The organism is Streptomyces lincolnensis (genome assembly GCF_021173675.1).
Taxonomy (GTDB): domain Bacteria; phylum Actinomycetota; class Actinomycetes; order Streptomycetales; family Streptomycetaceae; genus Streptomyces; species Streptomyces lincolnensis_B.
The window spans coordinates 115,344-171,546 of sequence record NZ_JAIHON010000013.1; the positions used below are offsets into that span (position 1 = coordinate 115,344).

Consider the following 56,203-nt stretch of genomic DNA (forward strand, 5'->3'; position numbering starts at 1 on the left):
GGCGGCTGCGGGTCGAGCCCGAGGCGCCGCCGAAGAGGCGGGCCAGCGCGCGGAACGGCAGGGTCACGACAGTGGCGATGGCCCCACCGATCTGGCGCAGTACGTCTGCGATCGCTCGGAACACGTGTTTCCCCTTTCCTCACCCGGCCGCGGTGACCGGGAAGGCACGGGTACCTCGCCCGGGCCCGGACATGCCCGACCCCGCATGGACCGTTCAGCTCTTCCCGATCAGATCCGCCGGGAAGGCGCCGGCGGTGAGCGCGGTGCGGGCGAAGGCCGTGCCGAGTTCGGTCAGGCGGGCGACGCCGTCCGCGCCGAGGTGCTCGTACGGGGCCCGGTCCAGCCGGTCCGTCTCGTGTTCGATCTCCTCGCGGAGCGCGCGGCCCCGTTCCGTCAGCTCGCCGTCCTCGTCCAGCACGCCGCGCTCGCGCAGCCGTCCGACCGCCGCGTCCCAGTCCCGCCGGGCCCAGCCGCGGGTGCCGGAGACCCACTTCGGGGTCATGCCCTTGCCGGTCGCCGTGTGGGTCACCAGGGCCTCCAGGCCGTCGAGCCCCGCGGCCATCAGGACGGCGAGGTGCCCGTCGCCGCGGTGCTCGCGCAGCAGGGTGGCCGCGTGCCAGTACGCCAGGTGCGGTTCGTCGGGCACCGGCAGGTCGGCGTGCGCGGAGTACAGCGGCCGGGCGCTGCGCGAGCAGGCCTCGGTGGCGCGCAGGGCGAGCCGGGCCGCCTCGGCCATGTCCGGGGCGGTCACCGTCTCCTCGCCCAGCAGGCGTCGCAGGGTCGCGTCGACGGCACGCGCGCGGGCCGCCAGAACCTGTGCGGGTGTGGCCGTGTCCCACACCGCGGGTACGTGCTCGGCCACCAGTTCGTGCTTGTAGTTGTAGAACGTCGCCGTCACCGTGCCGGCCCCGACCGGTCCCAGCGCGGCCGCCCGTACCGCGAAGTTCACGGCCCGGGGATGCGTGACACCGATCGCGCCCAACTCCCGGCCCAGGTCGGGGGAGAAGTAGTGCGTCGAGTGCAGGGAGTTGAGCATGGTGTGACAGCGGCGGGCCGCGCGCGGCTCCAGGGCGACGGTAGTCATGGCCGTCACGTTACCGACCGGTCGGTACCTTGTCGGGGTGCGGGCGCCGGGCATGGCGGAAAAGGTGGGGAACTCGTCATTGCGGCCATCCGCCCGCACGCCAACAATCGGGGGCATGGCGCAGTGCACCCTTCTCGTCGTCCTCTTCGACGGCGTCCAGAGCCTCGACATCACCGGCCCCGTCGAGGTCTTCGCCGGGGCCGAGAAACACACCCCGGGCACGTACCGCCTCCGTACGGCCTCACTGGACGGGGCTCCCGTGCGCACCTCCAGCGGCTTGACCCTCGTACCGGACGAGTCCCTCGGGGACACGGCCGAGCCGCACACCCTCCTCGTCCCGGGAGGTCAGGGCACCCGCGTCCCCGCCCCGCGCCTGACCGACTGGCTGCGTGAGCACGGCCCGCGCGTGGAGCGGCTGGTGTCCGTGTGCACCGGTGCGATCCGGCTCGCCCAGGCGGGCCTGCTGGACGGCCGCCGCGTCACCACGCACTGGGCGTACAGCGAGACACTCGCCCGCGACCACCCGGAGATCCGGGTCGAACCCGACCCGATCTACATCCGCGACGGCCAGGTCTCCACCTCCGCCGGTGTCACCTCCGGCATCGACCTCGCCCTCGCCCTGGTCGAGGAGGACCTCGGCCGTGACGTGGCCCTCGCCATCGCCCGTCACCTCGTCGTCTTCCTGCGCCGACCGGGCAACCAGGCCCAGTTCAGCGCCCAGCTCGCCGCCCAGACGGCCCACCGGGAACCGCTCCGCGAGGTCCAGCGGTGGATCGCCGAACACCCCGACGCCGACCTGACCGTCGACTCACTCGCCGAGCGCGCCCGCCTGTCCCCGCGCCACTTCGCCCGCGCCTTCCACGCCGAGACCGGCATGACCCCGGGCCGCTACGTCGACCGCGTCCGCCTCGAACACGCCCGCCGCCTCCTGGAGGACACCACCGACGGCATCGAGGAGATCTCCCGCACCAGCGGCTACGGCACCCCCGAAGCCATGCGCCGCGCCTTCGTCAAATCCCTCGGCACGGCCCCCACCGAATACCGCCGCCGCTTCCACCCGACCCCAACCCCATGACCCCGGGTCCCCAACCCCGGCTCCGTCTACTGGCGCCCGCTTGCCAAGCCCGGGAGCCGCCCCCGGCCCCGCACCTGAAGCCCGCCCCTCCGGGATGCTCGGCAGCCGCCCATCGCCCCTGGTACCTGCTTGCTGCCCGCCGGGCATCCGCCTGCCGACCCGTCGAGACCTGGGAGCTGCCCCGGCTCCGCCCACTGACAGCCGCCGGCCCGCGCACCTGATGCCCGCCCGCCGAAGCTCGGCAGCCGCCCATCGCCCCTGCCCCTGGCACCCGCTTGCTGCCCGTCGGCCATCCGCCTGCCGCCACGCCAAGACTCGGGAGCCGCCGCCGAACCCGCCCCCTGACGCCTGAGACAACCCGCGCCTCCCGCCCCCGTCCACCAAGACCCGCCCCGATCCCACCCCCCGAAAGGCCCTCCGATGCAGATCGCCATCGTGCTCTTCGACCGCTTCACCGCCCTGGACGCGGTCGGCCCTTACGAGACCCTGGGACGGCTTCCGGGCGCGGAGACCGTGTTCGTCGCCGAGGGGGCCGGGCCGGTGCGTACCGACAAGGGGGACCTCGCCCTGATGGCCGACAGGGCGTTCGCGGAGGTGCCGCACCCCGACATCGTGGTCGTGCCGGGTGGCCCCGGCCAGACTCCGCAGATGGAGAACGGGACGTTGCTGGACTGGCTGCGCGCGGTCGATGCCACGAGTACGTGGACGACATCGGTGTGCACAGGCTCACTGCTGCTGGCGGCCGCGGGACTCCTCCGGGGCCGCCGCGCGACCTCGCACTGGCTCGCACTGGACTTCCTGAAGCGGTTCGGTGCGGAGCCCGCCGAGGAGCGGGTGGTGACCGACGGCAAGTACGTCACGGCGGCCGGTGTCTCCGCCGGCATCGACATGGGCCTCACCCTGCTCGGCCGGATCGCGGGCGACGAACACGCCCAGGCCGTCCAGCTGTTGACCGAGTACGACCCGCGGCCGCCCTACGACGCCGGGTCCCCGCACACGGCTCCGGCCCACCTGGTGGAGAGGTTCCGCTCCAGGAGCCGTTTCAGCCGGACGTGGTCCAGGTGAAGCGCGGCTGCCGGCGCTCCAGGAACGCGGCGACCCCCTCCCCGGTGTCGCCGCTGCCGCGTGCCTGCTCGGCCCAGTACGCGTCCCGGTCGGCGCGCCCGTCGGCGAACTCCTTCGCCGCGGCCTGCGTCAGCTGCGACCGGGACGCCAGAATCCGGGTGAACTCCGCGACCCGCTTGCCCAGTTCGCCCGCCGGCAGCAGCTCGTCCACCAGGCCCGTGCGCAGCGCCCGCTCCGCGTCGATCAACTCCCCGGAGTACAACAGGTACTTGGTCGTCGCCGGTCCCACCAGCCCCGCCAACCGCCGGGTGGAGGACGCCGGATACACGATCCCGAGCTTCGCCGGCGTCACCCCGAACAGCGCCCCCTCCTCGGCGAACCGCAGATCGCAGGCCGCCGCGAGCTGCGACCCACCGCCCACGCAGTGACCGCGGATCGCCGCCAGCGTCGGCTTGGGGAAGGCCGCGAGAGCCTCCTCGGCCAGCACCGCGAGCCCCTGCGCCTCCTCGGGCGACTTCCGCAGCGTGGAGATGTCGGCCCCCGCGCAGAACGTCCCGCCCGCCCCGGTCAGCACGAGCGCCCGTACGCCCGGGTCGGCGGCCAGCGTGTCGAGCAACGGCGGCAGCGCCCGCCACATCGCCGCCGTCATGGCGTTGCGCTTGGCCGGATGGTGGACGACGACGGTGGCGACCGAATCGACGACGTCGTGCGACAGCTGCGGCTCCATGCGCCGGATGCTATCCGCCCGTCCGGCCGGATCGATCAAGAAGACCCCCGGTGAGTGTTATGTCACCGGGGGTAAAGGGGATTAAAGGATGAAAGACATGATCAAGCATGATCAAGGGGGATCGGGGATCAAGGAGGCGCGATGGCCAGGTCCACCCAGTCGAAGAGCGAGACGCAGAAGCTGAGCCGCGGTTTCGGCTGGCTCGCCGCACTCGGCGTGCTGCTCGTCCTCGCCGGACTCGTCGGGCTGATCTACACCGGCGTCGCCACCCTGACCTCGATGCTCCTCTTCGGCTGGCTGCTGCTGATCGGTGGCGGGGTCGGCCTGCTGCACGCCGTCCAGGCGCGCGCGAGCAACTTCTTCTGGCTCGGTGTGGTGGTCGCGGCCCTGAACATCGCGGCCGGCGTGGTGATCATCCGCAGGCCGGAGGCGGCGGCCGAGGCGTTGACCATGTTCGCCGCCCTGCTCTTCCTCACCGGCGGGGTGTTCCGGCTGGTGGGCAGTGTGGTGGTGCGCGGACCGCAGTTCGGCTGGACCCTCGTCCAGGGCGCCTTCGGCCTCCTCCTCGGCATCCTGGTGCTGGCCTCGTGGCCGAGCAGCAGCAAGTACGTCATCGGCAGCTTCTTCTCCCTCGCCCTGCTCTTCGACGGGCTCGGCCTGATCGCCACCGGCTTCGGCGGCCGCCGTATCGTCGGCATCGTCTCCGAGCAACTGACCGGGGAGGACGGCCGGCGGGACGAACCGGACGAGGCCGCCACGAAACCCGTACCACCCGAATAGTTCGCGAAGTCGACACCGAAGGAACAGCGGCGGTCTTTTGCGCGCACCCGCCTTGCACAGGCGGTCGGAAGCGCTCGATATCTGCTGACTTCTGGTCAGTCCAGCGGGGTGCGCGGGCCGGTTGCCAACACTCGTGACGTGGCGACAATCGAGCGCGAGGACGGCGACCGGACGATGGATGACCATGGGCGCGGGCCCGGCCCACGCCCAGCAGGCGGCACGGACGAGCCCCTCGACCCGACACCGCCGCAACCGTGGCCGTACGAGGGCGTGTGGCGTTTCACGGCCCCCGCCGCCGACGCCTCGGTCCCCCAGGCGCGGCACGCCGTACGGGACCTGCTGTACCGCCAGGGGGTGCCGGTCCCGGCCGATCTGCTCCAGGGGCTGCTGCTGATCGTCTCGGAGCTGGTCACCAACGCCGTCCGGCACGCGGCGCTGCTGTCGCCGATGCTCGCGGTGGAGGTCGCCGTCGGCGCGGAGTGGGTGCGGGTGTCCGTGGAGGACAACCATCCCTACCGCCCCACCGCCCTGGAGGCCGACCACGGCCGGACCGGCGGGCGCGGGCTGCTGCTGGTGCGCGAGATCACGCGCGAGGCGGGCGGCGTGTGCGACGTCGAGCACACGGCGACCGGCGGCAAGGTCATCTGGGCCGCTCTGCCGTTCGTGCCGGCGCGGATCCCGTAGCGGGCCGTGGGGCCGTAGGGGCGGGTGTCACCAGTCGGCGGACAGACCCGTCAGCTCCCTGACCGCGGGCCGGGCCGCGTCCAGGACGGTCATGAACCACGAGGAGAAGGTGTCCTTGGCGTGCCGCTCCGCCAGCTCGTCGGGCGTCACGAACGCCGTCGCGCCGACCTCCTCCGGGTCCGGCCGCGGCGCGGCCTGCACCAGGCCCACGAAGAGGTGGTTGTACTCCTGCTCCACCAGCCCCGAGTCCGGGTCCGGGTGGTTGTAGCGGACCGTGCCGGCCTCGGCGAGCAGCGAGGGCGAGACGCCCAGTTCCTCGTACGTCCGCCGGGCCGCCGCCGCGAAGGGCGCCTCGCCGGGATAGGGGTGGCCGCAGCAGGTGTTGGACCACACTCCGGGGGAGTGGTACTTGCCGAGCGCCCGCTGCTGGAGCAGCAGCCGGCCCTGCTCGTCGAAGAGGAACACCGAGAAGGCGCGGTGCAACTGCCCCGGCGGCTGGTGGGCGGCGAGCTTCTCCGCGGTGCCGATCGTCACACCGTTCTCGTCGACCAGTTCCAGCAGAATCGGGTCCGCGGTGCCGTTCGACGAACGGTGCGTCGCGGTGGCAGGTGTGATCGGCATACCCATCCTTCGCATCGGTCTTCGCGCCCCAGTGTGCCGTACGGATTCGGCACTCCCGGCAGGTGATCGTGCCCGGCGCGGCGGGCGGGGAACCGTCCGGGGCGGGGCTGTGAGCATGAGGACGCAACGATGCACCGGATCGCTGCATTCCGCCCGAACCGGAGTTTCAGGGCTCGTACTGATGTCCCAGTGGCAAAGCTTCTGCCTCAGTGACAGAGCTTCGCCTCGTGCTCCGCGTGCCCGCTCGGCTCCAGCTGGAAGGTGCAGTGCTCGACGTCGAAGTGGTCGCCGAGGCAGCCCTGGAGCTCGTGGAGCATCTTCTCGTGGCCGATCGCGCTGAGGACGTCGGAGCGCACGACCACATGGGCGGACAGGACCGGCAGGCCGGAGGTGATGGTCCAGGCGTGCAGGTCGTGGATGTCCTCCACCCCGTCCAGGGCCAGTATGTGGGCCCGCACCTCCGCGATGTCGACACCCTTGGGGGCCGCCTCCAGCAGGACGTCGAGGGTCTCGCGCAGCAGCTTGAAGGTGCGCGGCACGATCATCAGTCCGATGACCAGCGAGGCGATCGGGTCGGCGGCCTGCCAGCCGGTGGTCAGGATCACCACCGCCGAGATCAGCACCGCCAGCGAGCCCAGCGCGTCCGCGGCCACCTCCAGGAACGCACCGCGCACGTTCAGGCTCTCCTTCTGGCCGCGCATCAGCAGCGTCAGCGAGATCATGTTCGCCACCAGGCCGATCGCGCCGAAGACGATGGTCAGCCCGCCCTCGGTATCGGCGGGCGTGACGAACCGCTGGATCGCCTCGTACAGGACGTAGCCGCCGACCCCGAGCAGCAGCAGACAGTTGGCGAGGGCGGCGAGGATCTCCGCGCGGGCGTACCCGAAGGTGCGCCGGTCGCTCGGCGGCATGCCGGAGAAGTGGATGGCCAGCAGTGCCATGCCCAGCCCGAGCGCGTCCGTCGCCATGTGGGCCGCGTCCGCGACCAGGGCGAGCGAGTCGGCGACCACACCGCCGACGATCTCGACCACCATGACGGTGAGCGTGATGGACAGCGCGACCCGCAGCCTCCCGCGGTACGCGGCCGTGGCCGTACCACCGGTGGGCGCGTGCGAGTGCGCATGCCCGTGATCGTGCCCAGCCCCCATGGAAAGCCGCCTCCTGCGCGTTGATCCGGAACACCCGTCTGGATCACAGTGAACTACGGGTGGGGGGTATCTGGCAACGCGGCACTGAACACCGTTGTCATGTGCCCTGACCTGCGGAAACGATCCGCAGGTCAGGGCAGCCTCAGTTACCGCCCGTGATGCCGCTGCCAGCCCCGCCAGGCCGACTCGACCATCTCCCGCACCCCGCGCCGGGCGGTCCAGCCGAGCTCCTCGGCGGCCCGTGCCGACGACGCGACCGCACGCGGGGCGTCCCCGGGACGGCGGGCCTCGACGACGGGCGGACGCCGGTCTCCGGTCACCTCACCGATCATCGTGATCAGCTCGCGTACGGAAACGCCTTCCCCGCGACCGATGTTGACCGTCAGATCGCGGACGTTGCCCAAGTCGGCCTTGCCCGGCCCGCCCTCGCTCAGCCGTCGAGCCGCCGCGAGATGCGCCTCCGCCAGGTCGGCGACGTGGATGTAGTCACGGACGCAGGTGCCGTCCGGCGTCGGATAGTCGGCGCCGAAGATCCGCGGCGCCTCGTCACGGGTGAGCCGGTCGAAGACCATCGGGACGATGTTGAAGACGCCCAGGTCCGCCAGCTCCGGCGCCGCGGCACCGGCGACGTTGAAATAGCGCAGGCACACCGTCGAGATGCCGTGCGCCCGGCCCGCCGCCCGCACCAGCCACTCCCCGGCGAGCTTGGTCTCGCCGTAGGGGTTCACCGGCGCGCACGGGGTGTCCTCCGTGATCAGGTCCACGTCGGGGTTGCCGTAGACGGCCGCCGACGAGGAGAAGAGGAAACGCCCGATCCCGGCCGCGGCGACCGCCTCCAGGAGCGCGGCGAGACCGCCGACGTTCTCCGTGTAGTAGTGCGTCGGCCGGGCCACCGACTCACCGACCTGCTTGCGCGCGGCGAGGTGCACCACACCCGTGACCATGTGCTCGGCGAACACCTGCTTGAGCAGGTCCCTGTCGTAGGCCGAGCCCTCGACGAGCGGGATGTGGGCCGGCAGCCGCGCGGGCACCCCGGCCGAGAGGTCGTCCAGCGCGAGGACGCGCTCCCCGGCGTCGCTCATGGCCCGCGCCACGTGCGCCCCGATGTACCCGGCACCGCCGGTGATCAGCCATGTCATGGTCGCCCACCCTATGCCGAGGCCCCGCGGCCCGGTGCAATGTCCCGGATGCCCGGTCTGCGAACGCACATTTGTGGGTGGAGCCCTGGATCACCGATGATGATCGCGGCAAAGGCCGGGGGAGACGGCGCTGATCGGCCCGTGAACGGGCGGTGAACGCGGCCTTCCGGCTATCCGATAGCCTCTGCCGACATGCCGCCCGGCTGGCTGCCGTGCCACGCCAAGGGGCGCCCCCACCATGCGACATGACCGGCGCCCGTGCGTCGGCACTCAGGGAGTGAGTTCGGTTGTCGACCGCCATCCTCACCGGTCAGCCGGTGCCCGGATCGTCGATCGAGGGCGATCTGCGCTCCCTCGGCTTCGATGTGCAGGTCGCCGTGGACGCAGCCGACGCCGAGCGACTCGTCGCCGAGACGCCCTGCGAGCAGCGGGTCGCCCTGGTCGACGCCCGGTTCGTCGGCCATGTGCACTCCCTGCGCCTCGGCCTGACCGACCCTCGCTTCCCGCTCGCCGCGATCCCGGGAGCCGTCACCGCGGACCCCGAGGGGCGCACCCCCCTCACCCGGGCGCTGGCCCGAGAGAACTCGGCGGGCGGCGGCACCGCGTTGGCCGTCGACAGCCTCCCCGACCGCCTCGTCACCGCCCTGGACGCCGACGGCGCAGAGGTGCACCACCCCGAGCTCGGCAGCCTGGTCGCCGCGGTCCCGGCCGACCCGCAGTCCCGCAACGAGGCACGGCAGGCCGTCGCGAACGTCGACGACGAGGCCGTACGCCTGAAGTCGGCCGTGAAGTCCCGCGACGGCTTCTTCACCACCTACTGCATCAGCCCCTACTCCCGCTACATCGCCCGCTGGTGCGCCCGCCGGGGCCTGACCCCGAACCAGGTCACCACCGCCTCGCTGATCACCGCCCTGATCGCGGCGGGCTGTGCGGCCACCGGCACCCGCGGCGGCTTCGTCGCCGCCGGCGTCCTGCTCATCGCGTCCTTCGTCCTGGACTGCACCGACGGGCAGCTCGCCCGCTACTCCCTGCAGTACTCCACGCTCGGCGCCTGGCTGGACGCCACCTTCGACCGGGCCAAGGAGTACGCCTACTACGCGGGCCTCGCCCTCGGAGCCGCCCGCGGCGGCGACGACGTGTGGGCGCTCGCCCTCGGCGCGATGGTCCTCCAGACCTGCCGGCACGTCGTGGACTTCTCCTTCAACGAGGCCAACCACGACGCCACCGCCAACACCAGCCCCACGGCCGCCCTTTCGGACAAGCTCGACAGCGTCGGCTGGACGGTGTGGGTGCGGCGGATGATCGTCCTGCCGATCGGCGAGCGCTGGGCGATGATCGCGGCGCTCACGGCGGTCACCACCCCGCGGATCACCTTCTACGCCCTGCTCGTCGGCTGCGCCTTCGCGGCGACGTACACGACGGCGGGGCGGGTGCTGCGCTCGCTGACCCGCAAGGCGCGGCGGACCGACCGGGCGGCACAGGCGCTGGCGGACCTGGCGGACAACGGACCGCTCGCCTCGCTCGTCTCCCGCGTCACACGGGCCCGTCTCGGCGCCCCCCTGCTGGTCGCCCTGGCCGGCACGGCCGTCCTCGCGGTGTCCCTGTTCTCCGGGGTGACCTGGGCGCCCGTCGCGGGCGCCGCCGTCTACGCGGTCACCGCCGGTCAGGCGCTGTACCGCCCCCTCAAGGGCGCCCTCGACTGGCTGGTCCCGCCGCTCTTCCGCGCCGCCGAGTACGGAACCGTCCTGGTCCTCGCGGCCCGGGCGGACGTGAACGGAGCCCTTCCTGCGGCTTTCGGGCTGGTGGCGGCCGTCGCCTACCATCACTACGACACGGTGTACCGCATCCGCGGCAACGCCGGAGCGCCCCCGGCCTGGCTGGTGCGCGCCGTCGGGGGGCACGAAGGGCGGACGCTGCTCGTCACCGTCCTGGCCGCCGCGCTCTCCGCCTCGCAGTTCAAGGTCGCGCTCACGGCCCTCGCCGTGGCCGTGGCCCTGGTGGTGCTCGTCGAGAGCATCCGCTTCTGGGTGGCCGCTCATTTGGGCGGCGCGCCCGCCGTACACGATGAAGGAGAACCCGCATGATCGGCCTCGTGCTGGCGGCCGGCGCCGGACGGCGTCTGCGCCCCTACACCGACAGCCTTCCCAAGGCTCTGGTGCCGGTGGGCCCCGCGGGCATAGAGGGCGGCCCCGATGAGGTCACGGTTCTCGACCTCACCCTCGGCAACTTCGCCGAGATCGGTCTGACCGAGGTCGCGGTCATCGTCGGCTACCGCAAGGAGGCCGTGTACGAGCGCAAGGCGGCGCTGGAGGCGAAGTACGGCCTCAAGCTCACCCTCATCGACAACGACAAGGCCGAGGAGTGGAACAACGCCTACTCCCTGTGGTGCGGACGTGACGCCCTCAAGGACGGCGTGATCCTCGCCAACGGCGACACCGTCCACCCCGTCTCCGTCGAGAAGACCCTGCTCGCCGCCCGCGGCGAGGGCAAGAGGATCATCCTCGCCCTGGACACCGTGAAGAACCTGGCCGACGAGGAGATGAAGGTCGTCGTCGACCCCGCCGAGGGCATGACGAAGATCACCAAGCTGATGGACCCCGCCGAGGCCACCGGCGAGTACATCGGCGTCACCCTCATCGAGGGCGACGCGGCCCCCGAGCTGGCCGACGCGCTCAAGACGGTCTGGGAGACCGACCCGCAGCAGTTCTACGAGCACGGCTACCAGGAGCTCGTCAACCGCGGCTTCCGCATCGACGTGGCGCCGATCGGCGACGTCAAGTGGGTGGAGATCGACAACCACGACGATCTCGCCCGCGGACGGGAGATCGCGTGCCAGTACTGACCCGGCTCATCCCCTCCCCGCTCGTCGTCGACATCCGCCCGGGTGCCCTCGACGACCTCGGCTGCGTCCTCGCCGACGAGCGCATCTCGCACTCCGGCAAGCTGGCCATCGCGGTCAGCGGCGGCTCGGGCGCCCGGCTGCGCGAGCGGATCGCCCCGACCCTGCCCGGCGCCACCTGGTACGAGGTGGGCGGCGGCACCATCGACGACGCGGTCCGGCTGGCCGGCGACATAAAGGCCGGCCACTACGACGCGGTCGTCGGCCTCGGCGGCGGGAAGATCATCGACTGCGCCAAGTTCGCGGCGGCCCGCGTCGGCCTCCCGCTGGTCGCCGTCGCCACCAACCTGGCGCACGACGGCCTGTGCTCACCGGTCGCCACCCTCGACAACGACGCGGGCCGCGGCTCCTACGGTGTGCCGAACCCGATCGCGGTGGTCATCGACCTGAACGTGATCCGTGAGGCACCCGTCCGCTTCGTGCGCTCCGGCATCGGCGACGTCATCTCCAACATCTCCGCGGTGGCGGACTGGGAGCTGGCCAACCGGGTCAAGGGCGAGAAGGTCGACGGTCTCGCCGCGGCGATGGCCCGTCAGGCCGGCGAGGCGGTGCTCAGGCACCCGGGCGGGGTCGGCGACGACGCCTTCCTCCAGGTGCTGGCCGAGGCCCTGGTCCTCACCGGTATCGCCATGTCGGTCTCGGGCGACTCCCGCCCGTCCTCCGGCGCCTGCCACGAGATCAACCACGCCTTCGACCTGCTGTTTCCCAAGCGGGCCGCCGCCCACGGCGAGCAGTGCGGACTGGGCGCGGCCTTCGCGATGTACCTGCGCGGAGCACACGAGGAGTCGGCCTACATGGCCGAGGTGCTGCGCCGGCACGGGCTGCCGGTACTGCCGGAGGAGATCGGCTTCACGGTGGACGAGTTCGTCCGGGCCGTGGAGTACGCGCCGGAGACCCGGCCCGGCCGCTACACGATCCTCGAACACCTCGACCTCAAGACCGAACAGATCAAGGACGTCTACGCCGACTATGTCAAGGCCATCGGTAGCTGAACTCCGTCCGGTCGTCCACCCCGCAGGGGTCAAGGACCGGCGCAGCGGTGAGCACTGGATGGGACGCCTCTACATGCGTGAGGTGTCCCTGCGGGTCGACCGCTACCTGGTGAACACCAGGGTCACTCCCAACCAGCTCACGTACCTGATGACCGTATGCGGCGTGCTCGCGGCCCCGGCACTCCTGCTGCCGGGGATCCCGGGCGCCGTGCTCGGCGTGGTCGCGGTCCAGCTGTACCTGCTGCTGGACTGCGTCGACGGCGAGATCGCGCGCTGGCGGAAGCAGTACTCCCTCAACGGCGTCTACATGGACCGGGTCGGCGCCTACCTCACCGACGCCGCCGTCCTGGTCGGCTTCGGTCTGCGCGCCGCCGACCCGTTCGGCTCCGGCCGTATCGACTGGCTGTGGGCCTTCCTCGGGACCCTGGCCGCGCTCGGCGCGATCCTGATCAAGGCCGAGACCGACCTCGTCGGTGTCGCCCGGCACCAGAACGGGATGCCGCCGGTCAAGGAGGCCGCCGCCGAGATGCGCTCCTCCGGCATGGCGCTGGCCCGCCGGGCCGCCGCCCTGCTCAAGTTCCACCGGCTGATCCTCGGCATCGAGGCGACGCTGCTGATCCTGGTGCTGGCGATCGCCGACCAGGCGCGCGGCGACCTGTTCTTCTCCCGCCTCGGCGTCGCGGTGCTGGCCGGCATCGCCCTGCTCCAGACCGTGCTGCACCTGGTGTCGATCCTCGCCTCCAGCAGGCTGAAGTGAGCACGGCCATGAAGGTCGGGGCCGTCATCATCACCATGGGCAACCGGCCCGACGAACTGCGCGCCCTGCTCGACTCGGTCGCCAAGCAGGACGGCGAGCCGGTCCAGGCGGTCGTGGTCGGCAACGGCTCGCCCGTGCCGGACGTCCCCGACGGCGTACGCACCATCGAGCTGCCGGAGAACCTCGGCATCCCCGGCGGCCGCAACGTCGGCATCGAGGCCTTCGGCCCCAGCGGTCGCGATGTCGACATATTGCTCTTCCTGGACGACGACGGCCTCCTCGCGAGCCACGACACCGCCGAGCTGTGCCGCCAGGCCTTCGAGGCCGACCCGAAGCTCGGCATCGTCAGCTTCCGCATCGCCGACCCGGACACCGGCATCACCCAGCGCCGCCACGTGCCCCGCCTGCGCGCCTCCGACCCCATGCGCTCCTCCCGCGTGACCACCTTCCTCGGCGGCGCCAACGCCGTCCGGACCCAGGTCCTCGCCGAGGTCGGCGGACTGCCGGACGAGTTCTTCTACGCCCATGAGGAGACCGACCTGGCCTGGCGGGCCATCGACGCGGGCTGGATGATCGACTACCGGTCCGACATGGTCCTCCACCACCCCACGACCGCCCCCTCGCGGCACGCGGTCTACCACCGCATGGTCGCCCGCAACCGCGTCTGGCTCGCCCGCCGCAACCTGCCCGCGCTCCTGATCCCCGTCTACCTCGGCGTCTGGCTGCTGCTCACCCTGGTGCGGCGCCCGTCGAGGCCCGCCCTGAAGGCGTGGTTCGGCGGATTCCGGGAAGGCTGGACGACTCCCTGCGGTCCGCGCCGGCCCATGAAGTGGCGTACGGTGTGGCGGCTGACCCGACTGGGCCGGCCCCCCGTCATCTGACAAGCTCGTCCAGAAGAGCACCGGGGCCGGACCGAGGTCCCGGGGACTCATGCCAGGCCCGCACAGGCCGCGCATCCCGAAGACGAAAGTTTCCACCAGTGAGTGAGACAACGCATGACGGCACGGTCGCGGTGAGCGCGCCCGCGCCGCCCGACGAGAGCCTCACGGCGGCGCAGCTCGCCGCCAAGCACGGGCTGACCGTGAGCGGCGCCCGGCCCTCCCTCGTGGAGTACGTCCGCCAGCTCTGGGACCGGCGCCACTTCATCCTCGCCTTCTCCCGGGCGAAGCTGACGGCCCAGTACAGCCAGGCCAAGCTCGGCCAGCTGTGGCAGGTGGCCACCCCGCTGCTGAACGCGGCCGTGTACTTCTTCATCTTCGGCCTGCTCCTGGAGGCCGACCGGGGCATGTCCCGCGAGGTGTACATCCCCTTCCTGGTCACCGGCGTGTTCGTGTTCACGTTCACGCAGAGCTCGGTGATGGCGGGCGTCCGCGCGATCTCCGGCAACCTCGGCCTGGTCCGCGCCCTGCACTTCCCGCGCGCCGCGCTGCCGGTCTCCTTCGCGCTCCAGCAGCTCCAGCAGCTGCTGTTCTCGATGATCGTGCTGTTCGCCGTCGCGGTCGGATTCGGCCATTATCCGGACCTCTCCTGGGTACTGATCGTGCCGGTGCTCGTCCTCCAGTTCTGCTTCAACACCGGTCTCGCGCTGATCATGGCCCGGGCGGGCTCCAAGACCCCCGACCTCGCACAGCTCATGCCGTTCGTGATGCGGACCTGGATGTACGCGTCCGGGGTGATGTTCTCCATCCCGATCTTCCTGCAGGACAAGCCGCAGTGGATCGCGAACATCCTCCAGTGGAACCCGGCCGCGATCTACATGGACCTGATGCGCTTCGCCCTCATCGACGCGTACGACCAGAAGTACCTGCCCGACCACGTCTGGGCGGCCGCGGGCGGCTGGGCCGTGCTCTTCGCCCTCGGCGGGTTCGTGTACTTCTGGAAGGCGGAGGAGAGGTACGGCCGTGGCTGAGCACGCCAAGGGCGAACGCGTCCCCACCGTCATCGCGGACGAGCTGCACATCGTCTACCGCGTCAACGGCGCCAAGACCGGCAAGGGCAGCGCCACCGCGGCGCTCAGCCGCATACTCAAGCGCGGCGAGGAGCGCGGGGTGCGCAAGGTGCACGCCGTGCGGGGCGTCTCCTTCGTCGCCTACCGCGGCGAGGCCGTCGGCCTGATCGGTTCCAACGGCTCCGGCAAGTCCACCCTGCTGCGGGCCATCGCCGGCCTGCTCCCGGCCGAGAGCGGCAGGGTCTACACCGACGGCCAGCCCTCGCTGCTGGGCGTCAACGCGGCCCTGATGAACGACCTCACCGGAGAGCGCAACGTCATATTGGGCGGGCTCGCCATGGGCATGTCCCGCGAGCAGATCAGGGAGCGCTACCAGGAGATCGTCGACTTCTCGGGCATCAACGAGAAGGGCGACTTCATCACCCTGCCGATGCGCACCTACTCCTCCGGCATGGCGGCCCGTCTGCGGTTCTCCATCGCCGCGGCCAAGGACCACGACGTCCTCATGATCGACGAGGCCCTGGCCACCGGCGACCGCAAGTTCCAGAAGCGCTCCGAGGAACGGATCCGGGAGCTGCGCAAGGAGGCCGGCACGGTCTTCCTGGTCAGCCACAACAACAAGTCGATCCGTGACACCTGCAACCGCGTCCTGTGGCTGGAGCGCGGCGAGCTGCGCATGGACGGCCCGACCGACGAGGTCCTCAAGGAGTACGAGAAGTTCACGGGCAGGTAGTCCACCCGCCCCGGACGAAAAGGACCGCCCCGCTTCCCCGGGCCCTGCCGGAACTGTTCCGGCGGGGCTCCGCGTCTGCAAAGGAAACGTCAACTTCCGCCTCGCTTGGGAATCTTGACACCAATCGGTGTGTTGTTGTGATGTGCAGGACACCCCGACGAACCGCAGAGCGTTGTACAACGTAAGCTGTACCGGTCCCGAATCGCGGCAAGTAGGGCGATAACGCGCGACAACCCTGTGCCCGGACAGCCGCGCGGAGGGTCGGGCGGCGTGTCCGAAATAGTGTGCATTGGGTCTGCGGTGTAGAACGGGAGATGTGACGGCAATGGCTACGGAAACTCCCCAGCTCCACGCAGCACGTGCCGTCCCCGTCCCGGGCAGCCGGCGGTGACGGGAACCGGCAGGGCGCGCCCCGGTGAGACGGAGCGCGGCACGCTCGACAAGGCCGCGGCGGAGAACTTCCCCGTGGCCCCCTTCTTCCTGCCCAGGGCCTGGCGCACCGACCTGATGGCCGTCTACGGCTTCGCCCGTCTCGTCGACGACATCGGCGACGGCGACCTGGCCCCCGGCGGCGCCGACGCCCGGCTGCTCGGGGTCCCGCCCGAAGCGGCCGACGACCGTCTGGTGCTGCTGGACGCCTTCGAGGCCGACCTGCGCCGCGTCTTCGACGCGACCCCGCGTCACCCGCTGCTGCGCCGCCTCCAGCCGACCGTCCGCCGCCGCGCGCTGACCCCCGAGCCGTTCCTCGGCCTGATCGCCGCCAACCGCCAGGACCAGCTCGTCGGCCGCTACGAGACCTACGACGACCTGCTCGCCTACTGCGAACTGTCGGCCAACCCCGTCGGCCGTCTCGTGCTCGCCGTCACCGGCACCTCGACCCCCGAGCGGATCCGGCTGTCCGACGCGATCTGCACGGCCCTGCAGATCGTCGAACACCTTCAGGACGTCGCCGAGGACCTCGGCCGCGACCGCGTCTACCTTCCCGCCGAGGACATGAAGCGCTTTCACGTCCAGGAGGCGGATCTCGCCACGAAAACCGGGGGCGCGTCGGTGCGCGCCCTGGTTGCATACGAGGCGCAACGCGCCCGCGACCTCCTGAATGAAGGCGCCCCCCTGGTGGGTAGCGTCCACGGCAGGTTGAAGCTGCTGCTCGCAGGGTTCGTGGCGGGAGGAAGGGCGGCGATCCACGCGATCGCCGCCGCCGATTACGACGTACTTCCCGGCCCGCCCAAGCCCGGCAAGCTCCGGCTGCTGCGCGAGGTGGGCGTCACTCTGCGAGGAGAGGGGTGATCCGGACCGTGGAGTGGGAACCGCACGTGTCCGCGCCGGTACTCGCCGCCTACAGCTACTGCGAGGCAGTGACCGGACAGCAGGCCCGCAACTTCGCGTACGGCATCAGACTGCTGCCGACGCCCAAGCGTCGCGCGATGTCGGCGCTGTACGCCTTCTCCCGGCGTGTCGACGACATCGGCGACGGCGCGCTGGCCGACGGCATCAAGATCGAGAGACTCGAGGACACCCGGAAGCTGCTCACCCGGATCCGCGAGGGCGTGGTCGACGAGGACGACATCGACCCGGTCGGCGTCGCCCTGGCGCATGCCGCGGAGACCTTCCCGATCCCGCTCGACGGTCTCGACGAGCTCATCGACGGCGTCCTGATGGACGTCCGCGGTGAGACCTACGAGACCTGGGACGACCTGAAGGTGTACTGCCGCTGCGTGGCGGGCGCCATCGGGAGGCTCTCCCTCGGCGTGTTCGGGACCGAACCGGGCGCGCGCGGCGCCGAACGCGCCTCGGAGTACGCCGACACGCTGGGGCTGGCGCTCCAGCTCACCAACATCCTGCGGGACGTCCGGGAGGACGCCGAGGGCGGGCGGACCTATCTGCCCGCCGACGACCTCGCGAAGTTCGGCTGCTCGGCCGGCTTCAAGGGGCCGAAACCCCCGGAGGGCGCCGATTTCGCGGGCCTCGTCCACTTCGAAGTGCGACGGGCCCGCGCCCTTTTCGCCGAGGGCTACCGGCTGCTCCCCATGCTCGACCGGCGCAGCGGCGCCTGTGTCGCCGCCATGGCCGGCATCTACCGTCGCCTCCTGGACCGTATCGAGCGCGACCCGGAGGCCGTGCTGCGCGGCCGGGTCTCGCTGCCCGGCCGGGAGAAGGCGTACGTCGCCGTGCGTGGTCTGTCCGGTCTGGACGCGCGGCATGTGACCCGGCGGACCGTCAGGAGGCGCGCCTGATGGACATTCCGGTCCAAAGTGATGCCACCGGCGAAAAGCGGCACGCAACCCTCCGGCGGGGGACCGCGTCCCTGACTGCGACGGCCTGCCGTGGCCGATCCACAGCGCACGGCGGGTGTTCGGGGGAGGGCGCACGATGACCGACGGTACGCAGTCGGAAGGACAAGGACCACGGGCGGACGCCGCGGGACGACCCGGTTCCGGGCGTGACGCCGTCGTGATCGGCGGCGGGCTCGCCGGCATCACCGCCGCGCTCGCCCTCGCCGACGCCGGTATCGGCGTCACGCTCCTCGAAGGCCGGCCACGGCTCGGCGGCCTCGCCTTCTCCTTCCAGCGCGACGGCCTGACCGTCGACAACGGACAGCACGTGTACCTGCGCTGCTGCACCGCCTACCGCTGGTTCCTCGACCGGATCGAGGGCGCGGCACTGGCTCCGCTGCAGAACCGTCTCGACGTGCCCGTGCTCGACGCCGACCGGCCCGAGGGACGGCGGCTCGGCAGACTGCGGCGCGACGCGCTGCCGGTGCCCCTGCATCTGGGGCGCAGCCTCGCCGCCTACCCGCATCTCTCGCTCGCCGAACGCGCCAGGGTGGGCCGTGCCGCGCTCGCGCTCAAGGGGCTCGACCTCGCCGATCCGAGCCTGGACACCCAGGACTTCGGCAGCTGGCTGACCGCGCACGGTCAGTCGGCGCGTGCCGTCGAAGCCCTGTGGGACCTGGTCGGGGTCGCCACCCTCAACGCGGTCGCGGGCGACGCCTCGCTGGGGCTCGCCGCGATGGTGTTCAAGACCGGTCTGCTGTCCGACCCGGGCGCGGCCGACATCGGATGGGCGCGCGTCCCGCTGGGTGACCTGCATGACCGGCTCGCCCGCAAGGCGCTCGACTCCGCGGGCGTGCGTACCGAAGTCCGTACACGCGTCACCTCCATCTCTACCGAAGACAACGGCCGTTGGAGCGTCCGGGTTCCCGGCGAGACGCTCACCGCCGACGTGGTCGTGCTCGCCGTACCGCAGCGCGAGGCGCACGACCTGCTGCCCGCGGGGGCCCTCGACGCTCCCGAACGGCTGCTGGAGATCGGCACCGCGCCGATCCTGAACGTCCATGTCGTCTACGACCGGAAAGTCCTCGCCAGGCCCTTCTTCGCGGCCCTCGGCACTCCGGTGCAGTGGGTGTTCGACCGCACCGAGGCCTCCGGGCTCCACCGGGGCCAGTACCTCGCCCTGTCGCAGTCGGCCGCGCACGACGAGATCGACGAGCCGGTCGCGGCCCTGCGCGAGCGCTACCTGCCCGAGCTGGAGCGACTGCTGCCCCGCGCGCGCGGCGCCGAGGTGAAGGACTTCTTCGTCACCCGGGAGCGGACGGCGACGTTCGCCCCCACCCCCGGTGTCGGGCGCCTCAGGCCCGGCGCCCGCACCAAGGCATCCGGCCTGTACCTGGCCGGAGCGTGGACCGCCACCGGGTGGCCCGCGACCATGGAGAGTGCGGTCCGCAGCGGTGTGAGCGCGGCGCAGGCCGCTCTCGGCGCCCTGGGCCGGCCCCGCCCCCGCCACCTCTTCGCCATCGAGGAGGCGGCCTGATGCTCGATCAGCACGGCTCGGCACATTCCCGCACCCCCTCCGTCACCGCAACAAGAGGAGAATCCGTGCCCACTGTGCCCCCGGCCTCGACGGCCGCTCGAGAAACCGCGGTGGACGTGGCCGCGCTTCTGGAGCGCGGCCGGACCCTGGCCACACCGGTACTGCGGGCGGCCGTCAACCGCCTGGCGGCTCCCATGGACACCGTTTCCGCCTACCACTTCGGCTGGATCGACGCCGAGGGCAACCCCGCGGACGGCGACGGCGGCAAGGCCGTGCGCCCGGCGCTCGCGGTGCTCTCCGCCGAGGTCACCGGTGCGGCGCCCGAGGTGGGCGTCCCCGGGGCGGTCGCCGTGGAACTGGTCCACAACTTCTCGCTGCTGCACGACGACCTGATGGACGGCGACGAACAGCGCCGCCACCGCGACACCGTCTGGAAGGTGCACGGCCCCGCCCAGGCCATCCTGGTGGGTGACGCCCTGTTCGCCCTGGCCAACGAGGTCCTGCTGGAACTCGGCACCGTCGAGGCCGGCCGCGCCACCCGCCGCCTCACCACCGCCACCCGCGCCCTGATCGACGGCCAGGCGCAGGACATCTCCTACGAGCACCGCGACCGCGTCAGCGTCGAGGAGTGCCTGGAGATGGAGGGCAACAAGACCGGCGCCCTGCTCGCCTGCGCCAGCTCCATCGGTGCGGTCCTCGGCGGCGCCGACGACCGCACCGCCGACACCCTGGAGAAGTACGGCTACCACCTCGGCCTCGCCTTCCAGGCCGTCGACGACCTGCTCGGCATCTGGGGCGACCCGGTCTCCACCGGCAAGCAGACCTGGAGCGACCTGCGCCAGCGCAAGAAGTCCCTGCCGGTCGTGGCCGCGCTCGCGGCGGGCGGCGCCGCCTCCGAGCGGCTCGGCGAGATGCTCGCCGCCGACGCCAAGAGCAACGACTTCGAGAACTTCTCCGAGGCGGAGTTCGCGGCCCGCGCCGACCTCATCGAGAAGGCGGGCGGCCGTGAGTGGACCGCCGAGGAAGCCCGCCGCCAGCACACCGTCGCCGTCGAGGCCCTGAACGCCGTCGACATGCCCGACCGGGTGCGGGCCCGGTTCACCGCACTCGCCGACTTCGTCGTCGTACGAAAGAGATGATCACTATCGGTCGAATAGCCCTCGCGTAGTCGCCGGCCGGTGCTCCGCACCACAGCGCACCGGCCGACGGCGGACCCACAGCAGAGCACCGCTTGCACACTGCACGAAGGGGAAGCCATGACAGCGACGACCGACGGAAGCACCGGGGCCCTGCCGCCCCGCGCTGCCGCGGCCAGCGAAACCGACATCCGCACCCCCGTGGCGGCCGGGGTACACGAAGCCGCCGTACGCGCCACGCGGCGCGCCACCGACTTCCTGCTGTCCCGGCAGGACACCCAGGGCTGGTGGAAGGGCGACCTCGAGACCAATGTGACGATGGACGCCGAGGACCTGCTGCTGCGCCAGTTCCTGGGCATCCGCGACGAGGCCACCACCCGCGCCGCCGCGCTCTTCATCCGCGGCGAGCAGCGCGAGGACGGCACCTGGGCCACCTTCTACGGCGGACCGGGCGAACTCTCCACCACCATCGAGGCGTACGTCGCCCTGCGGCTGGCCGGGGACGCGCCGGACGCCCCGCACATGGCGAAGGCGTCGGCCTGGATCCGCGAGCGGGGCGGGATCGCCGCCGCCCGGGTCTTCACCCGGATCTGGCTCGCCCTGTTCGGCTGGTGGAAGTGGGAGGACCTGCCCGAACTCCCCCCGGAACTCATCTACTTCCCCAAGTGGATGCCGCTCAACATCTACGACTTCGGGTGCTGGGCCCGGCAGACCATCGTCCCGCTGACGATCGTCTCCGCCAAGCGCCCGGTACGTCCCGCGCCCTTCGCTCTGGACGAGCTGCACACCGACCCCGCCGACCCCAACCCCGCCGGGCCCCTTGCCCCGGTGGCCAGTTGGGACGGTGCCTTCCAGCGTCTGGACAAGGCGCTGCACCAGCTGCGCAAGGTCGCCCCCCGCCGCCTGCGCAGGGCGGCGATGAACAGCGCCGCCCGCTGGATCATCGAGCGGCAGGAGAACGACGGCTGCTGGGGCGGTATCCAGCCGCCGGCCGTGTACTCGGTGATCGCCCTGCACCTGCTCGGCTACGACCTCGAACACCCGGTGATGCGGGCCGGGTTGGAGTCCCTGGACCGGTTCGCCGTGTGGCGCGAGGACGGGGCCCGGATGATCGAGGCCTGCCAGTCGCCGGTGTGGGACACCTGCCTCGCCACCATCGCGCTCGCCGACGCCGGTGTCCCCGCCGACCATCCGCAGCTCGTCAAGGCGGCCGACTGGATGCTGGGCGAGGAGATCGTCCGTCCCGGCGACTGGGCGGTCAAGCGGCCCCAACTCCCGCCGGGCGGCTGGGCGTTCGAGTTCCACAACGACAACTACCCGGACATCGACGACACCGCCGAGGTGGTCCTCGCGCTGCGCCGCGTCCGGCACCACGACCCGGAGCGGGTGGAGAAGGCGATCGGGCGCGGGGTGCGCTGGAACCTCGGGATGCAGTCGAAGAACGGGGCGTGGGGCGCCTTCGACGTCGACAACACCAGCCCGTTCCCCAACCGGCTGCCGTTCTGCGACTTCGGCGAGGTCATCGACCCGCCCTCCGCCGACGTCACCGCGCACGTGGTGGAGATGCTGGCCGTCGAGGGGCTCGCCCACGACCCGCGCACCCGGCGCGGCATCCAGTGGCTGCTCGCCGAACAGGAGCCGGACGGCTCCTGGTTCGGGCGCTGGGGCGTCAACTACGTATACGGCACCGGGTCGGTGGTGCCCGCCCTGGTCGCCGCCGGATTCCCCGGCTCGCACCCGGCGATCCGGCGGGCGGTGGCCTGGCTGGAGAAGGCGCAGAACGACGACGGCGGCTGGGGCGAGGACCTGCGCTCCTACAAGTACGTCAAGGAGTGGAGCGGCCGCGGTGCCTCCACCGCCTCGCAGACGGCCTGGGCGCTGATGGCGCTGCTGGCGGCGGGGGAGCGGGACTCCAAGGCCGTGGAGCGGGGCGTCGAGTGGCTGGCGAGCACCCAGCGCGAGGACGGCTCCTGGGACGAGCCCCACTTCACCGGCACCGGGTTCCCGTGGGACTTCTCCATCAACTACCACCTCTACCGGCAGGTGTTCCCTCTCACCGCACTCGGCCGGTACGTCCACGGAGAGCCGTTCTCCGGAGCGAAGGAGGGCTGATGAGCACCCAGCCCGCCCCGGCCCCGCTGCTGATCGCCTGCGCGCTCGGCATCGAGCGCCTCGCCCTGCGCGGTGGCGACCGCGGTGCGGCGGGCGGGCCGGTGACCGTCCTGCGCACGGGCATGGGGCCGGAGGCCGCCGAGGTCTCCGTCGCCCGGGTCCTGGCCCACCCGGAACTCGCCGGGGCCGCCGTGCTGGCCACCGGCTTCTGCGCGGGACTCGCCCCCGGTATGCACCCCGGCGATCTCGTGGTCGCCGAGGAGACCCGTCATCCGCGAGGCACCGTCCGGTGCGTCGGGACCGACCTGCTCGTCGAGGAACTGGTGCGGGCCGTGCCCGGGAGCACCGTCCACACCGGACCTCTCACCGGTTCCGATCACGTCGTCCGCGGTCACGAACGGTCGGACCTGTTCGCGACCGGCGCGATCGCGGTCGACATGGAATCCGCGGCCACGCTCCTGAGCGCCGTACGCGAGGGCGAGCGCCCCGTTGCGGCCGTCCGGGTGGTCGTGGACGCTCCAGAACATGAACTCGTCCGGATCGGCACGGTACGCGGTGGAATATCGGCTTTCCGCGTCCTTCGTTCAGTCCTTCCCGCTTTCTACGAATGGCACCGTTCCTTGCTGCTCCCCAGGAGGTGAGCCAGATGGCCATGCCGCTGCGTCAGTCCATCAAGGTCGCTACATACTTGGCCGAACAGAAGCTCCGCAAGCGGGACAAGTTCCCGCTGATCGTGGAGCTGGAGCCCCTGTTCGCCTGCAATCTGAAGTGCGAGGGCTGCGGCAAGATCCAGCACCCGGCCGGGGTGCTGAAGCAGCGCATGCCGGTGGCGCAGGCCGTCGGGGCGGTGCTGGAGTCCGGTGCGCCGATGGTGTCCATCGCCGGCGGTGAGCCGCTGATGCACCCTCAGATCGACGAGATCGTGCGGCAGTTGGTGGCGAAGAAGAAGTACGTCTTCCTCTGCACCAACGCCATGCTGCTGCGCAAGAAGATGGACAAGTTCAAGCCCTCGCCGTACTTCGCCTTCGCCGTGCACATCGACGGGCTGCGTGAGCGGCACGACGAGTCGGTGGCGAAGGAGGGCGTGTTCGACGAGGCGGTGGAGGCGATCAAGGAGGCCAAGAAGCGCGGCTTCCGGGTCACCACCAACTCGACCTTCTTCAACACCGACACCCCGCAGACCATCATCGAGGTGCTCAACTTCCTCAACGACGACCTCAAGGTCGACGAGATGATGATCTCGCCCGCCTACGCCTACGAGAAGGCGCCCGACCAGGAGCACTTCCTGGGCGTGGAGCAGACCCGCGAGCTGTTCAAGAAGGCCTTCGCGGGCGGCAACCGGCGCAAGTGGCGGCTCAACCACTCCCCGCTCTTCCTGGACTTCCTGGAGGGCAAGGTCGACTTCCCGTGCACCGCGTGGGCGATCCCGAACTACTCCCTCTTCGGCTGGCAGCGCCCCTGCTACCTGATGAGCGACGGCTATGTGCCGACGTACCGGGAGCTGATCGAGGAGACCGACTGGGACAAGTACGGCCGCGGCAAGGACCCGCGCTGCGCCAACTGCATGGCGCACTGCGGCTACGAGCCCACCGCCGTCCTCGCCACCATGGGCTCGCTCAAGGAGTCGCTGCGGGCCATGCGCGAGACCGTCTCCGGAAACCGCGAGTAGCGCCATGACCGCCATCTCCCTGGGCGTCCCCGAGGTCCCGGTCCGGCCGATCGCCGAGCGGCGCGTGTCGCGGCAGATCCAGGTCGGTCCGGTGGCGGTCGGGGGCGGGGCCCCGGTGTCGGTGCAGTCGATGACGACGACCCGTACGTCGGACATCGGCGCCACCCTCCAGCAGATCGCCGAACTCACCGCGTCCGGCTGCCAGATCGTCCGCGTCGCCTGCCCCACGCAGGACGACGCGGACGCGCTGGCGACGATCGCCCGCAAGTCGCAGATCCCGGTGATCGCGGACATCCACTTCCAGCCGAAGTACGTCTTCGCGGCCATCGAGGCGGGCTGTGCGGCCGTCCGGGTCAATCCCGGCAACATCAAGCAGTTCGACGACAAGGTCAAGGAGATCGCGCGGGCCGCCAAGGACCACGGCACGCCGATCCGGATCGGGGTCAACGCCGGGTCGCTGGACAAGCGGCTGCTCCAGAAGTACGGCAAGGCCACCCCGGAGGCGCTGGTGGAGAGCGCCCTGTGGGAGGCCTCGCTGTTCGAGGAGCACGGCTTCCGGGACATCAAGATCTCGGTGAAGCACAACGACCCCGTGGTCATGGTCAACGCCTACACGCTGCTCGCCGAGCAGTGCGACTACCCGCTGCACCTGGGGGTCACGGAGGCGGGCCCGGCCTTCCAGGGCACGATCAAGTCGGCGGTGGCCTTCGGCGCTCTGCTCAGCAGGGGCATCGGCGACACGATCCGGGTCTCGCTGTCCGCCCCGCCCGCCGAGGAGGTCAAGGTCGGCATCCAGATCCTGGAGTCCCTCAACCTCAGGCAGCGTCGGCTGGAGATCGTCTCCTGCCCGTCCTGCGGGCGCGCCCAGGTCGACGTGTACAAGCTGGCCGACGAGGTCACCGCGGGCCTGGAGGGCATGGAGGTGCCCTTGCGGGTCGCGGTCATGGGGTGTGTCGTGAACGGACCCGGTGAGGCGCGGGAGGCGGACCTGGGGGTCGCCTCCGGCAACGGCAAGGGGCAGATCTTCGTCAAGGGCGAGGTCATCAAGACCGTGCCCGAGTCGAAGATCGTGGAGACCCTCATCGAGGAGGCGATGAAGATCGCCGAACAGATGGAGCAGGACGGCGTCGCGTCGGGGGAGCCGGCCGTCACCGTGAGTTGAACAGCACGGACCGAAGGGGGCCCGACGTGACGATTCTGGAGAACATCCGGGGACCACGCGACCTGAAGGCGCTGTCCGAGGCGGAACTCGGCGAACTGTCCGAAGAGATCAGGGAGTTCCTGGTGCACGCGGTCGCCAGGACCGGGGGGCATCTCGGGCCCAATCTGGGGGTGGTGGAGCTCACCGTCGCCCTGCACCGGGTCTTCGAGTCGCCGGTCGACCGCATCGTGTGGGACACCGGGCATCAGAGCTATGTGCACAAGTTGTTGACGGGGCGTCAGGACTTCTCGAAGCTGCGCGGCAAGGGCGGTCTGTCCGGCTACCCCTCGCGCGAGGAGTCCGAGCACGACATCGTCGAGAACAGCCACGCCTCCACCGCGCTGGGCTGGGCCGACGGGCTCGCCAAGGCCCGCCAGGTGCAGGGCGAGAAGGGCCATGTGGTCGCGGTCATCGGCGACGGCGCGCTGACCGGCGGCATGGCCTGGGAGGCGCTGAACAACATCGCGGCCGCCAAGGACCGGCCGCTGATCATCGTCGTCAACGACAACGAACGCTCCTACTCGCCGACCATCGGCGGGCTCGCCAACCACCTCGCGACGCTGCGTACGACCGACGGCTACGAGAAGGTGCTGGCCTGGGGGAAGGACGTACTGCTGCGGACCCCGGTGGTCGGGCACACCGTCTACGAGTCGCTGCACGGGGCGAAGAAGGGCTTCAAGGACGCCTTCGCGCCGCAGGGGATGTTCGAGGATCTCGGGCTGAAGTACGTCGGGCCGATCGACGGGCACGACATCAAGGCGGTCGAGTCCGCGCTACGGCGCGCGAAGCGCTTCCACGGGCCCGTGCTCGTGCACTGCCTCACCGAGAAGGGCCGCGGCTACGAGCCCGCGCTCGCGCACGAGGAGGACCACTTCCACACCGTCGGGGTGATGGACCCGCTGACCTGCGAGCCGCTCGCGCCGTCCAACGGGCCGTCCTGGACCTCGGTGTTCGGCGACGAGATCGTCCGGATCGGGGAGGAGCGCGAGGACGTCGTGGCGATCACGGCGGCCATGCTGCACCCGGTGGGCCTGGGCAAGTTCGCGGCGCGGTTCCCGGACCGGGTGTGGGACGTCGGCATCGCCGAGCAGCACGCCGCCGTCTCCGCCGCCGGACTCGCGACGGGCGGGCTGCACCCGGTCGTCGCCGTCTACGCCACCTTCCTCAACCGGGCCTTCGACCAGTTGCTGATGGACGTCGCCCTGCACCGTTGCGGGGTCACCTTCGTCCTGGACCGGGCCGGTGTGACCGGCGTCGACGGGGCCTCCCACAACGGCATGTGGGACCTGTCGGTCCTCCAGGTCGTCCCCGGCCTGAGGATCGCCGCGCCACGCGACGCCGACCAGCTGCGGGCACAGCTGAGGGAGGCGGTCGCCGTGGACGACGCGCCCACCCTCGTCCGCTTCCCGAAGGAGTCGGTGGGACCGGAGGTGCCCGCGATCGACCGGGTCGGCGGCATGGACGTCCTGCACCGATCCTCGACCGAGCCGGACGTCCTGCTCGTCGCCGTCGGTGTGATGGCCCCCGTCTGCCTCCAGGCCGCCGAGCTGCTCCAGGCGCGGGGTATCGGCTGCACCGTGGTGGACCCCCGCTGGGTCAAACCCGTCGACCCGGCACTCCCCGGCCTCGCCGACCGGCACCGTCTGGTGGCCGTCGTCGAGGACAACAGCCGCGCGGCCGGCGTCGGAGCGGCGGTGGCGCTCGCCCTCGGCGACGCCGAAGTCGACGTACCGGTACGGCGGTTCGGCATCCCGGAGCAGTTCCTCGCGCACGCCAAGCGCGGTGAGGTGCTCGCCGACATCGGCCTGACCCCCGTGGAGGTCGCCGGGCGGATCGGCGCGAGCCTGGCCGTCAAGGAAGCGGATCTCGCCGTCAAGGAAGAGCTGTCCAAGGAGCAACAGGAATGACAACAGCGGAATCCGCGTCGCCCTCCTCGCGGGCCGGGGAGTTCGACCTCGGCGCGCTGCTGGCCGAGCGCGGGGCCGAGCGCTACGAGCTGCACACGAGATACCTCAACCACCAGCTCCCGCGCATGCTGCACACCATCGGCTTCGACAAGGTCTACGAGCGCGCCGAGGGCGCCCACTTCTGGGACGCCGACGGCCACGACTACCTGGACATGCTCGCCGGGTTCGGGGTGATGGGCCTGGGCCGCCACCACCCCGTCGTCCGCAAGGCGCTGCACGACGTCCTCGACGCGCAGCTCGCCGACCTCACCCGCTTCGACTGCCAGCCGCTGCCGGGGCTGCTGGCCGAGCGGCTGCTCGCGCACAGCCCGCACCTGGACCGGGTCTTCTTCGGCAACAGCGGCACGGAGGCGGTGGAGACCGCGCTGAAGTTCGCCCGGTTCGTGACCGGGAAGCCGAGGGTCCTCTACTGCGACCACGCCTTCCACGGCCTGACCACGGGCTCCCTGTCGGTCAACGGCGAGGACGGGTTCCGGGACGGCTTCGCCCCGCTGCTGCCCGACACGGCGGTCCCGCTCGGTGATCTCGACGCCCTGGCCCGGGAGGTGAGGAAGGGGGACGTCGCCGCCCTGATCGTCGAGCCGATCCAGGGCAAGGGCGTGCACGAGGCACCGCCCGGCTACCTCCGCGCCGCCCAGGAACTGCTGCACCGGCACAAGGCGCTGCTGATCGCCGACGAGGTGCAGACCGGCCTCGGCCGCACCGGGGACTTCTACGCCCACCAGCACGAGGACGGCGTCGAACCCGACCTGGTGTGCGTGGCCAAGGCGCTCTCCGGCGGCTATGTGCCGGTCGGCGCCACCCTCGGCAAGGACTGGATCTTCAAGAAGGTCTACTCGTCGATGGACCGGGTGCTCGTCCACTCGGCGAGCTTCGGGTCCAACGCCCAGGCGATGGCGGCCGGTCTGGCCGTCCTGTCGGTCATGGAGAACGAGCAGATCGTCGCGAACGCCCGCGCCATGGGCGACCTGCTGCGCTCCCGGCTCGCGGCACTGACCGACAAGTACGAGCTGCTCGCCGACGTCCGCGGCCGGGGCCTGATGATCGGCATCGAGTTCGGCAGGCCCACCTCGCTGAAGCTGCGCAGCCGCTGGGCCATGCTCCAGGCCGCGCGCAAGGGGCTGTTCGCGCAGATGGTGGTCGTGCCGCTGCTGCAGAAGCACCGCATCCTCACCCAGGTCTCCGGCGACCACCTGGAGGTGATCAAGCTGATCCCGCCGCTGGTCGTCGACGAGCGGGACGTGGACCGGTTCGTGGACGCCTTCACGGACGTCATGGACGACGCGCACAGCGGCGGCGGGCTGGTGTGGGACTTCGGCAAGACGCTGATCAAGCAGGCGGTGGCCAACCGCTGACGACGGCCCGCCGTACCTGAAGGGGGCTTTGCCTCCGAGGCAAGAAATTTGCCGTGGAGGCAAAGTCGCGGCTGAATGGAGGGCATGAGCTCTCCCCGTCCGGAGCCGGAACCGCAGGACGATCTGCCGACCGCCGTCGCTCCCCAGCTCCGCGCCCTGCGCCGGCGCGGCTCCCTCACCCTGGAGGCCGCCGCCCGCGCTGCGGGCCTCTCGCCCGCCCATCTCTCCCGTCTGGAGACCGGGCAACGCCAGCCCTCGCTGCCGATGCTGCTGGCCCTCGCCCGTGTCTACGGTACGACCGTCTCGGAGCTGCTCGGCGAGACGGTCGCCGAACGGGACGCGGTGGTGCGTGCCGCCGACATGGAGGCCACCGCGGCCGGCGGCTGGACCTACTGGCAGGCCGGGGCGCCCGGCCGCGGGATGCAGGCCCTGCGGGTCCACGTCCCGCACGGCTCGCAGGGCGACATCGTGCGGGTGCATCCGGGCGAGGAGTGGCTGTACGTCATCGAGGGACGGCTGCGCCTGCGGCTCGGCGACACCACCCACCTGCTCGCACCGGGCGACAGCGCGCACTTCGACTCGCTGACCCCGCACCGCATCGCCGCCCAGGACCCCGACGGGGTCGAGCTGCTGTTCGTCCACACCCTGCTGCAGAGTCCCACGGCCACGCTGTGCCTGGGCCCCACCACCGGAGACAGGTCATGAAGAACCTGGAAGAGCGGTTCCCGCGCGCCCTGTGGGTGCGCCTGATCATCTACATCGCGGTGGGGCACCTCTTCGCCGCGTTCATCTACTTCCTGTTCGAGGCCGGCGCCCGGCAGTAGGCCGCCGGGCGTGGCCGTACGACTCAGTCGAGGAGGCGCTCGCGCAGCCGCTCGCGGGTCTCCGGGGTGATGCCGAGGCCCTTCTCCAGGTAGGTGTCGACGCCGCCCCAGGTCTCGTCGATGGTGTCGAAGGCGGCCTGGAGGTACTCGGCCCGCGCGTCGAACAGGGGGGAGAGCAGGTCCATCACCTCGGGGGAGTAGGCCGAGGCGGTGTCGCCGTTGCGGTGCACCTTGTAGCGGCGGTGCTTGGCGTTCGACTCCAGGTAGTCGGCGATGATCGCCTCCCGCTCGACGCCCAGGGCGAGCAGGGTCACCGCGATGGACAGACCCGCGCGGTCCTTGCCGGCGGCGCAGTGCATCAGGGCGGGGACGCTGTCCTCGGCCAGGGAGTGCAGCACCTTGGAGTGCTCGGCGGTCCGCTCCTTCATGATCGTGCGGTAGGAGCCGATCATCCGGGCCGCGGCCTTGCCGTCGCCGAGGATCTCGCGGAGCTGGTCGGTCTCGCCGTCGCGGACCATCTTCCAGAACTCGCCGCCGTCCGCCGGGTCGGTCAGCGGGAGGTTCACATTGCGCACCCCCGGCAGCTCGACGTCGGGCCCCTCCAGCTTCTGGTCCGCCGCGTTGCGGAAGTCGAAGATCGTGTGCAGGCCCAGGGACGCCAGGAAGGCGGCGTCCTCGTCGGTGGCGTGCGCGAGGTGGCCGCTGCGGAACAGTACGCCGTGGCGCACCCGCCGTCCGTCCACGGTCGGCAGCCCGCCCACGTCACGGAAGTTGCGGACTCCGGCCAGCTCGGGTTCGGTCGACGGGACCTGCTGCGTCACGGGGTCTCCTCCCGGTCGGTTTCCGCCGACGAGGCTCGACGGCGGGCACGCAGTCGACGATACGACATGCGTTCGTACGGCATTGAGTTGTCCACAGGCGTTGTGGTGAGGGATCGTGGGCCTCGATGATGTTGATGCGTGAGCGGACCTGTTCGCGCGTGTTCGTATCTGTGAGGGACAGCATGCTGGAGATCGCCGACAACGCCCGTACGTGGATTCTGTCCGGGGCGACCAGCAGTTACGCCGTCCATCTCACCGAGGGCGACGAGCTGCTGCATCTGCACTGGGGCCCCAGGATCGCGCTCGCCGACGCCGAGGCCCTGGCCGTGTCCCCGCTGCCCACCGCCTCCTCCTTCGAGTCGCCGCTCGACGGACGCGAGGAGTACCCCGTCGAGGGCGGCCCCCGCTTCGTCCGGCCCGCCCTGTCCGTCCGCACGGACGAGCGGCGCGGCACCGAGTGGACCTTCGAGGCGTACGAGACCTCGGACCCGGACCAGCCCGACGGCGGCGAGCTGCGGCTGCGGTTCCGGGACGGCGGCCTCACGATCACCCTGCACTACCGGATGCGGGCCGACGTCGTCGAACGCTGGGTGACCCTCCACAACGAGGGACCCGTCCTGGAGCTCCTGCGGGCCGACTCCGCCACCTGGACGCTGCCCCAGCGCGAGGACTGGCGGCTGTCCCAGCTGCACGGCCGCTGGGCGGCAGAGTCCCGGCTGGTCCGCGCCCCCCTCACCTACGGCGAGAAGGTCATCGGCAGCCGCCGCGGCCACACCGGGCACCAGCACCTGCCCTGGGTCGCGCTCGACACCGACGCCACCGAGGAGCGCGGCGAGGTCTACGGCTGCGCCCTCGGCTGGTCCGGGTCCTGGCGGATCGCCGTGGCCCAGCTCCCGGACGCGCGCGTGCAGATCACCGGCGGGGCGGGCTACGACGACTCCGGCCTGCTGCGCCTGGCGGCGGGGGAGTCCTTCACCACGCCGGTCTTCGCCGGACTGTGGAGCGACGCCGGCTTCGGCGGGGCGAGCCGCGCCTGGCACGCCTACCAGCGCGCCCATGTCGTCCCGGACGCGGACGTGGACCGGCCGGTGCTGTTCAACTCCTGGGAGGCCACGCTCTTCGACATCTCCGAGCAGCAGCAGGAGGTGCTGGCGCGCCGGGCCGCGGACATGGGCGTCGAACTGTTCGTGGTCGACGACGGCTGGTTCGGGGCACGCACCAGCGACCAGGCCGGGCTCGGCGACTGGACGCCCAACCCCGACCGCTTCCCCGGCGGCCTCAAGCCGCTCGCCGACCGGGTGCACGCGCTCGGTATGCAGTTCGGCATCTGGGTCGAGCCGGAAATGGTCAATCCGGACAGCGAGCTGTACCGCGCCCACCCCGACTGGGTGCAGTACCAGCCGGGACGCCGGCGGACGGAGATGCGCAACCAGCTCGTACTGAACCTGGCGCGCGAGGACGTCCAGGAGTACCTCTGGGAGCAGTTGGACGCGCTCCTGGGCAGCGCCCCGATCGACTATGTGAAGTGGGACTTCAACCGCTGCTTCACCGACGCCGGCTGGCCCGGCGACGCCTACCCGCAGCGCCTGTGGGTCGACCACGTGGACGCCCTGTACGCCCTGCTGGACCGGCTGCGGGCCGCGCACCCGAACGTCGCCTTCGAGTCCTGCTCGGGCGGCGGCGGCCGGATCGACCTCGGTGTCCTGAGCCGTACCGACCAGGTGTGGACCTCCGACAACACCGACCCGCTCGACCGGCTCGCCATCCAGCACGGCTTCAGCCAGATCCACCCGGCCCGGGTCATGGCCGCCTGGGTCACCGACAGCCCCAACACCCAGCTCAACGGGCGGGTCAGCTCGCTGCGCTTCCGGTTCGTCAGCGCCATGGCCGGGGTGCTCGGCGTCGGCGGGGACCTCTCCGAGTGGACCGAGGAGGAGCTCGCCGAGGCCCGCGACTGGGTGGCCCTCTACAAGGAGATCCGCCCGCTCGTGCAGCGCGGCGACCTCTACCGGCTCCGGCCTCCGGCGGGCGGGCTCAGCGCGGTGCAGTACGTGCTCGGCGACGAGACGGTCGTCCTCGCCTGGCTCCAGGCCCAGCACTACGGCGAGCCCGTCCCGGCGCTGCGGCTGCGCGGTCTCGATGCGACGGCGTCGTACGAATGCCGCGAAACGGGTGAAGTGCACCGCGGTGCCGTACTGCTGCACCACGGACTGCGCACCGGGCTGCGGGGCGACCTCGATGCGACGGTTCTCCGACTGCGTCGCATCTGAGACTTCTGCCCGAATTGATGCATCCCTCCCAACTCCTTATGTAATAGGGGGAGCTGTGAAAGTGCTGCGTGAGGAGCGTCATATTCGTGACCGTGCGTTGTGCGTCATGTTCACGTAATCAACATGCTTTTCAAGGGGATTTGACGTGTGTGATCACCCTCCGGTCCACGGAGGGTGACCGGGAATTCTCGTAGCGGATCTACAGAAACGCATACGCAACACAACCACCGCTTGTCCCTGTGCGTCTTGGTCGCTTACGTTCGCCACCGATCCGGACGGACGCCCAATCCTGCCGCCGCCCGGATTCCGCACACACTCACCCGTACACGGCAGGAGCGGGGGACCCACAGGCAGTACCGCCTGTTCCGGTCTCCGGAACAGGCTAGGGGTTAAGCCGTACTTCGGTACGGCCGGGCATCTCCAGTCCGAACCCGACAGCTCACCTCGTAGGCGCCGGAGAGGAATTCGTCATGCCCGCGAGGGGTAAGCACCGCCGCCCGAAGTCCCAGCGCTTCACCCGTTCCATAGCCGTCGCCGGAACCGGCGGCGCCGCACTCGCCCTCCCGCTTCTGGGGGCGACCGGCGCCCATGCCGCACCCGCTCAGTCCGTTTCGGAAAAGGCCGTTCAGTCCTCTGTTCCGACCGCCGAGAAGAAGGTGGCCGCAAAGACGGCGACCGCGAAGAAGCAGTCCGGCGTGAAGACCTATGCGGTGCGCGCCGGTGACTATCTCGCGAAGATCGCCGACGAGCAGAACGTCAGCGGTGGCTGGCACAAGCTCTACGCCGACAACCGCGAGGCCGTCGGTGACGACCCGGCGCTGATCCACCCCGGCCTGAAGCTCACGATCGGCAAGAAGGCGGCCTCGGGCGCGGCCAGGGCCGAGTCGTCCGCCGCCGCTCCGTCGTCCTCGTCCAAGAAGTCGGATTCCTCCGCTTCTTCGGCGAAGCCGAAGGCGTCCTCCTCGCAGGGCTCGACGGCGACCACGCAGAACGCCGGCGCCACGAGCAGCTCCAGCGGCTTCACCGTCCCGGTCGCGGGTGCCTCCGTCGGCACCCCGTACCGGATGTCCGGCTCGATGTGGTCCAGCGGCTACCACACCGGTGTCGACTTCGTCGTCCCGACCGGCACCTCCCTCAAGGCCGTGGGCGCGGGCACCGTCGTCTCCGCCGGCTGGGGCGGCGCGTACGGCAACCAGGTCGTCATCCGGCTCGCCGACGGCCACTACGCCCAGTACGCCCACCTCTCCTCCCTCTCGGTCTCGGCCGGGCAGACCGTGACCGAGGGCCAGCAGGTCGGCCTCTCCGGTGCGACCGGCAACGTGACCGGCCCGCACCTGCACTTCGAGATCCGCACCACGCCGGACTACGGCTCCGACGTGGACCCGGTCGCCTACCTCCGCTCGAAGGGCGTCTCCGTCGGCTGACGCCCCGTAGACACCTGCTGGACCACCTGCCTGACACGCTGCCGAAGGCCGGACCCCGATCCCCGGGTCCGGCCTTCGGTATGTCCGTCCCCGGCCCGCCCGATCCTCGTTTCCTCCTGATCATTTCGTTGCGGTCCTGTGGCAGGGGAGTGCGGGGTGTCGACAGCGAGGGGCGGGTGGGGACAGAGTGAACTCCGCAGCGCTGCAAGCGCTTTCTGTTCGCTCTTCGGCCCCCGGAGGTCACCGTGCCCGGTGTCGCCCGACGCACCGTCACCGTCATCAGGGGCGCCGCTGCGACCACGGCCCTGTGGCTGGTGGTGGGCGGGGCGCCGCCCGCCACCGCGGCCGGCGTCCCGGACGTCGTACGCCCCGACGACCGGCGCCTGGCCTACGAGGGCCACTGGGGCCGCACCGCTGAGGCGGCCACGACCGTCAACTCCGGCTCGCGGCTGCGCTTCCGCTTCACCGGCTCCGAAGTCCACGCCCTCTTCGACGTCTCGTCGATCACCGTGCCGGCGCAGATCCACGTGTCGGTCGACGGCGGCCCGAAGCGGGTGCACGCCGTCGACCGGGGCGATCTGGAGATCACGGCGGAGGGCCGCGGCCCGCACACGGTCGAGCTCTCGGTGAAGGACGTCTTCTCCCGGGCCGACCGGTGGACCCCGCCTCTGGAGACGGGCGTGGTGCTCACCGGCCTGCGCGGACACATCGTGGGCCAACAGGCCGTTCATCAGAGGCAGTTCGCCTTCTACGGCGACTCCATCACCCAGGGCGTGATGGCACTGTGCGACCAGAACACCTCCGACTGCGCCGACGGTACGACCGCCTACCCCACCCTGGTCGCCGACGCCCTGCACGCCTCCCTCACCCAGGTCGGGTTCGGGCGGCAGGGGGTGCTGCGGACCGGGAACGGGGGAGTGCCGGCCGCGTCGGACGCGTACGGCTGGAACCACGCCGGGTCCCGGGCGCCCTCGGACCGCCGGGCCGATGTGATCGTGGTGAACCAGGGCACCAACGACGCCGCGTCCGCCCCGGCCGAGTTCCGCACCGCCTACCGCGCCTACCTCGACACACTGCGGACCGCCGCACCGCGCGCCCGCGTTCTCGCCCTGCGCCCGTTCGACGGCACCCACGCCGCCGACATCGCCGCCGTCGTCGGTGAACTCGCTGACCCGCGTGTCGAGTTCGTCGACACGACCGGCTGGCTGTCGGTGACCGACGGGGACTTCAACGGGACCGTCCACCCCAGCGCCCAGGGCCACCGCAAGGTGGCCGACCGGCTGACCGCCCTCATCTCGAAGGAGCCGCACCCCCATGACCACCTCCCGTAGAGCCTTCGGAGCCCTGGCCGCCGGCGCCGCCCTGGCCGCCCTCGCACCCGCGACCGGCGCGAGCGCGGCACCCCGGCACCCCCGTCTCGTCGCCCACGACGACTTCCGCCACGGCCTCGGCCGCTGGGCCGTGGAACTGGAGAAGGGCGGCACCGTCACCGCCGCCCGCGGCATCCTCGACGTGGACGTGACCGCCGGGGCGACGATCTGGTTCAGGAAGCGACTTCAAGGGCCCTACGTCCTCGAATACACCGCCACGCCCGTCTCGGAGGGCGGGGTCAACGACCGCGTCTCCGACCTCAACAACTTCTGGAACGCGGTGGACGTCCGGTCCCCCGACGACATCTTCGCCACGCCGAGGGGCGGCGCGCTGGCCGAGTACGACCACCTCACGACGTACTACTCCGGATACGGCGCCAACTACAACACCACCACGCGGCTGCGCCGCTACGTCGGCGAGGCCGGCGTCCGCCCGCTGATATACGACTACACCGAGCCGCTGCTCGTGCCGAACGAACCCCACCGGGTCCGGATCGTCTCCGACGGGTCGAAGGTCCAGTGGTGGAACAACGGGCGACTCGTCTTCGACTACAGCGATCCGGAGCCGTACACGAGCGGTCATTTCGCCTTCCGGACCACCTGGAGCCACTTCCGGATCAGTGGATTCCGGGTATGGCGGTGGACGCCCCAACAGCACTGACCGAAAAGCTATTCCTGCCTTGACCAATACTTGGAGAGTGGCTTATATCACCGCGCGTCAACCCTTTCCTACGGTCGCGTAGCTCACATCCGAAGGTGAATCATGGGCCGATGTGGCAGACGATTCGAAGAGTGACAAGAGAGCAGTGATCGGGTCGTACGTGGCGGTGGGGGACAGCTTCACCGAGGGCGTCGGCGACCCCGGCCCCGACGGGGCGTTCGTCGGCTGGGCCGACCGGTTCGCGGTGCTTCTCGCGGACCGGCGGCCCGAGGGTGACTTCAGGTACGCGAACCTCGCGGTGCGCGGCAAGCTCCTCGACCAGATCGTCGAGGACCAGCTTCCGCAGGCCGTCGAACTCGCACCGGACCTAGTGTCGTTCTGCGCCGGCGGCAACGACATCCTGCGGCCCGGCACCGACCCCGACGAGGTCGCCGAGCGTTTCGAGCGGGCGATCGCGCGGCTCACGGCCGCCGCGGGCACCGTCATGGTGACCACCGGCTTCGACACCCGTGGCATCCCCGTGCTCAAGCATCTGCGCGGGAAGATCGCCACCTACAACGGGCACGTACGGGCCGTCGCCGACCGGTACGGCTGTCCGGTGCTCGACCTGTGGTCCCTGAAGAGCGTCCAGGACCGGCGGGCCTGGGACGGCGACCGGCTCCACCTGTCCGCCGACGGTCACACCCGCGTGGCGCTGCGCGCCGGGCAGGTGCTGGGCCTGGAGATCCCGGCCGACCCGGACCAGCCGTGGCCCCCGCTCCCGCCGCGCGGCACGCTGGAGGTGCGGCGCGACGACGTGCACTGGGCGCGCGAGTACCTCGTCCCGTGGATCGGCCGCCGGCTGCGCGGGGAGTCGTCCGGGGACCATGTGACGGCCAAGGGGACGCTGTCGCCCGACGACATCAAGTCGCGGATCGATGCGGTGGCTTGAGAGGCCGACGGGTTGGGGCCTGAGGTGGGTGCCGGGTGCCCGGCCGGTCGTCGGTCGGCACCCGGTCCCGTGCCGTCCTACGTCGTCAACGCCTCGCGTGCCAGTCCCAGTTCCCGGGCGAGCGCCTCGTCCACCCACTCCTGTGCCCGGGTCCGGGACAGCGCGCCGGGGTAGGAGGTCAGCTGCACGGCCAGCCCGTCCAGCAGGGCCGTCAGGCGCAGGGCCGTACCGCCGGGATCCGGGCAGTGGAACTCACCCGCGGCCACGCCCTCGGCGATCACCTCGGCCAGCGCCGCCTTCCACTCCTTGTCCAGGTCCCGCGTGACCTCCTGCAACGCCGGTTCGCGCAGCGCCGCCGCCCAGCCCTCGATCCACAGCCGCCAGCCCTTGGCCTGACCGGTGGGGGCGTACCAGCGCACCGCCGACCGCAGTCGGCGCAGCGCGGTCGTCCTGCGGGCGAGCAGTTTGCGCAGATGGGCGAGGTCTTCCTCGGCCGCGTGGGTGAACGCGGCGGCGACCAGCTTCTCCTTGGTGGAGAAGTAGTAGAGCACCAGCGCGTTGCTCACGCCGAGCGCCGAGGCCACGTCGGCGATTCTGACGGCCGCCACGCCCCGCGCCTCGATCTGTCCGATGGCGGCCCGCAACAACTCCTCGCGCCGCTCCGCCACGCTCAACCGCACTCTCGCCACGCCGTCACCCTAATCCGTCTCGTCCGTCGTGCGGTGGGACGGCGGCAGGACGGGCCAGGACAACGGTGGGGCGGTGGCGGGACGACGGTCAGCGGTACCAGCCGTACCGTTCGGCGATCACCGGAAGCCGGTCCGCGGCGATGGCATGCGCCGCGGCCCTCGGTGTCGTGCCCTCGGTCTCGGCGCGGAGGAGCATCAGCTCCACCAGGGCGCGCATCGAGCGTCGCGTGTGCCCGAACGCCTCCTCCGCGTCGGGGCCTATGTCGCCGAACAGCGTCCACCACCACCAGGCGTTCGTCCCGGAGTTGACGACCACGTCCGGCAGCACGCTCACCCCGCGCGCGGACAGCAGGGCCTCCGCCTCCGGCAGTACGGGCATGTTGGCCGCCTCCACGATCCAGCGCGCGGTGATCCGCTCCTGGTTCTCGGTGTCGACGGCGTACGAGACGGCCGCCGGCACCAGCACCTCGGCCTCGGCGGACAGCCAGGCGTCGCCGGGCAGCTCCAGGTCGCCGGGGCGCAGTGCGGCGCGGTCGACGGTGCCGTGGGCGTCCCGTGCCGCGAGCAGCGCCTCGACGTCGAGGCCCGCCGGGTTGGCGATCGTGCCCTTGATGTCGGCGACGGCCACCACCGTGAGTCCCGCGCGCGTGAGGAAGCGGGCCGTGGCCCCGCCCATGGTGCCCAGCCCCTGCACGGCGACCCGGGTGCCCGGATGCGGCACCCCGGCCCGGTCCAGGGCCGTGAGCACCGACTCGGCGACCCCACAGCCCCCGACCAGTTCGTCCAGGCCGAGCCCGTCCACCTCGACCGCGAACGCGTCCGCCAGCCGCCGACGGGCCGCCGCCTCGTCGTCGAGCAGCGGATACACCGCCTGGACGGAGGAGAACAGCCCCGCCTCGGCCACGGCCCGGTCCACCAGGTCCTGGCTGAGGCCCAGGTCCTCACCCGTCGTCCAGAAGCTCTCGACGTACGGCCGCATCGCCCGCAGGTACCGGACCAGGAGCGGGTACGCCCCCGGGTCCCGTGGGTCGCAGTCGATGCCGCCCTTGGCGCCGCCCAGCGGGATGTAGCGGCTTTCGGGGTGGTAGTGCAGGGCCTCTTTCATGGTCATCCCGCGGGCCAGCCCGGCGACCTCGTCCAGGGTGCAGCCCGCCCGCATCCGCAGTCCGCCGCTGGAGACACCGCGTACCAGCCGGTCGACCACCAGATAGCCCCGGCGGCCGGTGACGTGGTCCGTCCAGGTGAGCGATATCAGGGGCGTCGTCGGGGGTGCGGTCCCGGGCTTGGTCATGGATCTCCTCAACTGAACGGTGAGTCAGTATCCGAAGGATGGCCGTGTCCTGTCAACGCAGTGTCCAGGCGTCACGCAGGCGTCCAGGCGCACGAAACACGGGCGTCCGGAATAGATCACCGCGGGTAACACTTGTGTCGGAGGGAGCGACCATAATGGAACGCCTCACCGACTCCACCCTGGAGGTACAGTGTCCGGTTTCCGTAACCCGAGCCCCGGGCTCCGTGCGCTGCGGCCCGCGGCCTTCGGCGCGGACCCGAGCGGTGAGCGCATGGCGCGTATCCGCAGATCGCCCCACTTCGCGAACGGTGTCTTCCAGAACCCCGGGGGAGAGGCCAGGGTCCGGCCCTCCTCGCCCCTGGACTTCGCCAAGCAGTTCTTCGACCGTGAGCAGCGGCGGCGCCGCGCCCCGCAGAGCGGTATCCCCGTGCACGCGACCACGCTCGCCGACATCGCCGAACCGCCCGCGACCGGGTTGCGCGTGACCTGGCTGGGTCACTCCAGCGTGCTCGCGGAGATCGACGGCCACCGGGTGCTGTTCGACCCCGTCTGGGGCGAGCGCTGCTCCCCCTTCGCCTTCGCCGGACCCAAGCGGCTGCATCCGGTGCCCGTGCCGCTGACCGCGCTCGGCCCCGTGGACGTCGTCGTCATCTCGCACGACCACTACGACCACCTGGACCTGCCCACGATCAGGGCGCTGGCCGGCACGGACACCCTCTTCGCGGTGCCGCTGGGTGTCGGCGCCCATCTGGAGCACTGGGGCGTCTCCCCCGACCGGCTGCGCGAGCTGGACTGGAACGAGACCACCAAGGTCGGCGGCCTCACCCTGACCGCCACCCCGGCCCGCCACTTCTGCGGTCGCGGCCTGCGCAACACCCAGCACACCCTCTGGGCCTCCTGGGTCGTCGCCGGCGACACACACCGGATCTACCACAGCGGCGACACCGGGTACTTCGAGGGCTTCAAGGACATCGGCGCCGAGCACGGGCCGTTCGACGTCACGATGATCCAGATCGGCGCGTACAGCGAGTTCTGGCCGGACATCCACATGACACCCGAGGAGGGTGTCCGCGCCCACCTCGACCTCCAGGACGGTAGGCCGCACGGCGTGCTGCTGCCGATCCACTGGGGCACCTTCAATCTGGCGACCCACGCCTGGGCCGAGCCCGGCGAGTGGACGAAGGACGCCGCCGAGGAGGAGGGGCAGGCCGTCGCCTCCCCCCGTCCCGGCGAGCCCTTCGAGCCGGCGGGCGAGCTCCCCACCGACCGGTGGTGGAACGGGGTCTCCGCTCCGATCGACCGTCCGTGGCGCCGTCCCGAGAAGCCGGCACCCGCGGCGACGGCGACTGTGACTACGGGGCCCGCGGCGGCGGGGCCCGCGGCGGCCCAGCCCCGGGACGAGCTCGACCTCGCGGGCGAGGTGTGACGCCGGAGGCGACCGCTCCGGACGAGTCGGCCCGGCGCCGGTCGGGGGAGTGAGGCGAGGAGGGGGCCGGCGGACGTACTGTCTGCCGGTCGCCTCGATTCCCTGTCGCTCAGTCCGCGATGTCTGCGATACGGTACGTCTCGTCTTGTCGTAGGTCTTCGCCTCGCCCCCGAAGGAGAGCCGTGGAACGCTTTGTCGACGCAGCACCCGGTGTACGTCTGTGGACGGAGGACCGTGGCGCCGCCGATGCCCCTCCGCTGCTGCTGATCATGGGAGCGCAGGCGTCCGGCATGGGATGGCCGGACGCGCTGGTGGACCTGCTCGCCGCCCGGCACCGCGTGATCCGCTACGACCACCGTGACACCGGTCGCTCCACCTGGGCGTTCGACCAACGGCCGTATCCCCTCGGCGCGCTCGCGGAGGACGCCCTCGCCGTGCTGGACGGCCTCGGTGTCGAACGCGCCCACGTGGTGGGCATGTCGATGGGCGGGCTGCTCACGCAGCTCCTGGTGGCCGATCACCCCGAGCGGCTGCTCAGCGCGACCCTGATCGGCACGAGCGCCCTCAGCGAGGTCCCGTACGTCCGTCCGGACGGGACCCGGATTCCGCCCGAACGGCTTCCCGGCATCGCGCCCCGCCTGCGGGAGATGTGGTCCCGCCCCGTGCCGGACCTCGGTCGGGAAGCGGAGGTGGAACGACGGGTCGAGCACTGGCGCGTCCTGGGAGGCGACCAACTCCCCTTCGACGCCGAGTACTTCCGCGCTCTGGAGCGGAAGATCATCGAGCACACCGGACACCACGACGCCGGCACCGCGCATGGCCGCGCCGACGCCTCCGGCCTGGATCGCACGGCGCGACTCGCTACGGCCGCGGTGCCCACCCTCGTCATCTCCGCCCCCGCCGAACCGGTCTTCCCGCCCCCGCATCCGGAGCACCTCGTCCAGGTGATCCCGGGCGCCCGCCTGGTCGAGATCCCCGGAATGGGCCACGCCCTGCCGCCCGCGGTGCACAAGCCGCTCGCGGCCGCGATCCTCGGCCACACCGCCGGGCAGCGATAGGCGGGGGCCAAAGCCCATACGGAGAGTGATAGTTCGGTCGGTGCGGTCGAAGGATCGAATGCCCCGAAAGAGTGACAGCCGACCGGCGGAGGTCGAAGAACACACGAACGGCGAGGGTCGGGGCGTATCGCGCTCCCCGGCCCTCGCCGCCTGTCCGTGACCGCTTCTGACCAGGTGGGATCGTTCCTCTGTCGCTCCGTGATCTCGTGGGTTCGTGGTTATCGGTCTGTCGTACGAGGTCTCATACCAGAGCGGGGCGGTGTCCGTACGAGTTTGTCAACTGCCCACCGCACATGATGCGTTGCCGACTACTGTCAGTGTCCGTCGGACGACGCAGGGCCGAGGACGTCGGTTCTCCCGACCGACATCCGCATGCGTGTGCCCGCAGCACGCACACACAGGCCCGACGGACCCGTACGACGAGGACACCGATGTCTCACCTCCGCGCACCGGCCGCCCGCGCAGACCGCCGTGAGGGCGGGCGGCACGGGCGGCCGGCCGCCCGAGCCGTTCCCGCGCTGCCCGAGACCCACATACGGCCCCAGCTGCTGCGGCTCGCCGTGCTGCCGCCCGTCGCCGTCGCCCTCAGCGCCTGCGCCGCCGTGCTGTTCACCGTGCGCTCCACCGGGGCCCGGCCCAGCCTCACCCTGTGGTGCGTGCTCGCCGGAGCGGTCGGCGTGACCTGCGCGGGCATTCTGATCGCCGCCGTGGCCGCCGACCGCGCCGCCCGGTCGGTCAGCGACCGGATCGGCGCCCTGCGCCGCGTCAGCGCGCGCGGTGAGGCCGATCTGCGCGCCCTCGTCGAGTCGTTGCGCCGGGGCGAGGCCGCGCCCCAGCGCACACCGCGCGGCGGCCCGCCCGAGGACGCCGACGACTTCGAACTGCTCGCCGCGGACCTGACCCGCGCCCACGACGGGGCCGTCACCGCCGTCGTCCAGGCCACCCAGCTCTCCAGCCAGGCCGGCAGCGAACAGAAGCTGGAGGTCTTCCTCAACCTCGCCCGGCGTCTGCAGTCCCTGGTGCACCGGGAGATCTCCATCCTCGACGAGCTCGAGAACGAGATCGAGGACCCCGACCTCCTCAAGGGCCTGTTCCACGTCGACCACCTCGCCACCCGCATCCGCCGCCACGCCGAGAACCTCGCCGTGCTCGGCGGCGCCGTCTCCCGGCGGCAGTGGAGCAACCCGGTCTCCATGACCGAGGTGCTGCGCTCGGCCATCGCCGAGGTCGAGCAGTACTCCCGGGTCAAGCTGGTGCCGCCGGTCGACGGCGAACTGCGCGGCCACGCCGTCGCCGACGTCATCCACCTGCTGGCCGAACTGGTCGAGAACGCCACGGTGTTCTCCGCCCCGCACACCCAGGTGCTGCTGCGCGCCAACCTCGTCACCTCGGGCCTCGCCGTCGAGGTCGAGGACCGCGGGCTCGGCATGCCCGTCGGCGAACAGGCCCGGATGAACGCCCTGCTCGCCGACCCCGACCAGGTCAACGTCGCCAGCCTGCTCGCCGACGGCCGCATCGGCCTGTTCGTCGTCTCGCAGCTCGCCAAGCGGCACGGCATCCACGTCCGGCTCCAGACCAACATCTACGGCGGCGTCCAGGCCGTCCTGGTGGTGCCGCAGGCGCTGCTGGGATCCGTGCCGGGCGCCCCCGGAGCCGTACCGCAGCCGCCGACCTCCGTCCCCGGCACGGCGGGACCCGGAGCCGCACCGGGACAGCGGCAGGCGCGGCCCGGGGCCGAAGCGGGGCACCGGACCGCGCCGATCGCTCCGCCTGCCCCGCCGCCCACGGCACCGTCGCGGCCGTCATCGGCGCGCACGGCACCGCCCGGCGTGACATCGCCGGGCGTGACATCTCCGGGCGTGACATCTCCGGGCGGCACGACGCCAGGAGGCGCACCGTCCGCCACGGGGTCCGCCGCGGCGCGGTCCCAGCAGGCCGGGTTTCCCGAGGAGCGGCCCACCGTACGGATGGTGCCGGCGTCGGCGAACGGCGGGAGCGGTGCGGTCGACGGCGGTGCTCCGGCCCCGCTGCCCGTGCGCGGCGCCCGGGAGGCGCGGCCCACCCCGGCGGCCGCCCCGCCCGGCATCCGGCCCGACGACCGGCACCGCGTCGCCGAGCACACGGCCGCGCCGCCCACCCCGCGCGCCGGAACCGTGCGCGGCACCATGGGCAAGCCCCAACTGCCCCGGCGGCGGGCCCAGGAGCACATCGTCCCGCAACTGCGCGACGCCCCGGCGCCGAGACCGGAGAGCGAGTATCTCGCCGGGCACGACCCGGGCCTGATGGCGGCCTTCCAGCGCGGCGTCGGCCTGGCCGAGACCCAACAGCACCTGGAGGCGACGTCCGGCGAGCCGGCGCCACCCACGGGAGCGGACCAGCTGGGGTCGCCGGGTCCTACGGGGCTGGCCTTCACGGAGACTGGCCACATGGGGTTCGGCCACATGGAGCCCCGCGCGATGGAGAGTTCCGGGCAGCCGGAGGGCGCGCACGCGGCTTCCGTGCACACAGGGGGCACGCACACGGACCCCACGCATACAGAGGTCACGCATACAGAGGCCACGCACACAGAATCGCGCCACCTCATGGGCGTACGCCATGTCGATCTGCCCATCGGCCTTCCCGCCGACGTACACCCGATCGACCGGACGCGCATACCCGAGGCGCGCGGCGAACGGGACAGCGGTGCCGTGCCCCGTTTCGATCTCGACCACACCACCCGGCACGACGGGAGCGCACCCGCCGGATGACCACCCCCGCGTCCACCCCACCCCCCAGCGCTCCCGCAGACCTTCGTACCTCAAGGAGTCGATCCACCATGGCGAGCGAAGCGCCGACCGGCCATGTATCCGATCTCGACTGGCTGATGAGCGGCCTCGTGCAGCGCGTACCGCACACGACCAGTGCGGTCCTCCTCACCTCCGACGGGCTCGTGAAGTCGGTGCACGGCCTCGACACCGACAGCGCCGACCACATGGCCGCCCTGGCCTCCGGTCTCTACTCCCTGGGCCGCAGCGCGGGCGTCCGCTTCGGCGACGGCGGGGACGTCCGCCAGGTCGTCGTAGAACTCGACTCGACCCTGCTGTTCGTGACCACGGCGGGCTCCGGCACCTGTCTCGCCGTCCTGGCCGGCCGGGAGGCCGACGCGGCGGTGCTCGGGTACGAGATGGCCATGCTGGTCAAGAGCGTCCGCCCCTATCTGGTGACCGCCCCCCGGCAGCACGCCGCGGAACCCACGGCGATGAGGCCTTGAGGGTGGCGGCGGCCGGCGACGGGCCCTGGCTCGACGACGCGGCCGGACGGCTGGTGCGGCCCTTCACGGTCAGCAACGGCCGCACCCGGCCGTCCGTCGCGCTCGACCTCCTGTCGCACGTGATGGCCACCGGATCCACCCCTCTCGGCTACCTCGGCCCCGAGCACGCACAGGCGCTCGACCTGTGCCGCGCACCCGTCTCGGTCGCCGAGGTGGCCGCCCAACTGAAGCTGCCGGCGGTGGTCACCAAGGTGCTGCTGTCGGACCTCGTCGACTGCGGGGCGCTGACCACCAAGCCCCCGGAGTTCACCCACAACCCGACAGACCGGGCCCTTCTGGAGGCAGTGCTCGATGGACTACGACGACAGCTCTGACCCCTTCCCCACCGCACTGAAGATCCTGGTGGCGGGAGGGTTCGGGGTAGGCAAGACGACCTTCGTGGGCGCGGTCAGCGAGATCCAGCCCCTCAGCACGGAGGAACTGCTCACCACGGTCAGCGCCGCGACCGACAGTCTCGACGGGGTCGAGAACAAGGTCGAGACGACCGTGGCCATGGACTTCGGTCGCATCACCCTGGACCAGGAACATGTGCTGTACCTGTTCGGCACCCCCGGACAGGAGCGGTTCTGGTTCATGTGGGACGAGCTCTCCGAGGGCGCCCTCGGAGCGGTCATCCTCGCCGACACCCGGCGTCTGGAGGACTGCTTCGCCGCCGTCGACTTCTTCGAACAGCGCGGTCTCGGCTTCATCGTCGCGATCAACGAGTTCGACGGCTCGCACCGCTACGACCCGGAGGAGGTCCGCGCCGCCATCGACCTCGCCCCGGAGATCCCCGTCGTCCGCTGCGACGCCCGGATCTCCAGCTCCGGCGTCCAGACCCTGCTCACCCTCGTACGGCACCTCATCGCCCACAGTCCGGAGCCTGCGCCGAGCCACGGCGCCCACATGTGACACCCGCACACCCCGCCACGGAGCCGCATATGACCTTCGTCCACAGCGACGGAGCCCGCCCATGAACTACGACCTGCCCCGCCCGGCCGGTCGTCTGCTGCTCACCCCCGAGGACAAGGAGGCCCCCGCCCGAGCCCGGCGGCTCGGCCTGCTCGGTCTCGGAGAGCATCCGGAGCCCGCCCTCGACGTCTTCGCGGCCCGGCTCGCCGAGTCCGCCGGGGCGCCGTACGCCATGGTGACCTTCATCGGCGAGCACCGGCAGTTCTTCGCGGGCCTGTGTGTCCCGGACGTCAACCCGCTCACGGACTCCGGGAAGAGCGCACCGCGGCTGGGCCGCCATCTGGAGCGGGACCATGGGTTCTGCCCCCATGTGGTCGCGCGGCGCAAGGCGTTGGTGCTGGAGGACGTCCGGGACTATCCGCGGTTCGCGGGCAACCCGATCGTGGACGAGTTCGGCATCCGGTCCTACCTGGGCGCCCCGCTCATCGACTCCACGGGCATGGTCCTGGGCACGGTGTGCGTAGCCGACGCCGAACCACGGACGTGGGGGAGGCCCGGCCTGGAGACCATCAAGGCGTCCGCGGCGGAACTCGTGGCCCGGCTGGAGCGACGGGAGGCCGACGGGCTGCCGGTGCTGTGACGGCGGGGCGAGGGGCTCGCCGAGCCGCGTGTCGAGCGGATCGCCCTGCGCTACGGCGAGCGGATCGCCGAGCCGTATGCCGAGCGGCTCGCCCAGCGGCTACGCACCGACGCCCGCGCCGTCAGAAGCCGCGCCAGATGTTGTCGAACGCGGCGTTCTCGATCGTCCGCCGCTGCCGTACGCCCTCCAGTTCCAGCACCGCGTCGCCGACCGCGGCCAGCACTGTCGCGGCCGTGCCACCGGCGAGGGCCTCCGATTCCTCGGCCGATTCCTCGGCCGGTTCTTCCGCCGGTCCTTCGGTCGGTCCTTCGGTTGGCTCCTCGGTCGGCTTCTCGCCGAGGCCGGCGGCGGCAGCCAGGGCGGCGAGGACCGGCTCGCCCGCGGCCCAGCGGTCCTCGGCCTGACGCCGCGCGGCCGAGTCGACCGGTACCGTCCGCCCGGCCCGCAGGGGAATCAGGCGGCCCCGTGGCCGGGCCGTCAGCCCCACCCGCTCGAAGTCGTCCGCGTAGGCAGAGGAGAGCCCGCGGCCCCGACGCCACAGCCAATCCTCGACCGACTCGTACGGCTCCTGTCGTACGAGTGCCGCGGCGGCCTCGTCCAGCAGGTGGTCACCGGTGGGCGACGGGGTGCCGGGGCGGATGCGGTCGCCCTCCAGGACGACGGCCCCGGCCTCCATGAGGTCCAGCACCTCGGCTCCGGCGAGCGCGAGCGACAGATCGCCCTGCTCCACGGAACGGCCGGCTGCCGCGTCCAGGGCGACGATCGCGAGGTCCCGTGCGGTGGTCATGAGCGGCTCCAGGTCAGTCGGCCGAAGGGGCGTGTCCATGCTCGATTCTCGCCGCCTGTCGGAAGTTGTGTGTCCTGTTACGACCATCCTGTGGTGGCCGCGTACGTCGAGGACGGGCGGACGTGAAGCAGATCTGCGGCGCCGCTTAAGAAAACCTCGATGGACCGCGGGTGCTTCCGTACGGCAGATTGCTACGCGATTCCACCCCTCTTCCCGATGGCGGGCTCTCTCGGCATGCCCGCGCCCGGGAACCCACGCACAGGAGCCGTTGCGTTGAAGGCGCTGGTCAAGGAGAAGGCGGAGCCCGGGCTGTGGCTCGCGGACGTCCCGGAGCCGGCCGTCGGCCCCGGCGACGTACTGATCAAGGTGTTGCGCACCGGCATCTGCGGGACCGATCTGCACATCCGGTCCTGGGACGGCTGGGCGCGGCAGACCATCCGCACGCCGCTCGTCCTCGGGCACGAGTTCGTCGGCGAGGTCGTGGAGACAGGCCGTGACGTCGCCGACATCGCCGTGGGCGACCGGGTCAGCGGGGAGGGCCATCTGGTGTGCGGCAAGTGCCGCAACTGCCTCGCCGGGCGCCGTCACCTGTGCCGGGCCACGGTCGGGCTCGGGGTCGGCCGGGACGGGGCGTTCGCCGAGTACGTGGCGCTGCCCGCCGCCAACGTCTGGGTGCACCGGGTCCCCGTCGACCTCGACGTCGCCGCCATCTTCGACCCGTTCGGCAACGCGGTGCACACCGCGCTGTCCTTCCCGCTGGTCGGCGAGGACGTGCTGATCACCGGTGCCGGACCGATCGGCCTGATGGCGGCCGCGGTGGCCAGGCACGCCGGCGCACGCAATGTCGTGATCACGGATGTGAGCGAGGAGCGTCTGGACCTCGCCCGCAAGATCGGCGTCAGTCTCGCCCTGAACGTAGCGGAGTCGACCATCGCCGAGGGGCAGCGTTCCCTCGGCCTGCGCGAGGGCTTCGACGTCGGCCTGGAGATGTCCGGCCACCCCGCCGCGATGCGCGACATGATCGCCAACATGACCCACGGCGGCCGGATCGCCATGCTCGGCCTGCCCGCCGAGGAGTTCCCGGTCGACTGGTCGCGGATCGTCACCTCGATGATCACCATCAAGGGCATCTACGGCCGCGAGATGTTCGAGACCTGGTACGCGATGTCGGTGCTCCTGGAGGGCGGCCTCGACCTCGCGCCCGTGATCACCGGCCGCTACGGCCACCGCGACTTCGAGGCGGCGTTCGCCGACGCGGCGAGCGGTCGCGGCGGCAAGGTCATCCTCGACTGGACCAACTGACCCATGGACCAACTGACCCACGGACCAACTGACCCAGGGAATGTAGGGAACTGACGATGTTCGACTCCGTGCGCGACGACCTCCGCACCACCCTCGACGAGATCCGCGCCGCCGGTCTGCACAAGCCCGAGCGGGTGATCGACACCCCGCAGTCCGCGACCGTCACCGTCTCCGCCGGCGGCCGTCCCGGTGAGGTGCTCAACTTCTGCGCCAACAACTACCTCGGCCTCGCCGACCACCCCGAGGTGATCGCCGCCGCCCACGCGGCCCTGGACCGCTGGGGCTACGGCATGGCCTCCGTCCGCTTCATCTGCGGCACGCAGGAGGTGCACAAGGAACTGGAGGCCCGGCTCTCGGCGTTCCTCGGTCAGGAGGACACGATCCTGTACTCCTCCTGCTTCGACGCCAACGGCGGCGTCTTCGAGACCCTTCTCGGCCCCGAGGACGCCGTGATCTCCGACGCGCTGAACCACGCGTCGATCATCGACGGCATCCGGCTGTCCAAGGCCCGCCGCCTCCGGTACGCCAACCGTGACATGGCCGACCTGGAACGGCAGTTGAAGGACGCCGCCGACGCCCGGCGCCGGCTGATCGTCACCGACGGCGTCTTCTCCATGGACGGCTACGTGGCCCCCCTGGACGAGATCTGCGACCTCGCCGACCGCTACGACGCCATGGTCATGGTCGACGACTCCCACGCCGTCGGCTTCGTCGGCCCCGGCGGCCGCGGCACCCCCGAACTGCACGGCGTGATGGACCGCGTCGACATCATCACCGGCACTCTCGGCAAGGCGCTCGGCGGAGCCTCCGGCGGATACGTCGCCGCCCGCGCCGAGGTCGTCGCCCTGCTGCGCCAGCGCTCCCGGCCGTACCTCTTCTCCAACACCCTCGCCCCGGTGATCGCCGCGGCCTCCCTGAAGGTGCTGGACCTGCTGGAGTCGGCGGACGACCTGCGGGTACGGCTCGCGGAGAACACCGCCCTGTTCCGTCGTCGTATGACCGAGGAGGGCTTCGAGATCCTCCCCGGCGATCACGCCATCGCGCCCGTGATGATCGGCGACGCGGCGAAGGCGGCCCGGCTGGCGGAGCTGCTGCTGGAGCGGGGCGTGTACGTCATCGGCTTCTCGTACCCGGTGGTGCCGCAGGGACAGGCCCGGATCCGCGTCCAGCTGTCGGCCGCACACTCCACGGACGACGTCGACCGCGCCGTGGACGCCTTCGTGGCGGCCCGGGCGGAACTGGAGGCCTGACCGGGCCGTCCCGGACATATTGCGATAATCGATCCCATGATCGAAGCGCGGCGGCTCCACATCCTCCGTGCGGTGGCCGACCACCGCACGGTGACGGCGGCTGCCGCCGCGCTCTACCTCACCCCGTCCGCGGTCTCCCAGCAGCTCACCGCCCTGGAGCAGGAGACCGGCCACCGTCTGGTCGAGCGCGGCGCCAAGGGCGTACGGCTGACCCCGGCCGGCGAGATCCTGCTCAGCCACACCAACGCGGTCCTGGCCCAGCTGGAGCGGGCCGAGGCGGAACTCGCCGCCTACGGCTCCGGTGCCGCCGGCACGGTCACCGTAGCCTCCTTCGCCACCGGCATCGCCCTGGTCGTCGCCCCCGCCGTGACGAGCCTCGCCCGGTCGGCACCCGGCATTCGCATCCGCGTCCAGGACGCCGAGGGCGACGCCAGCCTGCCGATGGTCCTGGACCGGCAGGTGGATGTGGCCGTAGCCGTCGAGTACCGCGGCGCCCCGCCCGCCGACGACCCGCGCCTGGCACACGTCCCGCTGTACGCCGAGCCCTTCGACGCGGTCGTCCCCGTGAGCCACCGGCTGGCCGACGCGGGCGTGGTGCCCCTGGGGGAGCTGGCCAAGGACCCGTGGATCGGCCCCTACCCCGGCAACCCCTGCCATGACGTGGTGGTCCTGGCCTGCGAGAGCGCCGGATTCCAGCCCCGTCTGGAGCACTCCTCGGACGACTTCCGCGCCGTGGTGGCGCTGGCCTCCGCCGGCGCGGGTGTGGCCCTCGTGCCCCGCACCGCGCTGCGCGGCATGGACCTCGCGGGGGTGGTCGTCCGCCCCGTCGACGGCGTCGCCCCCACCCGCCGGGTCTTCGCGGCGGTCCGCCGGGGAGCGGAGGGGCATCCGCTGATCCGCCCGGTGCTGGACGCGCTGGAGGAAGTGGCCCGGATGTGATCCGGAGGGCCCTGTAACCCGGCTGTTTCATTTCTGGGATAACGTCCCGCACATGAAACAGGACCTTGGAGAGGGCCCTCCGGCAGCCGCCCCCGACCCCGTCGACACCCGCCTCGGTGTCCGACTCGCCGAACTCCGGGCCGAACACGGCTGGTCCCTGGGCGAGTTGGCGGAGCGCAGCGGGATCAGCAAGTCCACCCTGTCCCGGGCCGAGCGGGCCGAGATCAGCCCCACCGCCGCACTCCTGAACCGGCTGTGCCATGTCTACGGACGGACCATGTCCCAGCTGCTCAGCGAGGTCGAGGACGAGCCGGCCCTGCTGGTGCGGGGTGCCGACCAGCAGGTGTGGGAGGACCGGGCCTCCGGGTTCGTACGGCGGTCGGTGTCGCCGCCGCATCCGGGGCTGCGCGGTGAACTGGTGGAGGGCAGGCTCGCCGCGGGCGCCGACCTCGCCTACGACCGGCCGCCCGTACCCGGTCTGGAACAGCACATCTGGGTGCTGGCCGGGGCGCTCGCCGTGACGGCACAGGATGTCGAGCACCACCTCGGCAGCGGCGACTGTCTGCGGATGCGGGTGTGGGGCCCGACGCGCTTCCGGTGCGCGGGCGAGGAAGAGGCGCGCTATGTGCTGGCGGTGGTGCGGCCGTGATCGCGACGCCGATGGACGAGGCCCGACTGACGGCGAACGTGGAGGAGTTGGCCGACCTGCTGATCGACACGGTCGACTCGGGCGCCTCGATCGGGTTCCTCGCACCGCTCGACCGCGCGCGGGCCGTCGCCTGGTGGAAGGAGCGTGCCGCCGCGGTGACCGCCGGAGAGCTCGCCGTGTGGACGGCGCGTGTCGAGGGCCGGACCGTCGGCACCGTCAGCCTCTCCTTCCCCGACAAACCCAACAGCCGCCATCGCGCCGAACTGGTCAAGCTGATGGTGCACCGGGACGCGCGCGGGCAGGGCCTCGGGCGCGCCCTCCTGACCACCGCCGAGCGGGCGGCCGCCGAGGCCGGCATCACCCTCCTCCACCTGGACACCGAGACCGACAGCCCCGCCGAACGCCTCTACCGCTCGACCGGCTGGACCCGGGCCGGGGTGATCCCCGACTACGCGGCGGACCCGTCCGGGGTGCTGCGGCCCACGACGCTCTACTACAAGCGGGTGGGCGCGGGCTCGGACGAGCGGGAGACGGGCGTGGAGGAGGAGGCGGAGGCGACCGCGTAGAACCGGAGGCGGCAGCGGGAGAACCGGCAAAAAACGCTCTCACCAGGTGATTGTCAGTGCCATTGGCTACGGTGCCTGTCATGCCGGACGCCGAAGACGTACGCCGTATCGCCCTGTCCCTGCCGGACACGACGGAGAAGATCGCCTGGAACATGCCCACGTTCCGGGTCGCGGGGAAGATGTTCGCCACGCTGCCCGAGGACGAGACCTCCATCGCCGTGCGCTGCCCCAAGGAGGAGCGCGACGAACTGGTGCTGGCCGAGCCGCGCAAGTTCTGGATCGCCGACCACGAGGCACAGTTCGCCTGGGTGCGGGCCCGGCTGTCCGCTCTGGAGGACGAGGGTGAGCTGCGGGACATCCTCGCCGACTCCTGGCGCCAGGCAGCCCCGCCGAGCCTCCTCGACGCCCACCCCGGGCTGGGGATGCCGGCCGCGGACTGAGGTCCTGCCCGTCCGGAGAAACGGATGCGCGACCACCGAGCCGAGTGCGGTATTGTTTCCTTGCGCGTTCGGCCAGGGGAAACCCCAGGTCAGACCGCATCGGGACGTGGCGCAGCTTGGTAGCGCACTTGACTGGGGGTCAAGGGGTCGCAGGTTCAAATCCTGTCGTCCCGACAACGCGAAGGGTCTTCGCGGGCGAGAGCCCGCGGGGCCCTTCTTCGTTTTGGGACGGCGTCTCGGGACGGCGTTTCGGGACGACGGTCGTCAAGCTCTTCGCCTACGCCAGGTACGGCTGGTCATGGGTGATCTGCGCGGTGACCGGGCTCAGTCCGATTCGGTGAAGCGGTCGAGCAGTGCGTCGAGGCCGACTGCGAGGCCCTCGGGTCCGCCCTGGGTGGCGAGTGCGGGGGCGATTTCCCTGAGGGTGGGCAGTTCTTGGGGTGGCATGCGGTGCAGTCCGAGGCGGAAGGCGGGGTCGGGCTCGTCGGCGTTGTCCACCATGGGCCGCAGTTCCGTGGAGACGTAGCCGAGGAGCCACGCGGTGAAGGCGCGGAACGCGGCGCAGGTGCGGGTCTCGTCCAGGCCGGCGTCGCGGAGGAGTGCGAGTACGCGCTCGTGATCCTTGAGGACGGCGAGGGGGCGCTGGGCGAGGGGGACCGCCAGCATGCGCGTGGTGAGCAGCGGGACTGCCTGGGGGTGGGTGAGGCAGACGTCGTAGGTCGCCCTGGCGATGCGGTGGAGTCCGCCGCGCCAGGCGGGCCGCCCGTCGCCCGGACCCGGCTCGGCGGCCAGCCGCTCCTCGAGTTCGAGGTAGAGGGCCTCGACCAGGCCGTCCAGCAGGCCGTCCTTGCCTTCGGCGTACCGGTAGAGCGCCATCGCCTCCACGCCCAGCTCGGCGCCGAGCTTGCGCATGCTCAGCGCCGACAGGCCCTCCCGGTCGACCAGTGCGAGGGCGCTGGCCAGGACGCGTTCCCGGCTAAGTCGCCCGTAACGGCCACGGTCGCTGGCGCGGCGTGCCGGGGTCGATCCGGTGCCCCTGGCCCGCTCTTTCGCCTCTTCCTTGGCCATGCCCGCCTCCAGAGGTCGGCTCGCGCCATGTCCGGGTTGTCCCGTGTTGACTTTATACGGGAGCGGGCTCAATGTGTAAGTATACGGCGTAAATATACGACATCGGAACGCCGAAACACCGGAGCCACGGCAGCGTCGTCCCCCCGTCGTCCCCCCGAGCGAGCCCACACCGGAGCGAGAAATGACAGTCCATCGCCTCCGACCCCGGCGGGAACCCGTCGACCGCCCCCGGCCCGCCCTGAACGCCGTGTCCAGCGCCGACGCCCTCCCCGCGGGCCGCGCGGACGCGAAGGACGTGCCCTTCGCCGTGACCCGGATCAGCCCGGAGGCGCGCGGAGCGGCAGCGCGGGTGTTCGCCTCGGGGTGGGTCACCACCGGCCCCGAGACGGAGCGCTTCGAGAACGAGTTCGCGGGATATGTCGGGGCCGAGCACGCGGTCGGGGTGAGTTCGTGCGCGGCGGCGCTCGAACTGGCGCTGCGCGCACTGCGGCTGCCCCCCGGCGGGACCGTGCTGATCCCGGCCGTGACCTTCTGCGGTGCGGCCCAGGCGGTCCTGCACGCCGGACTGCGGCCCGTACTGGTCGACGTCGATCCACGCACCGCGATCCCCACCGCGGCCACCGTGGCCCACGCTGCCAGGGCCTGCGGATGCCCCCGGGCGATGATGGTCCTGCACTACGCCGGCGCCCCGGCACCGGTGGCCGAACTGGCTCGGGCGGCGCGGCTGCCCCTGACGCACGTCATCGAGGACGCCGCGCACGCGCTCGGCACCTCCGTGGGCGACCGGCGGGTGGGAAGCCTGTCGAGAGCGACCTGTTTCAGCTTCTACGCCACCAAGAACCTGCCCATCGGCGAGGGCGGCATGGTCACCACCGACGACGCCGCACTCGCCGGGCTGGTCCGCCGTGGCCGGCTGCACGGCATGTCCGCCGACGCCTGGGCGCGCGACCTGCCGGGCGGCAGCTGGCGGTACACCGTCGACGAGGCCGGCCTCAAGGCGAACATGACCGACGTACAGGCCGCCGTCGGGCGGGCTCAGCTCCGGTACCTCGATGAGTGGCAGCGGCGTCGACACGCCCTGGCCGCGCGCTACGACGCGGCCCTCGGCCAACTGCCCGGGCTCGCCCCGCTGGAGCCCGCCACCGCGGGGCGCCACGCCCGCCACCTCTACGTGGTGCGTGTCCTGCCGGAGCACGGGACCGACCGTGACGAACTGATCTCGCGGCTCGCCGAGCGCGGCATCGGCACCTCGGTCCACTTCATCCCGCTGCACCACATGCCGTACTTCCGGCGCACCGCGCTCATCCCGCCGAGCGGCCTGCCCGGCGCCGACGCGCTCTTCCCCCAGCTGCTGTCCCTGCCCCTCTACCCGGACCTCACCGAGCAGGCCGTCGACCGCGTCTGCGAGGAGCTGACCCGGCTCGGGTCCGTCGCGAAGCGCACGTCGTCCGCCCTAAGCACGGCCACGCTGATGGACGGCGCCGGCCAAGCGGGGCCGCCCCGACCGGACTCCGGTCCACGGCACTCCGATCTACGGCACTCGGGTGCGCGACATCCCGCCCCGCCGACGCGGCGGCCCACCGGACTGCGCACGCTCGTCATAGGCGCCGGGGAAGCCGGGCAGGCGCTCGCCCGGGATCTCGCGCACACCCCACAGTTCGGGCTCGACCCCGTGGGCTTCCTGGACGACGACGAGGTCAAGCGCAAGGCCCGCGTCATCGGTGACCTGCCCGTACTCGGAGGGCTCGACGACACCGGGCCGGTCGTCTCCGCCCACCGGGTCGAAGCGGTGGTCGTGGCCATCCCCGGCCTCGCCGCGGACCGCTTCCGCCGCGTGACGCGAGCCGCGGAGGCCGCGGGGACGTGCGTGCGCTACCTGCCGTCCTTCATCGCCGCCCTCCGACGCGACGTGGTGGGCAGCGACATGCGGGCGATGGACGTGCACGCGCTGATCGGGCGCGCCGAGATGCATGTGGTGAGCCCCGAAGCGGGCGCCACGGTCGCCGGCCGCCGGGTCCTGGTGACCGGCGCCGGCGGCTCGATCGGCAGCGAACTGTGCCGTCAGGTGCGCGCCTTCGGCCCGCGCCGTCTGTTCCTGCTCGACCACGACGAATCGAACCTGCACCAGCTCGAACTGGGGCTCTACGGCGACTCCCTGCACGTCGACGACGTGGTGATCTCGGACATCCGGGACCGCTCCCGGATCGACCAGATCTTCCGCGAACTGCGTCCGGACGTCGTCTTCCACGCGGCCGCCCACAAGCACCTGCCGCTTCTCGAACTGCACCCGTGCGAAGCCGTGAAGACGAACGTCCGCGGCACCGAGAACCTGGTCCGTGCCGCGGCGGCGGCCGGCACCAGCCGGTTCGTGCTGATCTCCACCGACAAGGCCGCCGACCCGGTGTCCGTACTCGGTGCCACCAAGCGGCTGGCGGAGCTCATCGTGCAGCAGGCCCAGCTGGACGCCCCGCCCGGCACCGTGTTCAGTGCCGTCCGGTTCGGCAACGTACTCGGCAGCCGCGGCTCGCTGCTGTCGGTCCTGGCGGAGCAGGTCGGCTCGGGCGCCCAGGTGACCGTCACCCATCCGGACGCGACCCGGTTCTTCATGACCGTCGAGGAGGCGGTCGGGCTGGTCCTGGAAGCGGGGCGCATGGCACGGGGCGGCGAGGTGCTGGTCCTCGACATGGGCCG

General features: G+C 71.5%; 54 protein-coding genes, 1 tRNA gene and 1 riboswitch (2 of these 56 only partly in view). Of the genes, 44 read left to right on the forward strand and 11 right to left on the reverse strand.

From position 1 onward, the window contains the following. Positions 1–124, reverse strand: the 5' portion of a protein-coding gene (locus tag K4B79_RS47995) for an LPFR motif small protein (RefSeq protein WP_252100555.1). Its footprint begins 8 nt before the window's first position; 124 of the gene's 132 nt are visible here — the first part of the coding sequence; the start codon lies at positions 122–124; its stop codon lies off the left edge, out of view. A gap of 90 nt (positions 125–214) precedes the next feature. Then, positions 215–1,084 (reverse strand): SCO6745 family protein, encoded by an 870-nt coding sequence (locus tag K4B79_RS34560; protein WP_232031310.1) that lies wholly within the window; start codon positions 1,082–1,084, stop codon positions 215–217. A gap of 115 nt (positions 1,085–1,199) precedes the next feature. On the opposite strand from K4B79_RS34560, the gene K4B79_RS34565 reads away from it, so the two are divergent. Both K4B79_RS34565 and K4B79_RS34570 read left to right on the forward strand, forming a co-directional pair. Next, positions 1,200–2,159 carry a GlxA family transcriptional regulator gene (locus tag K4B79_RS34565; protein WP_232031311.1) on the forward strand — a complete coding sequence of 320 codons (960 nt, stop codon included), beginning with the start codon at positions 1,200–1,202 and terminating at the stop codon, positions 2,157–2,159. 420 nt (positions 2,160–2,579) lie between these two features. Next, on the forward strand, positions 2,580–3,224 hold the full coding sequence (locus K4B79_RS34570; RefSeq protein WP_232031312.1) for a DJ-1/PfpI family protein: 645 nt from the start codon (positions 2,580–2,582) through the stop codon (positions 3,222–3,224). On the opposite strand, the gene K4B79_RS34575 is transcribed toward K4B79_RS34570, so the two are convergent. Then, on the reverse strand, positions 3,202–3,951 hold the full coding sequence (locus K4B79_RS34575) for an enoyl-CoA hydratase/isomerase family protein (RefSeq protein WP_232031313.1): 750 nt from the start codon (positions 3,949–3,951) through the stop codon (positions 3,202–3,204). The two genes, K4B79_RS34570 and K4B79_RS34575, sit on opposite strands and share 23 nt — an antisense overlap. A gap of 141 nt (positions 3,952–4,092) precedes the next feature. Between K4B79_RS34575 and K4B79_RS34580 the strand changes: the two genes are divergently transcribed. Then, entirely contained in the window at positions 4,093–4,731 is a 639-nt protein-coding gene (locus K4B79_RS34580) for an HdeD family acid-resistance protein (protein WP_232031314.1), read from the forward strand. Between the two features lie 174 nt (positions 4,732–4,905). Further along, positions 4,906–5,415, forward strand: coding sequence for an ATP-binding protein (locus K4B79_RS34585; RefSeq protein ID WP_232031527.1), 510 nt, complete (start codon positions 4,906–4,908; stop codon positions 5,413–5,415). A 27-nt stretch (positions 5,416–5,442) separates the two neighbouring features. Here the strand turns inward: K4B79_RS34585 and idi are convergent, their stop codons facing one another. The 3 genes from idi to galE form a co-directional block, all read right to left on the reverse strand. Continuing rightward, positions 5,443–6,036, reverse strand: a complete 594-nt coding sequence (idi, locus tag K4B79_RS34590) for an isopentenyl-diphosphate Delta-isomerase (RefSeq protein WP_232031315.1) — start codon at positions 6,034–6,036, stop codon at positions 5,443–5,445. Positions 6,037–6,242: 206 nt separating this feature from the next. Beyond that, entirely contained in the window at positions 6,243–7,184 is a 942-nt protein-coding gene (locus K4B79_RS34595; RefSeq protein ID WP_232031316.1) for a cation diffusion facilitator family transporter, read from the reverse strand. A 146-nt stretch (positions 7,185–7,330) separates the two neighbouring features. Further along, the gene (galE, locus tag K4B79_RS34600; RefSeq protein ID WP_232031317.1) at positions 7,331–8,323 is read right to left on the reverse strand and encodes a UDP-glucose 4-epimerase GalE; all 993 of its coding nucleotides are present in this window, start codon (positions 8,321–8,323) and stop codon (positions 7,331–7,333) included. Between the two features lie 287 nt (positions 8,324–8,610). Here galE and K4B79_RS34605 point away from each other — a divergent pair, with 287 nt between their 5' ends. The 20 genes from K4B79_RS34605 to K4B79_RS34695 all read left to right on the forward strand — a co-directional run bounded on the left by K4B79_RS34605 (position 8,611) and on the right by K4B79_RS34695 (position 29,729). Continuing rightward, positions 8,611–10,407, forward strand: a complete 1,797-nt coding sequence (locus K4B79_RS34605; protein ID WP_232031318.1) for a DUF5941 domain-containing protein — start codon at positions 8,611–8,613, stop codon at positions 10,405–10,407. Continuing rightward, positions 10,404–11,165, forward strand: a complete 762-nt coding sequence (locus tag K4B79_RS34610) for a phosphocholine cytidylyltransferase family protein (RefSeq protein WP_232031319.1) — start codon at positions 10,404–10,406, stop codon at positions 11,163–11,165. The genes K4B79_RS34605 and K4B79_RS34610 overlap by 4 nt, the downstream gene beginning before the upstream one ends. Continuing rightward, on the forward strand, positions 11,153–12,214 hold the full coding sequence (locus tag K4B79_RS34615; protein ID WP_232031320.1) for an iron-containing alcohol dehydrogenase family protein: 1,062 nt from the start codon (positions 11,153–11,155) through the stop codon (positions 12,212–12,214). The genes K4B79_RS34610 and K4B79_RS34615 overlap by 13 nt, the downstream gene beginning before the upstream one ends. After that, positions 12,192–12,971 (forward strand): CDP-alcohol phosphatidyltransferase family protein, encoded by a 780-nt coding sequence (locus tag K4B79_RS34620; RefSeq protein WP_232031321.1) that lies wholly within the window; start codon positions 12,192–12,194, stop codon positions 12,969–12,971. Before K4B79_RS34615 ends, K4B79_RS34620 begins: the two co-directional genes overlap by 23 nt. Continuing rightward, complete coding sequence (locus K4B79_RS34625; RefSeq protein ID WP_232031322.1) at positions 12,968–13,852, forward strand: glycosyltransferase family 2 protein; 885 nt, start codon at positions 12,968–12,970, stop codon at positions 13,850–13,852. The genes K4B79_RS34620 and K4B79_RS34625 overlap by 4 nt, the downstream gene beginning before the upstream one ends. A gap of 98 nt (positions 13,853–13,950) precedes the next feature. After that, complete coding sequence (locus tag K4B79_RS34630; RefSeq protein WP_232031323.1) at positions 13,951–14,880, forward strand: ABC transporter permease; 930 nt, start codon at positions 13,951–13,953, stop codon at positions 14,878–14,880. After that, entirely contained in the window at positions 14,873–15,652 is a 780-nt protein-coding gene (locus K4B79_RS34635; protein WP_232031324.1) for an ABC transporter ATP-binding protein, read from the forward strand. The genes K4B79_RS34630 and K4B79_RS34635 overlap by 8 nt, the downstream gene beginning before the upstream one ends. Before the next feature lie 387 nt (positions 15,653–16,039). After that, the gene (gene hpnC, locus K4B79_RS34640; protein ID WP_232031325.1) at positions 16,040–16,942 is read left to right on the forward strand and encodes a squalene synthase HpnC; all 903 of its coding nucleotides are present in this window, start codon (positions 16,040–16,042) and stop codon (positions 16,940–16,942) included. Beyond that, on the forward strand, positions 16,939–17,889 hold the full coding sequence (gene hpnD / locus K4B79_RS34645; RefSeq protein WP_232031326.1) for a presqualene diphosphate synthase HpnD: 951 nt from the start codon (positions 16,939–16,941) through the stop codon (positions 17,887–17,889). The genes hpnC and hpnD overlap by 4 nt, the downstream gene beginning before the upstream one ends. Next, positions 17,889–18,029, forward strand: coding sequence for a DUF6380 family protein (locus K4B79_RS48705; RefSeq protein WP_374208540.1), 141 nt, complete (start codon positions 17,889–17,891; stop codon positions 18,027–18,029). The genes hpnD and K4B79_RS48705 overlap by 1 nt, the downstream gene beginning before the upstream one ends. Beyond that, positions 18,026–19,465 carry a hydroxysqualene dehydroxylase HpnE gene (gene hpnE / locus K4B79_RS34650; protein ID WP_232031327.1) on the forward strand — a complete coding sequence of 480 codons (1,440 nt, stop codon included), beginning with the start codon at positions 18,026–18,028 and terminating at the stop codon, positions 19,463–19,465. Before K4B79_RS48705 ends, hpnE begins: the two co-directional genes overlap by 4 nt. 74 nt (positions 19,466–19,539) lie before the next feature. After that, the gene (locus tag K4B79_RS34655) at positions 19,540–20,604 is read left to right on the forward strand and encodes a polyprenyl synthetase family protein (protein ID WP_232031528.1); all 1,065 of its coding nucleotides are present in this window, start codon (positions 19,540–19,542) and stop codon (positions 20,602–20,604) included. A 117-nt stretch (positions 20,605–20,721) separates the two neighbouring features. Then, complete coding sequence (gene shc, locus K4B79_RS34660; RefSeq protein WP_232031328.1) at positions 20,722–22,713, forward strand: squalene--hopene cyclase; 1,992 nt, start codon at positions 20,722–20,724, stop codon at positions 22,711–22,713. Then, on the forward strand, positions 22,713–23,354 hold the full coding sequence (locus K4B79_RS34665) for a phosphorylase family protein (protein WP_232031329.1): 642 nt from the start codon (positions 22,713–22,715) through the stop codon (positions 23,352–23,354). Before shc ends, K4B79_RS34665 begins: the two co-directional genes overlap by 1 nt. A gap of 5 nt (positions 23,355–23,359) precedes the next feature. Beyond that, on the forward strand, positions 23,360–24,382 hold the full coding sequence (gene hpnH / locus K4B79_RS34670) for an adenosyl-hopene transferase HpnH (protein WP_126275468.1): 1,023 nt from the start codon (positions 23,360–23,362) through the stop codon (positions 24,380–24,382). Between the two features lie 4 nt (positions 24,383–24,386). Then, a complete protein-coding gene (ispG, locus tag K4B79_RS34675; protein ID WP_232031330.1) occupies positions 24,387–25,544 on the forward strand; it encodes a flavodoxin-dependent (E)-4-hydroxy-3-methylbut-2-enyl-diphosphate synthase in 1,158 nt (385 codons plus the stop codon). 26 nt (positions 25,545–25,570) lie between these two features. After that, on the forward strand, positions 25,571–27,490 hold the full coding sequence (dxs, locus tag K4B79_RS34680) for a 1-deoxy-D-xylulose-5-phosphate synthase (protein WP_232031331.1): 1,920 nt from the start codon (positions 25,571–25,573) through the stop codon (positions 27,488–27,490). After that, entirely contained in the window at positions 27,487–28,905 is a 1,419-nt protein-coding gene (locus K4B79_RS34685; RefSeq protein ID WP_232031332.1) for an aspartate aminotransferase family protein, read from the forward strand. The genes dxs and K4B79_RS34685 overlap by 4 nt, the downstream gene beginning before the upstream one ends. An 84-nt stretch (positions 28,906–28,989) precedes the next feature. Further along, a complete protein-coding gene (locus K4B79_RS34690; protein ID WP_232031333.1) occupies positions 28,990–29,610 on the forward strand; it encodes a helix-turn-helix domain-containing protein in 621 nt (206 codons plus the stop codon). Next, a complete protein-coding gene (locus K4B79_RS34695) occupies positions 29,607–29,729 on the forward strand; it encodes a DUF6126 family protein (protein WP_232031334.1) in 123 nt (40 codons plus the stop codon). Before K4B79_RS34690 ends, K4B79_RS34695 begins: the two co-directional genes overlap by 4 nt. 23 nt (positions 29,730–29,752) lie before the next feature. Here the strand turns inward: K4B79_RS34695 and K4B79_RS34700 are convergent, their stop codons facing one another. Further along, a complete protein-coding gene (locus tag K4B79_RS34700) occupies positions 29,753–30,550 on the reverse strand; it encodes a tyrosine-protein phosphatase (RefSeq protein WP_232031335.1) in 798 nt (265 codons plus the stop codon). Between the two features lie 182 nt (positions 30,551–30,732). Between K4B79_RS34700 and K4B79_RS34705 the strand changes: the two genes are divergently transcribed. The 5 genes from K4B79_RS34705 (at position 30,733) to K4B79_RS34725 (ending at position 37,206) form a co-directional block, all read left to right on the forward strand. After that, a complete protein-coding gene (locus K4B79_RS34705; RefSeq protein WP_232031336.1) occupies positions 30,733–32,820 on the forward strand; it encodes an alpha-galactosidase in 2,088 nt (695 codons plus the stop codon). A 307-nt stretch (positions 32,821–33,127) separates the two neighbouring features. Continuing rightward, a riboswitch (cyclic di-AMP (ydaO/yuaA leader) is annotated at positions 33,128–33,288 on the forward strand. A gap of 2 nt (positions 33,289–33,290) precedes the next feature. After that, positions 33,291–34,244 carry a M23 family metallopeptidase gene (locus K4B79_RS34710; RefSeq protein ID WP_232031337.1) on the forward strand — a complete coding sequence of 318 codons (954 nt, stop codon included), beginning with the start codon at positions 33,291–33,293 and terminating at the stop codon, positions 34,242–34,244. Between the two features lie 245 nt (positions 34,245–34,489). Then, positions 34,490–35,575 carry a GDSL-type esterase/lipase family protein gene (locus K4B79_RS48385; protein ID WP_232031338.1) on the forward strand — a complete coding sequence of 362 codons (1,086 nt, stop codon included), beginning with the start codon at positions 34,490–34,492 and terminating at the stop codon, positions 35,573–35,575. Continuing rightward, on the forward strand, positions 35,559–36,275 hold the full coding sequence (locus K4B79_RS34720) for a DUF6250 domain-containing protein (RefSeq protein WP_232031339.1): 717 nt from the start codon (positions 35,559–35,561) through the stop codon (positions 36,273–36,275). Before K4B79_RS48385 ends, K4B79_RS34720 begins: the two co-directional genes overlap by 17 nt. Positions 36,276–36,420: 145 nt before the next feature. Continuing rightward, on the forward strand, positions 36,421–37,206 hold the full coding sequence (locus K4B79_RS34725) for an SGNH/GDSL hydrolase family protein (protein WP_232031529.1): 786 nt from the start codon (positions 36,421–36,423) through the stop codon (positions 37,204–37,206). A gap of 77 nt (positions 37,207–37,283) precedes the next feature. Here the strand turns inward: K4B79_RS34725 and K4B79_RS34730 are convergent, their stop codons facing one another. Both K4B79_RS34730 and K4B79_RS34735 read right to left on the reverse strand, forming a co-directional pair. Further along, positions 37,284–37,895, reverse strand: coding sequence for a TetR/AcrR family transcriptional regulator (locus tag K4B79_RS34730; RefSeq protein WP_232031340.1), 612 nt, complete (start codon positions 37,893–37,895; stop codon positions 37,284–37,286). A gap of 88 nt (positions 37,896–37,983) precedes the next feature. After that, positions 37,984–39,186 carry a Glu/Leu/Phe/Val dehydrogenase dimerization domain-containing protein gene (locus K4B79_RS34735; RefSeq protein WP_232031341.1) on the reverse strand — a complete coding sequence of 401 codons (1,203 nt, stop codon included), beginning with the start codon at positions 39,184–39,186 and terminating at the stop codon, positions 37,984–37,986. A 190-nt stretch (positions 39,187–39,376) separates the two neighbouring features. On the opposite strand from K4B79_RS34735, the gene K4B79_RS34740 reads away from it, so the two are divergent. The 7 genes from K4B79_RS34740 to K4B79_RS34770 all read left to right on the forward strand — a co-directional run bounded on the left by K4B79_RS34740 (position 39,377) and on the right by K4B79_RS34770 (position 46,511). Continuing rightward, complete coding sequence (locus tag K4B79_RS34740) at positions 39,377–40,612, forward strand: MBL fold metallo-hydrolase (RefSeq protein WP_232031342.1); 1,236 nt, start codon at positions 39,377–39,379, stop codon at positions 40,610–40,612. 182 nt (positions 40,613–40,794) lie between these two features. Further along, entirely contained in the window at positions 40,795–41,670 is an 876-nt protein-coding gene (locus K4B79_RS34745) for an alpha/beta fold hydrolase (protein WP_232031343.1), read from the forward strand. A gap of 431 nt (positions 41,671–42,101) precedes the next feature. After that, the gene (locus K4B79_RS34750) at positions 42,102–44,417 is read left to right on the forward strand and encodes a sensor histidine kinase (RefSeq protein ID WP_232031344.1); all 2,316 of its coding nucleotides are present in this window, start codon (positions 42,102–42,104) and stop codon (positions 44,415–44,417) included. Between the two features lie 68 nt (positions 44,418–44,485). Further along, positions 44,486–44,920 (forward strand): roadblock/LC7 domain-containing protein, encoded by a 435-nt coding sequence (locus tag K4B79_RS34755; RefSeq protein ID WP_232031345.1) that lies wholly within the window; start codon positions 44,486–44,488, stop codon positions 44,918–44,920. A 2-nt stretch (positions 44,921–44,922) separates the two neighbouring features. After that, positions 44,923–45,294: a DUF742 domain-containing protein gene (locus tag K4B79_RS34760; protein ID WP_232031346.1), complete on the forward strand. Its 372-nt coding sequence runs from the start codon at positions 44,923–44,925 to the stop codon at positions 45,292–45,294. Next, positions 45,272–45,871, forward strand: coding sequence for a GTP-binding protein (locus K4B79_RS34765; RefSeq protein ID WP_232031347.1), 600 nt, complete (start codon positions 45,272–45,274; stop codon positions 45,869–45,871). The genes K4B79_RS34760 and K4B79_RS34765 overlap by 23 nt, the downstream gene beginning before the upstream one ends. A 61-nt stretch (positions 45,872–45,932) precedes the next feature. Then, the gene (locus K4B79_RS34770) at positions 45,933–46,511 is read left to right on the forward strand and encodes a GAF domain-containing protein (protein ID WP_232031348.1); all 579 of its coding nucleotides are present in this window, start codon (positions 45,933–45,935) and stop codon (positions 46,509–46,511) included. Positions 46,512–46,632: 121 nt separating this feature from the next. On the opposite strand, the gene K4B79_RS34775 is transcribed toward K4B79_RS34770, so the two are convergent. Further along, positions 46,633–47,298 carry a GOLPH3/VPS74 family protein gene (locus K4B79_RS34775; RefSeq protein WP_232031349.1) on the reverse strand — a complete coding sequence of 222 codons (666 nt, stop codon included), beginning with the start codon at positions 47,296–47,298 and terminating at the stop codon, positions 46,633–46,635. Positions 47,299–47,571: 273 nt separating this feature from the next. On the opposite strand from K4B79_RS34775, the gene tdh reads away from it, so the two are divergent. The 7 genes from tdh (at position 47,572) to K4B79_RS34810 (ending at position 52,618) form a co-directional block, all read left to right on the forward strand. Continuing rightward, a complete protein-coding gene (gene tdh / locus K4B79_RS34780; protein ID WP_232031350.1) occupies positions 47,572–48,600 on the forward strand; it encodes an L-threonine 3-dehydrogenase in 1,029 nt (342 codons plus the stop codon). A gap of 56 nt (positions 48,601–48,656) precedes the next feature. Beyond that, positions 48,657–49,850: a glycine C-acetyltransferase gene (locus tag K4B79_RS34785; protein WP_232031351.1), complete on the forward strand. Its 1,194-nt coding sequence runs from the start codon at positions 48,657–48,659 to the stop codon at positions 49,848–49,850. Positions 49,851–49,886: 36 nt separating this feature from the next. After that, positions 49,887–50,789, forward strand: coding sequence for a LysR family transcriptional regulator (locus K4B79_RS34790; protein ID WP_232031352.1), 903 nt, complete (start codon positions 49,887–49,889; stop codon positions 50,787–50,789). A gap of 52 nt (positions 50,790–50,841) precedes the next feature. Further along, entirely contained in the window at positions 50,842–51,438 is a 597-nt protein-coding gene (locus K4B79_RS34795; protein WP_232031353.1) for a helix-turn-helix domain-containing protein, read from the forward strand. A gap of 11 nt (positions 51,439–51,449) precedes the next feature. Continuing rightward, positions 51,450–52,004 carry a GNAT family N-acetyltransferase gene (locus K4B79_RS34800; protein ID WP_232031530.1) on the forward strand — a complete coding sequence of 185 codons (555 nt, stop codon included), beginning with the start codon at positions 51,450–51,452 and terminating at the stop codon, positions 52,002–52,004. Positions 52,005–52,084: 80 nt separating this feature from the next. Continuing rightward, positions 52,085–52,444, forward strand: a complete 360-nt coding sequence (locus tag K4B79_RS34805; RefSeq protein WP_232031354.1) for an MmcQ/YjbR family DNA-binding protein — start codon at positions 52,085–52,087, stop codon at positions 52,442–52,444. Between the two features lie 100 nt (positions 52,445–52,544). After that, positions 52,545–52,618, forward strand: a tRNA-Pro gene (locus K4B79_RS34810). 150 nt (positions 52,619–52,768) lie between these two features. Here K4B79_RS34810 and K4B79_RS34815 read toward each other — a convergent pair. Then, entirely contained in the window at positions 52,769–53,512 is a 744-nt protein-coding gene (locus K4B79_RS34815) for a TetR/AcrR family transcriptional regulator (RefSeq protein WP_232031355.1), read from the reverse strand. Between the two features lie 181 nt (positions 53,513–53,693). On the opposite strand from K4B79_RS34815, the gene K4B79_RS34820 reads away from it, so the two are divergent. Further along, a protein-coding gene (locus tag K4B79_RS34820; RefSeq protein ID WP_232031356.1) for a DegT/DnrJ/EryC1/StrS family aminotransferase crosses the window boundary here: on the forward strand, positions 53,694–56,203 show its 5' portion. The gene runs 349 nt beyond the window's last position; the window shows 2,510 of its 2,859 coding nt (coding positions 1–2,510); its start codon is at positions 53,694–53,696; the stop codon falls past the right edge of the window.

What these genes read in the sequence shown, in the direction of transcription:
- K4B79_RS34755 (WP_232031345.1), top strand. Translation starts at nt 44,486, where the DNA reads ATGGCGAGCGAAGCGCCGACCGGCCATGTATCCGATCTCGACTGGCTG.
- K4B79_RS34775 (WP_232031349.1), bottom strand. Translation starts at nt 47,298, where the DNA reads ATGACCACCGCACGGGACCTCGCGATCGTCGCCCTGGACGCGGCAGCC.
- K4B79_RS34735 (WP_232031341.1), bottom strand. Translation starts at nt 39,186, where the DNA reads ATGACCAAGCCCGGGACCGCACCCCCGACGACGCCCCTGATATCGCTC.
- K4B79_RS34560 (WP_232031310.1), bottom strand. Translation starts at nt 1,084, where the DNA reads ATGACTACCGTCGCCCTGGAGCCGCGCGCGGCCCGCCGCTGTCACACC.
- K4B79_RS34585 (WP_232031527.1), top strand. Translation starts at nt 4,906, where the DNA reads ATGGATGACCATGGGCGCGGGCCCGGCCCACGCCCAGCAGGCGGCACG.
- K4B79_RS34620 (WP_232031321.1), top strand. Translation starts at nt 12,192, where the DNA reads ATGTCAAGGCCATCGGTAGCTGAACTCCGTCCGGTCGTCCACCCCGCA.
- K4B79_RS34720 (WP_232031339.1), top strand. Translation starts at nt 35,559, where the DNA reads ATGACCACCTCCCGTAGAGCCTTCGGAGCCCTGGCCGCCGGCGCCGCC.
- K4B79_RS34610 (WP_232031319.1), top strand. Translation starts at nt 10,404, where the DNA reads ATGATCGGCCTCGTGCTGGCGGCCGGCGCCGGACGGCGTCTGCGCCCC.
- K4B79_RS34580 (WP_232031314.1), top strand. Translation starts at nt 4,093, where the DNA reads ATGGCCAGGTCCACCCAGTCGAAGAGCGAGACGCAGAAGCTGAGCCGC.
- K4B79_RS34705 (WP_232031336.1), top strand. Translation starts at nt 30,733, where the DNA reads ATGCTGGAGATCGCCGACAACGCCCGTACGTGGATTCTGTCCGGGGCG.
- K4B79_RS34770 (WP_232031348.1), top strand. Translation starts at nt 45,933, where the DNA reads ATGAACTACGACCTGCCCCGCCCGGCCGGTCGTCTGCTGCTCACCCCC.
- hpnE (WP_232031327.1), top strand. Translation starts at nt 18,026, where the DNA reads ATGACCGACGGTACGCAGTCGGAAGGACAAGGACCACGGGCGGACGCC.
- galE (WP_232031317.1), bottom strand. Translation starts at nt 8,323, where the DNA reads ATGACATGGCTGATCACCGGCGGTGCCGGGTACATCGGGGCGCACGTG.
- K4B79_RS34575 (WP_232031313.1), bottom strand. Translation starts at nt 3,951, where the DNA reads ATGGAGCCGCAGCTGTCGCACGACGTCGTCGATTCGGTCGCCACCGTC.
- K4B79_RS34790 (WP_232031352.1), top strand. Translation starts at nt 49,887, where the DNA reads ATGATCGAAGCGCGGCGGCTCCACATCCTCCGTGCGGTGGCCGACCAC.
- K4B79_RS34795 (WP_232031353.1), top strand. Translation starts at nt 50,842, where the DNA reads ATGAAACAGGACCTTGGAGAGGGCCCTCCGGCAGCCGCCCCCGACCCC.
- K4B79_RS34565 (WP_232031311.1), top strand. Translation starts at nt 1,200, where the DNA reads ATGGCGCAGTGCACCCTTCTCGTCGTCCTCTTCGACGGCGTCCAGAGC.
- K4B79_RS34665 (WP_232031329.1), top strand. Translation starts at nt 22,713, where the DNA reads ATGAGCACCCAGCCCGCCCCGGCCCCGCTGCTGATCGCCTGCGCGCTC.
- K4B79_RS34750 (WP_232031344.1), top strand. Translation starts at nt 42,102, where the DNA reads ATGTCTCACCTCCGCGCACCGGCCGCCCGCGCAGACCGCCGTGAGGGC.
- K4B79_RS34570 (WP_232031312.1), top strand. Translation starts at nt 2,580, where the DNA reads ATGCAGATCGCCATCGTGCTCTTCGACCGCTTCACCGCCCTGGACGCG.
- K4B79_RS34785 (WP_232031351.1), top strand. Translation starts at nt 48,657, where the DNA reads ATGTTCGACTCCGTGCGCGACGACCTCCGCACCACCCTCGACGAGATC.
- ispG (WP_232031330.1), top strand. Translation starts at nt 24,387, where the DNA reads ATGACCGCCATCTCCCTGGGCGTCCCCGAGGTCCCGGTCCGGCCGATC.
- K4B79_RS34815 (WP_232031355.1), bottom strand. Translation starts at nt 53,512, where the DNA reads ATGGCCAAGGAAGAGGCGAAAGAGCGGGCCAGGGGCACCGGATCGACC.
- K4B79_RS34595 (WP_232031316.1), bottom strand. Translation starts at nt 7,184, where the DNA reads ATGGGGGCTGGGCACGATCACGGGCATGCGCACTCGCACGCGCCCACC.
- idi (WP_232031315.1), bottom strand. Translation starts at nt 6,036, where the DNA reads ATGCCGATCACACCTGCCACCGCGACGCACCGTTCGTCGAACGGCACC.
- K4B79_RS34690 (WP_232031333.1), top strand. Translation starts at nt 28,990, where the DNA reads ATGAGCTCTCCCCGTCCGGAGCCGGAACCGCAGGACGATCTGCCGACC.
- K4B79_RS34695 (WP_232031334.1), top strand. Translation starts at nt 29,607, where the DNA reads ATGAAGAACCTGGAAGAGCGGTTCCCGCGCGCCCTGTGGGTGCGCCTG.
- K4B79_RS34710 (WP_232031337.1), top strand. Translation starts at nt 33,291, where the DNA reads ATGCCCGCGAGGGGTAAGCACCGCCGCCCGAAGTCCCAGCGCTTCACC.
- K4B79_RS34805 (WP_232031354.1), top strand. Translation starts at nt 52,085, where the DNA reads ATGCCGGACGCCGAAGACGTACGCCGTATCGCCCTGTCCCTGCCGGAC.
- shc (WP_232031328.1), top strand. Translation starts at nt 20,722, where the DNA reads ATGACAGCGACGACCGACGGAAGCACCGGGGCCCTGCCGCCCCGCGCT.
- K4B79_RS48705 (WP_374208540.1), top strand. Translation starts at nt 17,889, where the DNA reads ATGGACATTCCGGTCCAAAGTGATGCCACCGGCGAAAAGCGGCACGCA.
- hpnH (WP_126275468.1), top strand. Translation starts at nt 23,360, where the DNA reads ATGGCCATGCCGCTGCGTCAGTCCATCAAGGTCGCTACATACTTGGCC.
- K4B79_RS34765 (WP_232031347.1), top strand. Translation starts at nt 45,272, where the DNA reads ATGGACTACGACGACAGCTCTGACCCCTTCCCCACCGCACTGAAGATC.
- K4B79_RS34685 (WP_232031332.1), top strand. Translation starts at nt 27,487, where the DNA reads ATGACAACAGCGGAATCCGCGTCGCCCTCCTCGCGGGCCGGGGAGTTC.
- K4B79_RS34800 (WP_232031530.1), top strand. Translation starts at nt 51,450, where the DNA reads ATGGACGAGGCCCGACTGACGGCGAACGTGGAGGAGTTGGCCGACCTG.